This is a genomic window from Flavobacterium humi, from assembly GCF_004745595.1.
GTDB classification, from domain to species: domain Bacteria; phylum Bacteroidota; class Bacteroidia; order Flavobacteriales; family Flavobacteriaceae; genus Flavobacterium; species Flavobacterium humi.
On record NZ_SRLH01000006.1, the window covers coordinates 173,015 to 230,685 of the forward strand.

The following is a 57,671-nucleotide window of genomic DNA, read 5'->3' on the forward strand; positions in this document are numbered from 1 at the left end:
CTTTGTATGGTTTTGTGCTAATGGACATAAAATAAATTTCAACAAATATAAAATTAAATTCCGAATGTTTAAAAACAGGTCAATCATCGATGAATTTAAGATGTTAATCGTTTTTAGTTAATTATAAGTGTTTGGTATTGTGGTAATTAAAAATTTTTGTTAAATTTACTCCCTTGTAAAATGTCAATAGGTTCATTTACCGAGAGGTAAAAATAATGAAGCAAGTTGGCACAATTTGTCTCACTATCTTTAATCAAAATTTGCAATTGTCTTTTCAATTGTAGAAGTGCACAAACGTTCTTTGGGTTAAATTTGTTTTTGGAAATTTTAGTTTTGTTATATTATCTTAGTGGTATTTGGTAATATGACGTTTGAGATTCGTCTCAGTTATGTATTGGCCATATAACATGGTTGAACAATATATGGCAAAATAATTTTGATTCTAGAAATTTACCCTGGCATTTTATAAAGAACGCCTTCTGTTTGCAGGAGGCGTTTTTTTATGGTTTATAGTTTCGTATAGGTTTCAAAGGTGAAGTCGTAGGCATGTTTCTCATCCTTGCCGTGGCATTCGGAAGCCGATAATTTCCATTTTCCCGGATCGATTTCAGGGAAAAAAGCATCGGCATCAAAAGAATGATGCACCCTGGTCAGCTCGATGCAGTCTGCAATATCGATAGATTGCCTGTATATTTCCCCACCGCCAATAACATAAATAGTTTCATCATCCGGGCAGGCAGCAATGGCACTTTCCATAGAATTGACTACATAACAGCCTTCCGGGACTTTGTAATCCCCGTTTCTGGTAATGATAATATGGGTGCGGTTGGGCAATGGTTTTGGAAAGCTTTCGAACGTTTTCCTTCCCATAATGATATAATGACCCGAAGTAATGGCCTTAAACCGCTTAAAATCGTCGGGAAGATGCCAGAGCAGGTCGTTGTCTTTTCCCAGCTCATTGTTTTCGCCGGCTGCGGCAATCAGTGTAATCATGGAAGTATCAGTTATTGTTTTGGTCCAGGTCTTTTTGGAGTTGTTCTATTTTCCGTTCCTGTTTGGCGATAAGCTTGTCTATTTGTGTCCGCTCCCAGTTTTTGTTCATGAAACTGTCCGTGATAAAAACCCGGATAAAATGCAGAATGAACAAAAAACTCCAGATGGTAATTACCCATAGGAACCAATGCGTTTCAGGATATACGTTAAGCAGTTTGTTTACAACCAAAGAGAAAATACTTCCCAGAACAAAGAATACAAAGTGATAATACAAGCGTTTTTTTTGCTTCAGGCGTTGTCTCGCGTACTCGTATTGTTCGTGTAGAGAATTATCCATAAGTAAGGTTTTACGGATTTAAAGATAAAATTATTTTTTTGAATTTAAATGCGTGTTGCTAACTATTTGCAATCCGGGCCCAAAAAACGATATGGTTTTGTTCCTTATCCTTAAGCCATTATTCCTTATACCGCTACTGCTCCTTTTATATGAGGATGCGGCTCGTAGCCTTCCAATGTGAAATCTTCAAAGGTAAAGTCGAAAATGTCTTTTACGGCCGGGTTCAAAATCATTCTAGGCAATGGTTTCGGTTCCCGTGACAATTGCAGTTCCAATTGCTCATAATGATTGCTGTAAATGTGCGCATCGCCAAAAGTATGGATAAATTCACCGGCTTCCAGTCCGCAAACCTGCGCCACCATCATCGTGAACAGGGCATAAGAAGCGATGTTGAAGGGAACGCCCAGGAAAATATCGGCGCTGCGTTGGTACAACTGGCAGGATAATTTACCGTCAGCAACATAAAACTGGAAAAAGGCATGGCAGGGCGGCAAAGCGGCTTTTCCATTGGCAACATTTTCGGCAAATGACTTGGACGTATCCGGCAAAACGGAAGGATTCCAGGCGGAAACCAGCATCCTGCGGCTGTTCGGGTTGGTTTTTAAGGTATCGATCAATTCCTTGATCTGGTCAATTTCCTCGCTGTTCCAATTGCGCCACTGGTGTCCGTAGACCGGGCCCAAATCACCGTTTCCGTCGGCCCATTCGTCCCATATTTTTACACCATTTTCATTCAGGTAAGCAATATTGGTGTCGCCTTTCAAGAACCAAAGCAATTCATGGATAATAGATTTCAAATGCAGTTTTTTGGTCGTAACCATCGGAAATCCTTCACTTAAATCAAAACGCATCTGGTACCCGAAAACACTTTTGGTTCCCGTTCCTGTCCTGTCTCCTTTTTGGTTCCCGTTTTCCAAAACGTGCTTAACCAAATCTAAATACTGCTTCATTGTCTACTATAAATGATGGGTTTTGCCTATAAAATGATGCATTGCTGGTTGCCGTTTTACAGTTAAAATAATTTTTAGCTTTCCCTTTTCGAAATCTCGTCCCGTATTTTGGCCGCTTTTTCATAATCTTCTTCCTGGACCGCATTGTCTAAAAGATCATGAAGCTCCGAAAGGCTGTGCTTGGCGTAGGAACTCTTGCTGTCATTGCTTTCTTCCAGCCCGAAGGTTTCAGGGGAAGACAGGATGTCATCAATATTCTGCTGGTCCGGATTTTCGGTTTCAGGGTTTATCTTCAGGAAAATACCGGCTTTGTCCAGGATGTTTTTATAGGTAAAGATTGGGGCGTTGAAACGAAGTGCCAAGGCAATCGCATCTGAAGTTCTCGCATCAATGATTTCCTCAATCTTATCACGTTCGCAAATCATGCTGGAGTAAAAAACACCATCCACTAATTTGTGGATGATAACCTGCTTGATGACAATGTCAAAGCGGTCAGCAAAGTTCTTGAACAGGTCATGTGTCAGCGGGCGGGGCGGTTTGATTTCTTTTTCGAGCGCAATGGCTATAGACTGGGCTTCAAAAGCGCCAATCACGATTGGTAATTTCCGGTCTCCGTCCACTTCGTTCAAAATAAGGGCGTAAGCTCCATTTTGTGTCTGGCTGTAAGATATTCCTTTTATGGTAAGTTTTACTAAACTCATAGTTTTTGAGTGTTAAGCATGGCGTGTAAGGCTCGGGCTTAAAAATTTTGCTGGTGTAAATTGATTAACTGCAAAGCCTGGTAAAACGGCTTCCTTTGTCATTTCTGGCATTGCGCCGGGTTTTGCAAAGGTGTTGCCAATAGCAGGAAAGCGTATGCAAAGTAACGAAAAACTTTTGCTTCAAGAAACGGAAAACAAAAAAAATGAGCTGTATAATTTGAATTACACAGCTCATCATATGGATATCCTGTAAGGATTATGAGTTTTGGGCTTTGAAAGCTTTTAATTTCTCGGTTAATTTTGGAAGGATCTCGAAAGCATCCCCTACAATTCCGTAGTCGGCTACTTTAAAGAATGGCGCGTCAGCATCAGCATTGATCACAACCTTTACTTTTGAAGAGTTGATCCCCGCAATGTGCTGGATCGCTCCTGAAATCCCTACGGCAATATATAAATTCGTGGCAACCGGTTTTCCTGTTTGCCCTACGTGCTCGCTATGAGGCCTCCATCCTAAATCGGAAACAGGCTTGGAGCAAGCAGTTGCCGCTCCTAAAACTGCTGCCAGGTCTTCGATCATACCCCAGTTTTCAGGGCCTTTCAATCCGCGTCCGCCGGAAACTACGACATCGGCATCTGCAATGGTTACTTTGCCCGATCCTTTTTCTACCGATTGTACTTTTACGCCAAAATCTGCATCTGAAATAGACGGTGCAAAATCTTCCGCTGCGGCAGTACCTGCGTTTTCAAATATCCCGTAAGAGTTTTTACCCAAACACAACACTTTTACATCTGAAGAGATTTCAGTAATATTGAATGCCTTGTTTGAGAAAGCGTTTCTTTTCACCTGGAAAGGAGACATGCTTACAGGCAATCCTACCACGTTAGAGGCAAAACCGGCGTTTAACGCTACCGATACCAAAGGGGCAAGGTATAAACTATCTGTTGAAGAAGACAGCAAGATCAATTTGGCGCTTTCTTTTTCAGCGGCTTGCTTTACTGCATCGGCATAGGCTTTAGCCGTAAAATTGGCCAATTTGTCATTGGTTACTTTCAATACTTTATCGACACCATATTTAGACAATTCGGAAACGTCACTGATGTTAATGGTTAATGCCGTAACGGTCTGTCCGGTAGTCTCGGCTATTTTTTTGGCATAAGAAGCTAATTCGAAAGCGACTTTCTTGAATTTACCTTCTGCTGATTCTGCGTATATTAATATTGACATGATTTTATTATTTTGAATGTGAATCCTAAATTTTAAATGATCCTGAATCCAATCCCGTCATTTAAAACTCAAAATGTAAAATTAGATGACTTTTGCTTCGTTGTGTAATAAGTTGATTAATTCGTCAAGGTTATCCGGACTGATTAATTTCACCGCCTGTTTCGGAGCCGGTTTTTCAAACTTCACAGCTTTTGTGTTCGCATCGGCACTCACAGGCTCAAGGATTGTCAGGGCTTTTGTTCTTGCTGTCATAATACCTCTCATGTTCGGGATGCGAAGGTCTTTTTCTTCTACAAGCCCTTTTTGCCCGCCTACAATTAAAGGAAGGGTAGTGGTTACCGTTTCTTTTCCACCGTCAATTTCCCTGATGGCCGTAACATTGGTACCGTCCACTTTCAAATCGATGCAGGAGTTTACGAAGTTGTCTCCCAAAATCCCGGCAATCATTCCCGGAACCATACCGCCGTTGTAATCCAATGATTCTTTACCGGCAATCACTAAATCGTAAGAGCCGTTTTTGATCACTTCCGCCAATTGTTTGGCTACGAACATCCCGTCGGTTGGGTTGGCGTTGATACGGATAGCTTCGTTTGCCCCGATTGCCAATGCTTTACGTAAGGTTGGCTCCGTGTCCGGCCCTCCAACATTTACAACAGTTACGTTAGCGCCTTGCTGCTCCTGGAACCAGATGGCACGGGTTAAGCCAAATTCGTCATTTGGATTGATTACATATTGTACACCATTGGTGTCGAATTCTGAATCACCATTGGTAAAGTTAATTTTTGAAGTAGTATCAGGCACGTGGCTGATGCAAACTAATATTTTCATTTCTTCTGTATTTGGTTCTTAAAATCGGAATACAAAAATAGCATAATATTTCAATAATATACTATGCATGCATAATATTTTTTTCATTGCATTCAAAAGAAATCGGTTTTTAAGTATAGGGGAATGAATGCAGTAGCAGGATTTTGTAGTAGTATTGAAAAACAAAACGGTTGCTTTACTGCTATACCCTCAATTGCTGAGGTAAAGAAAAGAGTGTTTCTTTATTTCCCAAGTTGATTGGTTTTGGGTCTTAACAGCTGCATTCTTCAAACAAATCCATTCATGCAAGCAAATATACGGCACATTATTCTTCTTACATTTTAGTAAGAAACAAAGAGTTCTGGATTTCTAACAAAAATTTAACAATAACAATAACGGAACGTTCGTTCCATTATTATATCTTTGCCTTATAAATAATTACAAATAACAATTTAAATAATTACAAATGAATAAATTAGAAAACAAAGTGGCTATTGTCACAGGAGGGAACAGCGGTATCGGATATGCTGCTGCCAAAGAATTGAAAGCACAAGGTGCAAAAGTGATTGTGACCGGCAGAAACCAAGCGGCTTTATTGATAGCTGAAAAGGATTTGGGTGTTACGGGTATCGTGGCAGATCAGGCAGATTTGAAATCAATTGAAAACCTGGCGGCAGAAGTAAAAACCAAATTTGGTACAGTAGATGTTATTTTCCTTAATGCGGGCATCGCCAGTTTTGCTCCGTTGGAATCTGCTTCTGAAGCCCATTATGACAGCATTATGGATGTCAATGTCAAAGGAGTGTATTTTACATTGCAGCAATTATTACCTGTTTTAAATGATGGTGGTTCTGTGATATTCAATGCGTCAGTCAATGCCAGTTTGGGGATGCCGGGTTCCAGCGTGTATGCGGCCAGTAAAGCAGCCATTTTGGCAATAAATAAAGTTTTTGCCACCGAATTGGCACCGAGAAAAATCCGTGTGAATGCCATTTCTCCAGGACCGGTTGAAACACCAATTTACGGTAAGTTGGGTATGCACCAGGAAGAAGTGGATGGTTTTGGCGAAGTATTAGGTCAAAAAATACTCTTGAAGCGTTTCGGGCAAGCATCTGAAATTGCAAAAACAGTCGCTTTCCTTGCTTCCGATGACGCTTCATTTATCACTGGTACTGAAATCGTAGTTGATGGAGGTCTTTTGGTAAATCCTGTAGTTTAATTTTTTGCCCTAATTTTGGAACGAACGTTCTGTTTTTTGCTAACTTTGCAGGATACTTTAAAAGAATTATGTATGGCACGTACAAAAGAATTCAACGAAGAACAGATCTTGGATAAGGCAATAGATATCTTTTGGTACAAAGGATATAACGGAACGTCCGCTCAGGATTTGGTAACTCATTTGGGGCTGAGCCGTTCCAGCCTGTATGACACGTTTGGCGACAAACATACTTTGTTCGCCAGGGCACTGGGCCGTTACCAGCAAAAAGGAGTTGCTGATGTCAAAGAATTGATTGCCCGGTCAGGCGACATGAAAGAAGTGCTCAAGGGACTGCTCAAACAGGCAGTGCTGGAAAGCAGCCAGGACCGGAATACCAAAGGCTGTTTTGCCGTAAATTCGATGGTTGAACTCGCCTTGCACGATAAGGAAATAGCCAGGCTTTTGGACCAGAACCGACAGGATATGGAAATCGTTTTCCTTGAAGCGGTCAAAAAAGGGCAGGAACTGGGCCAAATCACAAAAGAACACAGCGCACTTTCCCTTTCTCGGTTTTTATATTGCACCTATTCGGGAATCAGGGTGCTATCAAGATCTAAGGAAACTGCAAAAGAAGTCTATGATGATATATTGAAGGTCTTCTTTTCCATCTTGTAATACCTGCCTAAAACCACTTAACAATAGTAAGTGGTTTTTTTATGGGTTGGGCTTCCGGGGGTAGGGTAGTCAAATAAAACAACAATCAGCAAAACCTTTTAATTTATGGCGCAAAACACACTTTAAAGACGATTTGCGACAAACAACACCTGCTTTTCCATTTTCTCTAGAGTGCAGTCAGAGTGCAGTTAGAGTGCAGTTAGACTACAGCAAGAGTGCAGGGCAACTGCTTTTTGCCTCCCGGATGCCTAATTTGTATTGTTGTCCTGCCTTTTGATTCAGGGAATGAATGCCAATTGCGTCCTTGGAAAATAAATTCATCTTTTCTATTTAAGATATAAGCAATAAGTGATTTAAAATTTTTATTTTTGCTGTTCAATTTTACAGAGAACACATATAATATGAGAACGATACAATTTAGAGAAGCTATTTGCGAGGCGATGAGTGAAGAGATGCGTCGCGATGAATCAGTATACTTAATGGGTGAAGAAGTAGCGGAATACAACGGGGCTTATAAGGCTTCCAAAGGAATGCTGGATGAATTTGGCCCTAAAAGAGTTATTGATACGCCTATTGCCGAGCTTGGTTTTGCAGGTATCGCGGTAGGTTCGGCCATGAACGGCTGCCGCCCGATTGTAGAATATATGACCTTCAATTTCTCTTTGGTAGGTATCGACCAGATTATCAATAACGCGGCAAAAATGCGCCAGATGTCTGCCGGGCAGTTCCCAATGCCGATGGTATTCCGTGGGCCTACAGCTTCTGCAGGGCAATTGGGTGCAACACACTCGCAGGCTTTTGAGAACTGGTTCGCGAACACTCCGGGGCTTAAAGTAGTGGTGCCGAGTACCGTTTACGATGCTAAAGGGTTGCTTAAAGCAGCCATCCGTGACAACGATCCTGTTATTTTCATGGAATCGGAGCAAATGTATGGAGATAAAGGAGAAGTGCCTGAAGAAGAATACATCATCCCGTTAGGGGTTGCCGATATCAAACGTGAAGGGACAGATGTAACCATCGTTTCCTTCGGTAAGATCATCAAGGAAGCGCATATCGCTGCTGACGAATTGGCCAAAGAAGGCATCTCCTGTGAAATCATAGATTTAAGGACTGTCCGCCCAATGGATTATGACGCGATCTTAACTTCTGTAAAGAAAACCAACCGATTGGTAGTATTGGAAGAAGCCTGGCCTTTTGCCTCTGTTGCTTCCGAGATCACCTATATTGTGCAGGAGCGTGCTTTCGATTTCCTGGATGCACCTATCCAAAGGATTACTACTGCCGATACACCGGCACCTTATTCCCCGACTTTGCTCAAAGAATGGTTGCCTAATGCGCAGGATGTAATCAAGGCTGTCAAAAAAGTAATGTATAAATAATTGACAATTTGTAATTCTTAATCTGTCAATTAATAAAATAACTATATTTGAAACTTCATCATAATCTGATGAAGTTTTTTTTTCCTATGAAGAATCTTTTTGCCCTTATAAGCCTTTTGTTCGTTTCTGCCGTTTTTGCCCAGACCAAGGTGAGCGGAATCGTATACGACGACATGAACCAGACCATTCCGTATGCCAATATTTGTTTTAAAGGCACCCGGGAATGTGTCACTTCCGATGAAAACGGGCGGTTCTACCTCGAATCTGCCGAATCCCGAAAGATCCTGGTTGTTTCCTATGTTGGTTTTGAAACCAAAGAAATAACCCTGGCCAAAGCCGTCAATTACAATATGAAGATATCCTTTGCTGCAGCCAATGTGCTCCAGGAAGTCAAGATCTATTCCGGGAAAACCTCCAAAAAGAACAACCCCGCCCTGGATATCCTTCGTAAGATATGGGAAAGAAAGCGTAGGAACGGTTTGCACCTGTTCGATCAATACCAAATGAACAAATACGAAAAAGTGGAGTTTGACATGAACTCCATCGATTCCGCCTTCATGAAAAACAAGGTATTCAAAGGGTTGGAATTTATTTTCAAGCAAGTGGACACTTCCAAGATTACCGGGAAAACCTACCTGCCGATCTTCATCAATGAATCCCTGTATGACGTGTATGGCGACAATACCAACGGAAAGAAAAAGGAAATCCTCAAAGCCAACAAGAATTCCGGACTGGGAGATGGCAACGGAGTGGATACTTTCATCAAGGATTTGTATTCGGAGTACGACATCTACAACAATTACCTGAACTTTTTTGACAAGAACTTCGTAAGCCCGCTGTCCAGGACCGGTATCAATACCTATAATTATGTGTTGAGCGACAGTACTTTTATAGACAACAAATGGTGTTACAATATCGTGTATTACCCAAGAAGGAAAAACGAATTGACCTTCAAAGGGGATTTCTGGGTAAACGATACCACCTTCGCTATCAAGAAAATCAACATGGCTGCTTCAAAAAGTGCCAATATCAACTGGGTGAAAGACATTTATATCGAACAGGAATTCGATGTGCTCAACGATTCGGTCTTCCTGCTCAAAAGAGATTACATGATGTCGGATTTCGCCTTAAACAAAAAAGAATCCTCCAAAGGGATCTACGGAAAAAGGACTACATTATACAGCGACCATAAATTCAATATCCCCAAACCGGATAAGTTCTATAAGGACGATGTCAATGATTTTGACCAGGATGTCTTCAATAAATCAGAAGAATTCTGGAACGAAAACCGGATGGAAAACCTAAGCAAGGACGAATTAGGAGTCTATAAAATGCTCGATACCCTTAAAACGGTCAAGAAATTCAAGCGCTTGTACAATTTAGGGACTATCCTGGCCAGTGGTTATATCCAAAAAGGGATTATTGATTTCGGGCCTATATTTTCCACCTTTGGTTACAATGATGTAGAAGGCCAAAGATTGCGTATCGGCGGGAGGACCTATTTCGGATCCAATGACCCGTGGCGGATCCAGGCGTATACCGCTTACGGATTCAAGGATAACAAATTCAAGTACGGTATTTCCGGAAAATGGATGATCGACAAGAAGAACAGGATCATAATCTCGGGAGGGAACCGGCGCGACGTGGAGCAGATAGGGGTGAGCCTTACCACTTCAAACGATGTGCTGGGCAGGAGTTTCGCTTCTTCTTCCTTTTTTGCCAGCGGCGACAACAGCAAGCTGACCAATGTAAACCTGACCTCTTTTGCCGCAGAAATAGAACCGCTTAAAAACCTGGTGCTGCAAACAGGATTCTCGTACAGGACCCTGGAATCGGCCTCGCCAACCTTCAGCCTGGATTACTATTCAAACGGAGGCATAAAATCCAATGTGAAACAGTCCGAGATTACCTTTGGGTTTGATTACACACCAAAACGCAAACTGGTCGGTTACGGCGTTGAGCGTTTGGAAGTGGACAATTACTATCCGAGGATTTTTGTCAATTACAGCCAAGGATTAAAAGGAGTGTTCAACAGTGATTTCAATTACCAGAAACTGCAGTTGTATTACCGCCAGCCTATATTCATGGGAGGCATGGGCCGTTTGTTCTCTACTTTTGAGGTAGGCAAGATCTTCGGGGAAGTGCCGTTGGGGCTTATGGCCGTTGTGCCCGGCAACCAGTCGTACTTTGTGATCGACAACACCTACAACCTGATGAATTATTACGAATTCATAACCGACCAATATACATCGCTGCATTTGGAGCATCATTTCAACGGCCGTATTTTCTCCAGGATCCCGTTTATGAAAAAACTCAACTGGAGGGAAATTGTCGGGGTAAAAGCAGTCTACGGCAGCGTTTCGGATCAAAACCGTGCCATTAACGCCTCCGGGCTCAATTATATGGCGCCTGTAAACGGCTATTGGGAATACCATGCCGGTGTGGCCAATATCTTTAAGGTTTTCCGGATCGATTTCGCCTGGCGCGGAAGCTACCTGAATCTTCCGGATGCCAATAAATTTACGGTCAAAGGATCGTTCGGGTTTTATTTCTAGGAGCTATTCCTGCTATCCACTGTATCTTTTCCCTGTTAAAGGAACAGGAAAAAGGATGCCGTTGCTATCAGGGCTAAAACTAACCGTATGCAAGAAGCCATTCAATACCTTTCGGCAAAAGACCTTATTTTCAGGCAAATCATCGAGACCTACGGGCTTCCGGTCATTCCGAGCCGTCCGCAGGGATTTGAAACCTTGGTACTCCTGATTTTGGAGCAGCAGGTTTCCGTCGATTCCGCCAAAGCCACTTTCCTCAGGATGCGGGAAGGGGTTTCCGCTATCGAGCCACCGGTTTTGATTGGCCTTACGGAAGAGGAATTCCGGGCCTTTGGCGTAAGCCGTCAAAAAGCAAAATACATCAAATGCCTCTCCGAAGCAATCCTGGAAGGAGCCCTCGACCTGGAAAGCCTCTCGGTCAAACCCTCTGAACAGGTCAGGGAGGAACTGATAAAAATAAAAGGCATCGGGAACTGGACCATTGATGTCTACCTGATGTTCTGCCTCAAATCCCCGGATGTCATTCCGCTGGGGGATATCGCGATTGTCAATACCATGAAAGAACTGCTGTCTATCCAGGACAAGCAGGAAATGGAAGTGTATGCCCGCAATTGGGCTCCCCACAGGACGTTAGCTTCGTTTTTGCTATGGCATTATTATCTTCAAAAACGCGGAAGGAAAATCACCTATCAATACTAATAAATTGTAAACTCTTTATACGGAATGCTTGCAAAACCATTTTTTTGCAGTACTTTTGCACCCTCAAAAAATGTAAAAAAGAGTATAAAATGACAGCTGATAAAGTAAAAACTTTCGATGTATTGGTCGAGATTCCAAGAGGTAGCAGAAACAAATATGAGTACGATTTCGATTTGAAAAGAATGCGTTTCGACCGTATGTTGTTTTCTTCAATGATGTACCCTGCAGATTATGGTTTTATTCCTGAAACATTGGCACTTGACGGTGACCCTTTGGATGTCCTGGTATTGGTAACAAAACCGACTTTCCCCGGATGTGTGATTGAAGTGAAGCCTATTGGTGTTTTCCACATGGCTGATGATAAAGGACCGGACGAGAAAATAATCTGTGTGCCTGTTTCAGACCCTATTTGGAACAAACTGAACGATCTTGGCGATATCAATTCCCACTTGTTGAAAGAAATCGAACACTTTTTCCAGGTATACAAAGATTTGGAAAACAAAAAAGTAGACGTTGAAGGCTGGGGAGATGTTAATGAAGCACTGCGAATCCTGGGAGAATGCGTAAAACGTTTTGAAGATATCCAGGACAAACCGGAAGGATTGTTCAGCATCAGATAATTGTTTATAATCTGGTTTAATAAAAAAGCAACATTTTAATTAAAATGTTGCTTTTTTATTTATATTGGTGGTTATATTTAAAAGATTAATTAACTAACCAACCAAAAACTAATTATGAATTCAATGATGATTTATGTGCCAATTGTCATGGCATTAATAGGCCTTGCATTTATGGCCGCAAAAAGGGCTTGGGTACTCAAGCAGGATGCCGGAGACGGTAAAATGAAAGAAATTTCAGAGCACATTTACGAAGGAGCCCTTGCCTTTCTAAAAGCCGAATACAGATTATTGACTTTCTTCGTTATAGGGGCAAGTATTGTTTTAGCGGGGATTACTTTTGTTCCGGGAGTTAAAACAAACATATTAATTGTAGTAGCCTTTATTTTTGGGGCTATTTTTTCTGCATTGGCCGGAAATATGGGAATGAAAATTGCCACTAAAACCAATGTACGAACCACACAAGCCGCCCGTACCAGCTTACCGCAGGCATTAAAGGTTTCCTTTGGCGGTGGAACGGTAATGGGATTAGGTGTTGCCGGTTTGGCCGTTTTAGGTTTGACAGGGTTCTTTATTTTCTTTTTTAATTATTTTATGCAAGGCACCTGGACTTCTTCAGAAGATATGACAGTTGTTTTGGAAACATTGGCAGGTTTCTCCCTTGGAGCAGAATCCATTGCCTTGTTTGCCCGTGTCGGAGGTGGTATTTACACCAAAGCTGCTGACGTAGGTGCAGATTTAGTCGGTAAGGTTGAGGCCGGTATCCCGGAAGACGATCCCCGCAATCCTGCCACCATTGCAGATAACGTAGGGGATAACGTGGGTGATGTTGCCGGTATGGGAGCCGATTTATTCGGGTCATATGTTGCTACGGTCTTGGCTGCGATGGTTCTGGGTAATTATGTGATTAAAGATATGGGAGGTAAGATAGAGGATGCTTTCGGAGGAATAGGCCCTATTTTATTACCAATGGCCATAGCCGGTTTCGGGATCTTATTTTCCATCATCGGAACGATGCTGGTTAAAATTAGCAGCAACGATGCAAAGGAAAAACAAGTACAAGGCGCATTAAATGTAGGGAACTGGGTTTCCATCGTTTTAACGGCGGTTTCCTGCTTCTTTTTGGTACGTTACATGTTGCCTGAAGTTATGACCATGAAATTCTTCGGGGAAGCAGCCCAGCAAATCTCTTCCATGAGAGTATTTTATGCTACCATTGTTGGTTTGATTGTTGGCGGGGTGATTTCTTCCGTAACAGAATATTATACAGGTTTAGGGACAAAACCAGTATTGGCAATTGTCCAAAAATCAAGCACGGGAGCAGGAACAAACGTCATTGCCGGTTTAGCAACGGGCATGATTTCTACTTTTCCAACAGTTTTAATATTTGCAGCTGCTATTTGGTCTTCGTATGCTTTGGCAGGATTTTACGGAGTGGCATTGGCTGCTTCTGCCATGATGGCTACTACTGCGATGCAATTGGCAATCGATGCTTTCGGCCCAATTTCCGATAATGCCGGAGGGATTGCAGAAATGAGCGAATTGCCAAAAGAAGTCCGCACCCGTACCGATATTTTAGATTCTGTCGGAAATACTACAGCAGCAACCGGTAAAGGTTTTGCCATTGCCTCTGCCGCATTGACCTCATTAGCATTATTTGCCGCCTATGTAACTTTTACAGGTATAGACGGAATCAATATTTTCAAAGCGCCGGTTTTGGCCATGTTATTTGTCGGAGGAATGATTCCAGTGGTTTTCTCAGCCCTGGCTATGAATTCCGTAGGAAAGGCTGCGATGGATATGGTCTATGAAGTGCGCCGCCAGTTTAAGGAAATTCCAGGGATTATGGAAGGTACCGGAAAACCGGAATACGGAAAATGTGTAGAAATCTCTACAAAAGCAGCCCTTCGCGAGATGATGCTGCCGGGTATTTTAACCATTGGTTTCCCCATTGCCATTGTATTGCTAGGATTAGTGGTGTATGGTGATAATCATCAGTTAATTGCTGAAATGCTAGGAGGTTATATGGCCGGTGTGACGGTTTCGGGAGTGCTTTGGGCTATTTTCCAAAATAATGCCGGAGGTGCCTGGGACAATGCCAAAAAATCTTTTGAAGCCGGTGTAATGATCAACGGAGAAATGACTTACAAAGGGTCAGATGCCCATAAAGCTGCCGTAACCGGTGATACTGTTGGAGATCCGTTCAAGGATACTTCAGGCCCATCAATGAATATCTTGATCAAATTAACTTGTTTGATCGGATTGGTAATGGCCCCGATTTTAGGTAACGGCCATTCGGAAGGAACTTCAAAAGCGGCTTGCTGCACTATGTCTGAAGTTAGGACAGAAATGAAATGCGATGCTTCCAAAATGCCGATGATGACCAAAGACGAATGCGCTAAAATGTGTGATGAAATGGGTTGCACCGCCGAAGAGAAAGCAGTTTGCATGGCTCATTTCGATCAAAACGGTAAATTCCAAAAAGTCAAAGACTGCAAAAAAGCATGTTGCGCAGCTCTTCCTTATAAAGAAATGACAAGCAATGTTTCCAAACAGGTTGCTATCGAGAAGACAAACGTTGACGGCAAAGTAAAAGCATCCGTTACGATTGCCACGACAGAAAACGGCAAAACAACCGAAGAGGTAAAAACATTTGAAGGAACAGAAGCAGAAGTAACTGCTAAAATTGAAGAATTCAAAAAGAAATAACCCACTTGTTATAAATTTTTTAAAGCCTTGCATTTTGTAAGGCTTTTTTTGTAGTTTTTTATTTAATTTTAGCGAAACTACTAACACCCAAATCACAAATGTTTAAAAGCAAGTCATTACTACTTTTATTGTTCGCTGCCGTTGCCTTTTCCCAGAATCAGTTGCCGTTAATCCCAAAACCGGCTTCCGTTGAAACAAAGCAGGGGAATTTTATCTTAAGCCAAAGCACGAAAATTATCCTTAACGACCCGGAATTCAAAAAGGAAGTAGACTTGTTCAACCAGTTTTTAAAAGCAAATTATGGTTTCGAACTCCAGGTGCTCGACAATTCGAAAAGCTCCATCAATACCATCAAAATACAAAAGAGCAATCTCACGGATGCATCAGCCGAAGCCTACCAGTTGAATGTTCTGCAGGATGAGATCCGGATCGCCTCTAAAAACGGTGCTGGGATATTTTATGCTTTTCAGACCCTACAACAGCTCATTCCTGTTCAGTCCCAAACATTGTCTATTGCGGCCGTTACCATCAATGACCAGCCAAAATACCAATGGCGCGGTATGCATCTTGATGTTGGGCGGCATTTCTTTCCGGTGGCATTCATCAAAAAATACATCGATTATATAGCGATGTACAAAATGAATACTTTTCATTGGCATTTAACCGATGACCAGGGTTGGCGTATCGAAATTAAAAAATACCCGGAACTGACAAAGGTTGGCGCCTGGCGTAAAGGGTCAATGGTTGGGCATTACAACGACCAGAAGTTTGATGATAAGCCTTACGGCGGTTTTTATACCCAGGATGACATAAAAGAAATCGTAGCGTATGCGGCAGAACGGCACATTACCGTTGTCCCTGAAATCGAAATGCCGGGGCATGCACAAGCTGCTTTGGCCGCATATCCTGAATTGTCCTGTACAGGCGGTCCTTTTGAAGTGTCCCGGAAATGGGGTGTTTTGGAAGATATTTTCTGCCCTAAAGAAGAAACATTTGAATTCCTCGAAAACGTACTGGCCGAAGTTATGGATTTGTTCCCGTCTCAATATATCCATATCGGTGGCGACGAAAGCCCGAAAACACGCTGGAAGAATTGTCCTCATTGCCAGGCCCTGATCCGAAAAGAAGGACTGAAAGACGAACACGAACTGCAAAGTTATTTTATCAAACGGATAGAGAAATTCATCAATGCAAACGGAAGGAAAATCATAGGCTGGGACGAAATCCTGGAAGGCGGGCTGGCTCCCAACGCGGCAGTCATGAGCTGGCGTGGCACCGAAGGAGGCATTTCCGCAGCAAAGCAACACCATTACGTAGTGATGACTCCCGGATCGCATTGTTATTTTGACCATTACCAGGGAGAACCTAAAAATGAACCTCTGGCCATCGGTGGTTATACGACAATCGAAAAAGTATATTCATACCAGCCAACACCGAAAGAACTTTCACCATCGGAATCCGGTTATATTTTAGGAGCCCAAGGGAACCTCTGGACAGAATACATACAGGAACCGGAACATGTGGAATACATGGTAATGCCCCGAATGGCGGCTTTGGCGGAAGTTGTTTGGGGAACTTCAGATGAAAATGCCTACAAAGACTTCCAAACCCGGCTGATGAAGCACTTCGCCTTGCTGGATAAAATGGGCATTCATTACAGCAAAGCCATGTTTGAAGTCACGGCCAAAGCAGGGCCTTCGGTACAAAACAAAGGAGTATCTTTCCATTTAAAATCGGCTTACGGCAATTCAGGCATTCACTATACGACAAATGGCAAAAATCCATCGGCAGGCTCCAAAACCTATTCCCAACCTATACTTATTTCCAAAAGCAGAACGGTCAAAGCGGCATATTTTGAAAACGGGAAACAAAAAAGCGCTACCATCGAACAGGCTTTCTTCATCACAAAATCTACCGGGAAAAACATTGTCCTGAAAACACCGCCACATGAAAATTATGCCATAGGAGGTTCTTTTACTTTAGTGGACGGAATGCGCGGCAATATGGGGAAATACGGCAGGGATTGGTTGGGTTTCTGGGGCAAAGACCTGGATGCCGTGATTAGTTTAGGGAAAAAGGAAACGATTTCAAAAGTAACCATTGATGTACTTTCCAACGAAGGCAGCTGGATTTATTATCCTGAATTTATCGAGGTCCTCATTTCTGAAAACGGCAAAGATTTCAAGAGTATCCAAAAAGTTTCTTTGCCTGAAATCATCAAAATGAAAGGGATCGTTACAATACAGTGCAACAAGCAACAAGCCAAATACATACAGGTAATCGCTAAAAACGCCGGTAAAATCCCCGAAGGGAAAGAAGGCGCCGGAGCAGATGCCTGGTTGTTTGCGGATGAAATTATGGTAGAATAAAAAACAACAATATGACAAATCGCAGAGATTTTTTAAAAACTGCCGCGATGGCTTCCGTTGCTGCGGCCTTGCCTTCGTTTACAGGCAAACCTGAAGAAGAAAATAACCTTGAGGGAAAAGGAAACAAACCCATAGTGCTGTCTACCTGGAATTTTGGTGTCCAGGCCAATGGTGCGGCTTGGGAAGTGCTAAAGAACAACGGAAGGGCTTTAGATGCTGTAGAAGCAGGAGTGAAAATCCCGGAAGGCGACCCGAAAGAACGCAGTGTAGGATACGGAGGAAGGCCGGACAGGGATGGCCGTGTAACCCTTGATGCCTGCATTATGGATGAATATGCCAACATTGGTTCGGTGGCTTGCCTGGAATACATCAAACATCCTATTTCCGTAGCCCGGGCCGTAATGGAAAAAACGCCTCATGTCATGCTCGTAGGAGATGGCGCCCTTCAATTTGCATTGTCACAAGGTTTTGTGAAAGAAAATCTACTTGTGGAAGAATCTGAAAAAGAATGGAAGGAATGGCTTAAGACAAGCCAGTACAAGCCCATTGCCAATATTGAAAACCATGATACGATCGGAATGATCGCCTTAGACAGCCACGGAAACCTTTCCGGAGCGTGTACAACCAGCGGAATGGCTTTTAAAATGCATGGCCGCGTCGGGGATTCGCCCATTATTGGTGCAGGATTGTATGTAGATAATGAAATTGGTGCCGCCACCGCCACAGGACACGGAGAAGAAGTAATCCGTATCGCCGGCTGCCACCTGGTTGTCGAACTGATGCGCCAGGGGAAATCACCTCAAAAAGCTTGTGAAGAAGCCGTGAGCAGGATTGTAAAACTGACCAAACTCAGAAATAAAAACCTCAAAGACATTCAGGTAGGCTTTATTGCCCTGAACAAAAAAGGAGAATTCGGGGCCTATTGCGTACAAGGCGGATTTAATTTTGCCGTAAACGATGCTTCTGGAAACCGGTTAATTGATGCGGATTATTTTTTAAAATAAATGAATACATACCAACTTGAAATTGCCTGCTTTAATTTAGAATCGGCCCTTATTGCCCAAAGCAATGGTGCTGACAGAATAGAATTATGTGCTAATATGCAAGCCGGCGGGACGACTCCGGATCCAGAAACCGTGAAGGCAGCAAGGAAACAACTGCACATTCCGTTATACGTAATGATCCGCCCTCGTGGTGGGGATTTCGTGTATTCAGATGCCGAATTCGAACAAATGAAATCTGAGATACTGCAATTCAAAACAATACAGCCCGACGGTTTTGTTTTCGGGATTTTGAATGCAGACGGAAATATCAATAAGCCAAAAAATGAAGCTTTAATCGCATTGGCAAACCCGTTGCCGTGCACCTTCCATCGCGCTTTTGATGTCGTGGGCGATGTATTCCGGTCTTTGGAAGACATCATTGACTGCGGCTTCAAAACCATATTGACCTCCGGCCAGGCCCAAGATGTTATGCAAGGCCTTGCGGTTTTGACAACCTTGAGCGAAAAAGCAGGCAACAGGATCACAATTATGCCCGGCGGTGGCCTGCGATCTTCAAACTGTAGGGCATTGAAGGCCAAAACGAATACCGGATTTTACCATTCTTCAGCCATTACGGACGGTTCTGAAACAGCTAATGGTGATGAGGTTAAAAGGTTGAAAGAAAATCTGCAATAATGGGCAACATTCTAAAATACATTGTATTCTTTTTATGGCCAGTAACACTATTGGCGCAAACAGCTGAAAGAAAGCTAAATGCGGAAAATTGGCATTTCAAAAAAACCGAAGATAAAAACTGGCTGCCGGCCACCGTACCCGGAACGGTCCATACAGACTTATGGAACAATAAAGTAATCCCAGATCCTTTTTGGGGTACCAATGAAAAACAACTGTTGGGAATCGAGAACGAAAACTGGGAATATGAATCTGTTTTTACGGTTACCGGTCAGGAATTAAAGCATGAAACCATTGAATTGCAATTTGACGGGCTGGATACTTACGCAAAAGTCTATCTCAACAACGAATTGGTACTTGAAGCGGATAATATGTTCCGTACCTGGAAGATTGATGTTAAAAATACGTTGAAAAAAGGCAAAAATAAGCTCTATATCCTGTTTGAACCGGCTGTAAAAAAAGGAAAAGAAGAAGCCCAAAAACTCCCGTACGTTTTGCCCGGGGATGAAAAAGTATTTACACGCAAAGCACAATACCAATATGGCTGGGATTGGGGCCCACGCTTTGTTACGGCGGGAATCTGGAAGGATGTGAAACTGGTTTCCTGGGATGCTGCGGTTATCACTAATGTGAAATATTTCCAGAAAAAACTCTCGGATGAAAAAGCCGAACTGGAGTTTGTTGCCGAAATCCAAAGCAATAAAAAGGATGTTTTTCAGTTGAAAATCAATAATGAATCCAAAACCATAGCGCTTAAAAAAGGGACAAACAACATTGCCATGAGTTATGTTATTGCAAACCCGAAACGCTGGTGGAGCAACGGATTGGGAGAAGCGTACCTGTATCCGTTTTCGATTTCACTTTCCCGCAATGCTACTGTTTTCAGCAAAAAACAAATGCACATCGGACTTCGCACCCTCGAATTGATACAGGAAAAGGACAAATCAGGGAAAAGCTTTTATTTCAAACTCAACGGAATCCCGGTTTTTATGAAAGGCGCCAATTATATTCCGCCGGATAGTTTTTTACCCAGGGTGAAAGACAGTGTGTATCAAAGTATCGTCAGCAATGCGGCCAATGCCCATATGAACATGCTCAGGGTTTGGGGAGGCGGTGTGTATGCGGATGATGCTTTTTATGAGGAATGCGATAAAAAAGGGATTTTGGTGTGGCAGGATTTTATGTTTGCCTGTGCCATGTATCCGGACGATGCCCATTTCGTGGCAAATGTGAAAAAGGAAGTGGCCGACAATGTAAAGCGATTGCAAAACCACCCGAGCATTGCTATTTGGTGCGGCAATAACGAAAGTGATGAAGGATGGAAAAACTGGGGCTGGCAAAAGCAATACCATTATTCCCAAACGGATTCCGCCAGTATCTGGAACGGATACAAAAAGCTGTTTCACGAAGCCATCCCGCAAACCTTAGACAGTTTGCTGGGAGCTGGTAAAAATATTTATTGGCCTTCGTCACCGTCTATCGGATGGGGAAGGAAGGAAAGCCTGCTCGAAGGCGATTCCCATTATTGGGGCGTTTGGTGGGGCATGCAGCCTTTCGAGGTTTATATGGAAAAAACAGGGCGGTTTATGTCGGAATATGGTTTTCAGGGCATGCCGAATTTGGAAACCTTCCAGGAATTTGCCCCTGAAGAAGAATTAAACTTTGCGTCCGAAGCTGTTAAAAACCATCAAAAACACCCAACAGGCTATCAAACCATCCAGACCTACATGGAACGCGATTATAAAATCCCAACCAAGTTTGACGATTATATTTATGTTTCCCAATTGCTGCAGGCAGAAGGAATGAAAACAGCTATGGAAGCCCATCGCAGGGCAAAACCCTATTGCATGGGCAGTTTGTTTTGGCAGCTCAATGATTGCTGGCCGGTCACTTCGTGGAGTGCGGCGGATTATTATGGCCGTTGGAAAGCCTTTCAATACCAGGCAAAAAGAAGTTTCGAGCCTGTCCTGGTTTCGGTACAGGAAGAAAAGGATTCCTATGAAATATTCATTGTAAATGATGAGCTGACTTCAAAAAAAGGCACATTGGAGTTGCAGCTTATGGATTTTGAAGGGAAAACATTGTGGCACAAATCGGCAACAATCCACATAGAAGAAAACAGCAGTAAAATTTACGAGACTGTCACTAAGACGCAATTGGCAGGTTTTAACCTGAAAGAAACCGTTTTGCGTGTACAATTGACAATGCCCGGTGCAGAAGAAAAAGAAGTGCTTTATTATTTTGAAAAACCCAAAAACCTGGCCCTCAAAAAACCTGTTGTTTCCGTTACTTATACAGATGCAAATACGATAGAAATAACGACTGATATCCTGGCTAAAAACATCTTCATTACTGCCGGGGATGCTTTTTTTAGTGATAATTATTTTGATTTGCTGCCTGGCCGGAAAAAAAAGATCGTCATTTCCAATACGGAAAAAGGGAAAGCGTTATCCATTAAGACCTTATTTGATACGCTGCCATAAAAAAAGCCTTGAGTTACCAAGGCTTTTTTTCTAAAATAATCCGTTTAATTCGGCGTCAATCCTGTTGAAAATCAAACCGAGGTCTTCAGGGTTGTCTACAAAATTGATGTTGTCTACATCTATAATCAGTAATTTTCCTTTGTCATAAGTTTGGATCCATGCTTCATAGCGTTCGTTCAGACGGCTTAAATAGTCAATGGAAATCGTATTTTCATAATCCCTTCCGCGCTTGTGGATCTGGCCTACAAGGTTCGGGATGGAACTTCTCAGGTAAATCAATAAATCAGGAGCTTTGACCAAAGATTCCATCAATTCGAACAATGAAATGTAATTTTGGAAATCCCGGTTGGTCATCAGTCCCATAGCGTGAAGATTGGGCGCAAAAATATGGGCATCTTCATAAATCGTCCTGTCCTGGATGATTTTTTTGCCGCTTTGGCGGATTTGTAAAACCTGGCGGAAACGGCTGTTCAGGAAATAGATTTGCAGGTTGAAGCTCCAGCGTTCCATCTGATGGTAAAAATCATCCAGGTAAGGATTGTCCACTACATCTTCAAAATGCGGTTCCCACTTAAAATGTTTGGCTAAAAGCTTTGTCAACGTTGTTTTTCCAGCACCGATATTCCCTGCTACTGCTATATGCATTATGGTAAATTGATTTTATAGTTGGTAATTCCTTCGGCTGTAAAAATAGTTAAATTTTGGTTTTTGTAATGAAAACTTAGATAGCTTTTTTCGATATTTTCAATAGCGGTTTTTTTATTTTTTTCTACATCGAACAAGTACAGGATGCTATCTTTTTGAAATAAAACGGTTTTTTCATCGGCAATGGAAACCGAATCGTATTCCGGGAGCTGCCCTAATACTTTCTTTTTGCCGAAAATGTCGCAGCTGTAGAATTGGTTTTTAGCATCAATCCAATAAAAATAGTTGAAATCGGAAGTGTAGTTTTTTATGTTTTTCTCAAATGGAAGCCCTATTGCCTGGTACGTATTCCGGATCGTGTTGTACAAACCCAGCTGCTGGTTGAGGTTGTTGAAGATCCAAAGGTTGTTTTGCGAAGACATGCCTGCCGCCGAAACGACGATTCCTTCCGGTTTTTCCGAAAAATTGATTTTCTGTACTTCGCTGAGCTGGTTGTCCAGGGCTACAACGGTGTTGAAGTTTTCGTAAAAAAGAACGATCCGCAGCGGGTTTTGGATGTCTGCCCTTGTGATTTTCCCCAAAGCCAGGTTTTTGTACTGCATAAATTCCGAACCTTTGATCTTGAAGAAAACGTTGTTTTTGATAAAATACTGATAGCCGTACGCATCTTCCCCGATAAAAACATCCGCTTTGATAAACTGCGAGCTCATTTGCGAAGCCACTGGGTTCGTATACTGGCAATGCACTGCAAAAGACACAAAAAAGACCGCTAAAAAAGTCACAAATTTCATAATAGCTAAGATAGGAATTAAACCATTTGCTTCTGTCAAAGTCCAATGTTTTATTTAACAATACTTTAGTAACAAAACCCAGATTCATTCGTCATATTTGTTGAATAAAAATCAGTTTATGAAAAAGATAATCACAGCTTTAAGCTTAATTATAGCTAGTTCGCTGTCACATGCCCAGGATTTTCAGGGAATGGCAGTATACGAGTCCAAAACCAGTACGGCCGATTTTAAATCGAGAATCGCGGAAAATAAAGATATAACACCCGAAATGAGGAAAACAATTGAAGAAAGGATGAAAAAAGCGTTCGAAAAAACGTTTATCCTTAATTTCGATAAAAACGCTTCGATTTATAAAGAAGAAGAAAGATTAGATGCTCCGGGATCCCAAAATAACGGTATGAGAATGATGGGTTCCTTTATGGGCGGCGGCGGAACCCATTACAAAAACATCAAGGACAAAACCTTTACCATCGATAAGGAAATGATGGGAAAAGAATTCCTGATACACGATTCCCTACCTAAACTGGACTGGAAATTAGGGCAGGAAACAAAAGAAATCGGCGGTTATATGTGCTTTAAGGCAACGGCTATGCAAAAGGCAAGCAAAACCGATTTCAGGAATTTCCGAATGAAAAAAAGAGACGAAGAGAAAGATAAAAAGGAAGCAGCCGCTGAAAAAAACAAACCTACCAATTTCATGAATGAAGGCGAAATGCCCAAAGAAGTTGAAGTCGTGGCGTGGTATACTCCCGAAATCCCTGTAAGCCAAGGACCGGAAGGCTATTATGGATTGCCAGGCCTGATTTTGGAAGTAAGTGCAGGCAAAACCATTATTTTATGTTCCAAAGTGGTCATGAATGTTAAAGATAAAAAGGAAATTAAAGCACCTACCAACGGAAAGCCTGTCACACAAAAAGAATTTGACGAAATCGTGACAAAAAAAATGGAAGAAATGCAGCAAATGTACCAGTCCAGAGGTGGAAATGGTGGCGGCATGCATATAAGAATGGGGAATTAAGAGTAAAACCGCAAAATAGTTATCGCCAAAATCGAAGCCTTTCATGAAAAAAATTACCATATTCTTTGCCTTGATGGCATCCATTTCACTATTTTCCCAAAATGTCAGGTTGGAAGGGATCGTAAAAGATACCACGAACGCTCCTCTTGAAATGGCCAATGTCATGGCGGTCAATAAAGCGACAAAAGCCGTCGACGCCTATTCGATTACAAACGATAAAGGGAAATACCTGCTAAACCTTAATCCCAATGCTACCTATAATGTTCGGATTACTTTTTTAGGGCTCAAAACCAAAAACCTTAGCATTGAGACCAAAACGGAAAATATTGTCCAAAATGTGGTCTTGAGTGCTGATGCGAATGAACTGGCAGCGGTTGAGGTTGTCCGTGAAATGCCGGTTTCCATCAAAGGGGACACGATTATTTATAACGCGGATTCTTTTAAAAACGGTACCGAACGCAAGCTGGAAGATGTCCTCAAAAAACTGCCGGGAGTTGAAGTGAACAAGGATGGAGAAATAGAAGTGGAAGGTAAAAAAGTCCAGAAAGTAATGGTGGAAGGCAAAGATTTCTTTGATGGAGATACCAAAATAGCAACCAAGAATATTCCTGCCGATGCCTTGGATAAAATCCAGGTGCTCCGGAATTATAACGAAGTTACCAACTTAAAAGGACTGGAGAACAACGAAGAGAATGTAGCCATCAACATCAAACTCAAAGAAGGCAAGAAAAATTTCTGGTTTGGCGATGTAACGGCCGGAATCGGTGTGGGAAATGAAGAAGACCGCCACATCATCAATCCGAAATTGTTTTATTACAGCCCAAAATACAGCATCAATGTCATCGGGAATTTCAACAATATTGGCGAATTGCCCCTGACCATGCAGGATTATTTCAAGTTTACGGGAGGGTTTAAAAATATGATGAAAAAAGGCGGGACCAGTTTTAATGTCACCTCCAATGATTTGGGGATTATGGGGATGCGAAATGACCGGGCAGCTGCGATTGATGCCAAATTCGGTGCGGCAAACTTCAGTTATAATCCTTCAAAGGCATGGGCCATCAGCGGATTCGGTATTTTTTCTGCCAATGAAACAGACCTGGAAACCAATTCCAGAACCGTAAGGACCGATAAACCGCAAGGTGGAAACCCGGTGGTTACCACTGAAGATGTCCGGAACCTTTCAAAGCAACAAAACAACCTGGGGATGTTCAAGCTCAGCTCCAGTTATGTGCCTTCCGAAAAAGTGCATTTTGATTATGACGGATTATTGAAAATTTCAGATCAGGATGAGCATGCGAGTGTTTTGTCGAGTATTTTCAATGATGTGTACACCACTAAAAAACAAAAGCCTTTTTCCTTCAGCCAGAACCTGAATTATTATTATACGATGGATGATAAAAATGTTTTTGCGTTCGAAATGCAGCATTTGTATCAGGACGAAAACCCGTTTTATAATGCCAATTTGTATAAAGATGCCTTGGTTAACCTGTTTCCGCCGCCTTTCACGGCATTGTCAGGATATGATAATTCCCAAAACCGCAATGATGTCAACCAGGACCGTTTCGTAAAAACCAATAAGATCGATGCCAAACTGGATTATTATTATATGCTGACCCCGAAAAGCAACATCAATATCACACTTGGGAATACCAATTCGTACCAGGATTTTGACTCGCATATCTTCCAAATACTGGATAACGGTTCCCAAAACACGCTGGACGGCCCGGAAAACAACAATGATGTGAATTATGCCTTTAACGATGCTTTTTTAGGATTGCACTACAAATTCATCAAAGGGAAATTCACGTTCAACCCGGGTGTTTCCGCACATGCTTATACGATGGATAACGAGCAGCTCGGAACCGATTACAAAAAGACATTTTACAGAGTACTGCCGGATGTGTATGCTTTATGGCAATTGAAGAAATCGGAAACACTAACCTATAATTTCTCCTTGTCCAATAATTTTACAGACATCAATAAATTGGCGCAAGGTTATTTGGTGCCTAATTACAATAGTTTGTTCCGTGGGAACAGGATGCTGGAGAACTCGCTTTCACAAGTACATTCGCTGCGTTACTTTAAATACAATATGTTCAATTTTGAAAATATTTTTGCCAATATTACCTATACAAGGCAAGTGGATGCGATTAAAAACAGGGCGATGTTCACCAGTGTAAACCAGGTTTCCTCTGCTGTGAACATGAATTCCAATTTTGCTGATGAAACCCTTTCCGGAAATGGTGCGTACGGACGTTCTTTCCTTCGGTATTACAAAGCGGGCACCAGGATTGGCCTAAACTGGAGCAAGTTCAATAACATCCGTGTCAATCCGGACAATTCGGAATTTTTCCAGACGACAAAATCATTCACGCAATCGTATAATGTGAATTTTTCGACCAATTATAAGGAAATCCCCAATATAGAACTGGCGTATAATTTCTCTGTCAATGATAATTTCAGTGATGTGTTTTATACCGATGCGCCTTCTGTCACATTGGAATATTATTTCTGGAATGCTTTTTCATTCACTTCCGAATACACTTTTTACCATAACAGGAATAAATCGAAAACCGTAAATAACGAATACGATTTCCTTTCCGCTAATTTGTTGTACCAAAGGAAAAACAGCAAATGGGAATGGAAACTTTCGGCGACCAACCTGCTCAATACGACTTCGTTAAATGACAGCAGTTTTAATCAGTTGGGAGGTTCGAGCAGTTTTTCAAGCTATGTGGTCCAGCCAAGATACCTCATATTGAGCCTGAAATATGCCCTGTAATAGTATAGAAGTTGCTTTTTAGCAGCTTTTTTTATGGATAATTGTTGAAAACGTTTGAGGCAAATGCTTTTCCTTTTGTAAAGTAAGACCTACATTTGAATGAAATATGCCGCACAAATGAAAAAAATACTGATTGCACTTTTGCTGGTTCCTTCCTTTTCCTATTCGCAGGAAAAAGAAATTAAAAACGGGACCTACATTTCCACAAGACAAACCGAAAAATTAAAACTGAATTTAGTAGACGGGAATAAATACGAGCTCGTTTTCCTGTATGGGAATTATGAGAAAAAAGGCGATACGCTTTTCCTGGGGAACCAGGTTGGCAAAAAATCGTATTTCTCCGCGAAGTTCCATTCCGATGCCGGGATTTCCAACAAGGTTACCGTAAAAATAAAAAACAAATACATCACTACGTTTATGACCCAGATCTATGTAGGGACACAAGACGGAAGCTTGCCGGTACAATACAAAAAGCTGTCGGAATTGGTCAATAACGAATCGCTGGATTATGAGGCTGAAGAGTTGAGTTTTACCATTAACCGGTCCCAATACCTGTATTTGGTGTATGAAAATTACGAGGGCAAAACGGCGCTGTCAAAATATACCGTTCCGAATAAGGTTTCCGGGATTGACGCAGATTTTGAAATGAACAATTTCGGGGATATCCAGCTCAAAGCGTATTATAATAAAGAAAATAACGAACTGGTCATCGCCGATCTTTTTGGCAAAAACCCATTGGCATTTAAGCTGGAAGGCAATATCGAAAGCGAAATCAAGTATGAAGTCCAGCCGGATGAAATCAAAAACCTGGCCTCCTGGACTTACGAAGGAAAAGACAAAGACGAAAGCGGATTGGGTTATGCCGTTGCCGATTCCGCGGCTGCGCCAAAATATGATTTCAAATTAAAAACAGAGAACAACTTGGCTGAAGCGCTTAAAGCTACTCAAAAAGCAGCCAGCAAATACCTTGTCCTGTATTACGATCCAAAGAATAAAAATGCCCAAAAAGAGTTTGACGGCTTTATCCAAAGCCAATCTACCGAGGTAAGTTACATGCTTTACGACGGATACGATGCAAAATACGATCTGTATAATTATTATAGGCTTACCGATAAAGACAGGAGTTGGATAAAAAAGAACCACATCAGCGAATCCCAGAATGTTATTGTGGTCAATTCCGATGGGATGGTTTTGAGTACATCCAAAGGAAACCTGGAGGCCAACAAGAACCTATTTTATTATTACGATGTCTTTTATTCAACCCTAAACAGGCTCAATGCATTGCTAACTTTTGATAAAAGCATCCATACCGAAAAAATATCCGACGCAGCATTACTGAAAGCTTTTGCACAGGTTTCCGCATTGGATACCTACGGATTATCAGAGGATTTGTATGCTCCGGAGCCGCCTGCTGCTGAAAATACGGACCTTGCGGCAACGGTGGTAACAGTTGACGAAACACCGCAATACAAAAAAACGGAAGTAAAGCTGGATAAAAACCAAGTGGATAAATATTGGCAGCGATTGCTCAAAGCCTATGGAAAAGAAGCAAATCCCAATATGGAACTGGTAGCGGTAATCTCTAAAGAAATTAAAAACGAAGGATTCAGCAGGCAGTTTTTTGGAACTGAAAAAACATTGAATGATACTGATTTTAACGCTATTGAATACCTTCTCAAGCATTACGATGCCATTAAAGCTGAGCAAAATAAAACAGCAGACAGCAGCTATTTAGCAGAAAATATAGGGAAGGTGATTTCCGATGCTTTGTACAAGAACAATACCTTGCCACAGGGAGAAATAACAACTGGACAACAGCAAAAATCCATAGAAATGTACAAACGGTTGGCGGCCAAAGAAAGCGATAACCTGGAGATAAACAGGAATTACTTTTATGTTGTAAGTGCCATGGCCGAGAAACTCCACGTGGAAGATCTGTATATTGACCAGTACAATGATTTCTTTACAAAATTGTTTGACGGAAAAACAGGCATAATTGAAAAAATAGACGAACTCTATACCCAAAAAGACAACTATAATTACGAAAGTTGGGGCGATTTTAAAAATTACTTTTCCAATTTATCCAATGAAGCTGCCTGGTTTGTTGTGACCAAATCGAATAACCCCGAGCATGTCAAAAAAGCCATAAAGTGGTCTGAATCCAGTTTGGCCATAGCCAAGAACAATGCGTATTACCTGGATACGCTGGCCCGGTTGTATTACAAAAACGGAGAAAAAGAAAAGGCTGTAAAAACCCAGGAACAAGCAGTGCGCTATTCGGAAGGCATCGATGAAGAAACGAAGGAAGATATTGAGGCAACCCTGCAAAAAATGAAAACCGGGACCTATTAAATAAAAAAAGCCTGACTGGATGAACAGTCAGGCTTTTTTTATTTTGATAGTATTACAACCCGAAAGCCGCTTTTACTTTATCTACATAATCCAATTTTTCCCAAGTAAACAACTCGACAGTTACTGTTTTAGGAGCGCCATTTGGCAATTGGAAAGTTTTTGTAACCGTTTCAGGTTTTCGTCCCATGTGACCATAAGCTGCAGTTTCGCTATAAATAGGATTTCTTAATTTCAAACGCTGCTCAATAAAATACGGACGCATATCAAATACGTTCTCAACAATTTTACTGATTTCCCCGTCAGTCATATTTACTTTAGAAGTTCCATATGTTACTACGTTGATAGAAGTTGGTTTTGCCACTCCAATCGCATAAGAAACCTGTACTAAAACTTCTTCGCATAATCCGGCAGCAACTAAGTTTTTAGCAATGTGGCGTGTAGCATACGCTGCAGAACGGTCCACTTTACTTGGGTCTTTTCCAGAGAAAGCACCACCACCGTGAGCTCCTTTTCCACCATAGGTATCCACGATGATTTTTCTTCCTGTTAAACCGGTATCCCCATGCGGCCCACCGATTACGAATTTTCCGGTTGGGTTAATGTGATACGTAATATTGTCATTAAATAAATGAGCATATTGAGGGTATTTTGCCTTAATTCTCGGAATCAAAATCGACACTAAATCACTTTTGATTTTAGCCAACATTTCAGCTTCTGCAGCAAAATCATCATGTTGTGTAGAAATTACGATAGCGTCAATCCTAGATGGTTTGTTATCATCAGAATACTCTAAAGTTACCTGTGATTTTGCATCCGGGCGTAAATATTTAATTTCGTTATTCTCTCTTCTTAAGTTAGCCAATTCAATCAACAAAGCATGAGATAAATCTAACGCCAAAGGCATATAGTTCTCCGTTTCATTTGTTGCATAACCAAACATCATTCCCTGGTCACCTGCACCTTGCTCTTCTTTGCTTGCTCTGTCTACACCTTGGTTAATATCGGCAGATTGTTCGTGGATAGCAGATAAAACACCACACGAATCAGCTTCAAACATATACTCGCTTTTAGTGTATCCAATCTTACGGATAACTTCACGCGCAATTAATTGCACATCAAGATAGGTGTTTGATTTTACTTCGCCCGCAAGGATTACCTGGCCTGTCGTAACCAAAGTTTCACACGCTACTTTCGATTCGGCATCAAAAGCCAGGAAATTATCGATTAATGCATCTGAAATCTGATCGGCTACTTTGTCCGGATGTCCTTCACTTACTGATTCTGACGTAAATAAATATGCCATAATAAAAATTATTTTTTAAATTAATTTTAGTGAAGAAAAAAATAAGATTGCAGGGAAAGGCTAAAGAAGTGTTTCTGCTTTAGCATTTTTTTTACGAGGTTGCAATCAGTACAAATTTTTCCTCACGGTTTTCGTCTGCAAAGGTATGAAACGAAATCGAATTCCAAATTAATCTTTGCTTTTTTTTGAAATCTTTATGAAAATCAATCTTTTGGGAAAAACTAAATACGTAGTATTTAAATATATAAACGGGTTTCTTAAATGTTAAATTTTGAAATTAAATTTTTTTAATCCGAAAATAGTTCAGAAGTTTGCTCCATCAAAATCAAGTAAAAAAATGAATTCAACAATGCGCAATATGTGTTATATGATGTGGAAAATTTCCGCAGGGGACACTATTGCATAATTTTGAATTTTTAAAATATACAATCAGACCCCTGCCCACCGCAGGGGTTTTTTTATTCCAAAACACAAAAAAACAAAACTTAAGTCAATACCGGATTAGAACCATGAAAATTACAGCAGCAAAAAATAATATGAACCGAGGAATGATGTGCATGTATATGTGCCGCATCCCGCATTATTGTTGCCGAAAACGGAAGAGTTAATCTCTAATTATAGTTCAAAACTGTAAAGCCCTTTTGGTAACATTTCCAAAAGGGCTTTTTTATTCCCAATACGCCCGGGAATGTAAAAACAGAATCATAATTCATTAAAAAATTTAAGTCATGTCAATACTAACAAAGAAATTAAGAATATTTCAGCCTTCGCCCGAAAAGCAGCAAACGGCTGAATCCAAAACAACAGAGAAACAGCTAACAGCCGAAAGCGGTATCACATTGGAAATTGCGGAATTCCTGCTTTTCCAGATCAATTCAGGTGAAAACGAAATTTTGTTTATCTAACTTTTAAAAACAGCCATCATGAGTAATACATCAGTGCATATAACAGGTTTTTCAGAAAACAGCAACCAGTTTGTGGTCCAGTCACAAGGGTTCAATGTCAGGATAAGCAACCATATTTCCAATGGGAATACAAACGATCCAAGCCCGGCGGAATTCCTGCTGGCCGGTTTTGCAGGAAGCATCAACGCGGTGGGCAAAATAGTGGCCAAAGAGCTTGGAATCGAGTTGGAATCTTTATTTGTGGAAATTTCAGGGGAACTGCAAACCAAAAAAGCCGAAGGCCTCCGTACCCGTTCCAGGGCAGGTTTCAGGAAAATAGAAGTAGTGGTAAAACCTATTTCTGATGCGCCCCTCGGGCTTCTGAAGCAATGGATCGATGAAGTCAAGGAAAGATGTCCATTAAGGGATAATCTAATCAATGCAACACCGGTCCAGCTTACCTTATTGAAAGAATTTAAAGCAGCGTAAGCGATACAAGTACAATTGATTTCTTTAATAGAGAATCTAATTTAGTTTTTGTTTTTTGTTTGTTAAGACTGTCTTCAAAGTTTAGGTTGAAGGCAGTCTTTTAAAAAAAATAGTACAGTGGGAAATTTACATACAATAGATCTTTTTGATATCGGTTTAGAGAAAGGGAAACACATCAAGCACCTTCCTCTTTTTTACCAGATTTTCGGCCAGCCTGCACACAAAGCACCGGTGGTATTGGTCAACCATGCCCTGACCGGAAACTCTCAGGTAATTGGCGAAAACGGCTGGTGGAATGACCTTATCGGGGATGGGAAAACAATCGACACCAGCCAATACTGCATAATAGCCTTTAATATTCCGGGCAACGGGTTTGACGGAGATCCAACTAACCTGATCCAAAACTATAAGGATTTTACAGCCAAAGACATCGCTGCCATTTTTTGGAAAGGATTACAGTCTTTAGGAATCACAGAACTTTTTGCCGCTATCGGCGGAAGCTTGGGCGGCGGCATTGCCTGGGAAATGGCTTTTTTAAAACCCCAAAGCATCCGTCACTGCATTCCTGTAGCCACACACTGGAAAGCTACTGACTGGCTCATTGCCAACGTCCTGGTGCAGGATGCGATCTTGAATAATTCTAAAAACCCCATACACGACGCCCGTTTGCATGCCATGCTGCTGTACCGGTCGCCACAATCGCTAAAGCAGAAATTCAATACTGAAAAAGAAAAGGACCGGGAACTGTACCAAATCGAAAGCTGGCTGGCCCACCATGGCAATAAGCTGCAAAACCGTTTCCAGTTGCCGGCATACAAACTGATGAACCATCTGTTGAAAACGATAGGAGAAACTTCCAGCCAGGACAGTTGGGAAACCTTCAGCAGGGAAACAAAATCGGAAATACACCTTGTGGGGATCAACAGCGATTATTTTTTTACGCCCGACGAAAATGCCGAAACCTATCACAAATGGAAAAATACAGGATTGAAAATCAGTTACCATGAAATCGATTCGATCCATGGCCACGATGCTTTCCTGATAGAATTTGAACAACTGGGACGCTTTTTAAAACCAATATTCAGCTAAATAATTACAAACATCATAAACATAAAACAAAACAAGAAAAAATGAAAATATTAAAATTTGGAGGAAAATCACTTTCCAATGGAGAAGGGATTGAGCAGGTGGTCAACATTATTGCGAAGCGTTTTTTTGACGGGGAACCTATTGCTGTTGTCGTTTCGGCACGTGGGAATGCCACCGACGAACTTATAGAAATACTGGACCTGGCGCAATCAGGGAAACCTTACGCGGCACGTTTTGATGAATTTACGGCTTATCAGCAAGAAGGTATCGCGCTTTCTTTTTTCGAAGAAGAATTCTCAACACTATCGAAATTATTCGAAGGAGTCAGCTTGTTGGGCGATTACAGCGAAAAAATCAAAGACCAGATCATAGCCTTCGGTGAGATCCTTTCGGCAAAATATGTCACCGGAATCCTGAACCAGAAAGGGCTTAAGGCAAAATATACCGATGCCAGGGAACTAATCAAAACCGATGCTAATTTCGGGAACGCCCAACCTATCGAAACCGTTTCCAAAAAAAATGTCCTTGGTTTTTTTGATTCCAAGGAAGAAATATATATCGTGACCGGCTTCATTTCATCTACCCTAAACGGTGAAACAACCACATTGGGAAGAAACGGCAGCAATTACACGGCCTCCTTGCTGGCTAATTATCTCGATGCGGAAGAATTCCAGAATTTCACCCACGTTGATGGGATTTACACCGCCAATCCGGAATTGGTTTCCGATGCGAAAAAAATTGAAAGGCTCTCTTTTAACGAGGCTAACGAGCTGGCTAATTTCGGGACCAACATCCTTCATGCCAAAACCATTATCCCTTTGGTCGAAAAAAACATCCCGCTCCGCATCCTCAATACTTTCAATCCTGATAGCGAAGGAACCCTGATTACTTCCGAACAAACGGACGAAGGCATCAAATCGCTTTCGGTCCTCAATAATGTTTCGCTGTTAAACCTTGAAGGAAGAGGATTGCTCGGCAAAACAGGTGTCGATGCCAGGATTTTTAAGGTAATGGCCGACAATGCGATCAGTGTGAGTATTATTTCCCAAGGTTCTTCCGAAAGAGGGATTGGCATTGTAGTCAATACTGATAAAGCTTCGGAAGCGTTGATCGGCCTTGAAAAAGAATTCGAAACCGATTTTTATACCCGGGATGTCAACAGGATTACGGTAGATGATAATATTTCGGTTATTTCAATCATAGGGCAGGACTTGAGTACTTTCCACAAGCCATACACGGCGCTGATCAAAAATAAAATCGTCCCTATTTTGTTCAACAATACAACCACGGGCCGGAACATCAGTTTGGTGATCCAGAAATCAGATTTAAAAAGAGCACTTAATGTCATCCACGGGGAAATTTTCGGTGTGACCAAAAAAATCAATATTGCCGTTTTCGGGCATGGCGTGGTAGGCGGGACATTAATTAGCCAAATCCTGGCTTCAGCCCAAAAAATCGAGGAAAGGAAAGGCATCAGGCTGAATCTTTTTGCCATTGCCAATTCTAAAAAACTGTTGCTGAAGAAAAACGGCAATACGCAAAACTGGAAGCAGGAAATTGCCGAAAAAGGCGTGCCATATACCATTCATGATGTGGTGAATTTTGCCAGGGAAAACCATTTGGAAAACCTTATTGCTATTGACAATACGGCCAGCAAGAATTTTGCCGAGAATTATTTTGAGTTGATTGAGAACAGCTTCGATTTGGTTTCTTCCAATAAAATTGCCAACACATTGCAATATGGTTTTTATAAAAAATTGCGGAAGGCATTAGCCAAAAACCAAAAGACGTATTTGTATGAAACCAATGTAGGTGCAGGTTTACCACTGATTGACACTATTAAATTACTGCATCTTTCCGGAGAGAATATCACCCGGATCAAAGGCGTTTTTTCCGGATCTTTGAGTTTTCTTTTCAATCATTTTTCAAACGAAGACAAGAAATTCAGCGAAGTGCTCAAAGAAGCCATCAGCAACGGTTATACTGAACCCGACCCAAGGGAAGATTTGTGTGGGAATGATGTGGCCCGGAAATTATTGATCCTGGCGCGGGAACTTGACCTGCAGAATGAATTCGACGAAATCAAGATCCAAAACCTTATCCCGGAACCGCTTAGGGATTTGTCAACACCGGAATTCCTGATTAACCTCCACGAACTTGACGATCATTACAATAAACTGAAAATCAGTCAAAAAAGCGGCAATGTACTGCGTTATGTAGGCGAGCTTTCCGGAGATTTGCAACAAGACAAGGGAACGCTTGAAGTAAAACTGGTGTCTATTCCTGAGAGTTCTGCCTTAGGACAGCTCAAAGGTTCCGATTCCCTTTTTGAAATCTATACGGAATCTTATGGTGAAAGGCCGATTGTCATCCAAGGTGCCGGAGCAGGTGCTTCCGTAACGGCCAGAGGTGTTTTTGGAGATATTTTAAGAATTGCAGATAAAGGATAACGTTATGAAAATCACACTCAAAAGAATCAATGAAAATTACCATTTCGAACTGCAGAACGAACGTGGCCATAAAGTGTATTTAGACAGCCGGGCCGAATTTGGCGGCAATGACCTGGCGCCAAGCCCAATGGAATTACTCCTCATGGGCGTAGCAGGTTGCAGCGCGATCGATATTATTTCCATCCTGAAAAAGCAACGCCAGGAAATTACAGGGTATTACGCTGAGGTTGAAGGAGAAAGAGTTCAAATTGAAGAAGCGAAACCATTTAAGGAAATAAAGGTTACCATATATCTTGAAGGCACAATTGACGAAGAAAAAGCCCAAAAAGCAGCACAGCTTTCGTTCGAGAAATACTGTTCCGTTTCCAAGACGATTGAGCCGACCGCCACGATCCATTACCAAATAAAAACAAACAACAAATAATATGAGCAATCCATCATCCGGGTTCGAAACCCAAGCCATCAGGACGCAGGCAGAGCGTTCGCATTACCTGGAGCATTCGGTTCCGCTGTACCTGACATCGAGTTTTATTTTTGAAGATGCCGAAGACATGCGCGCTTCTTTCGCCGAAGAAAAAGAGAAGAATATCTACAGCCGTTTCACAAATCCCAATACCTCCGAATTTGTAGAGAAAATTTGCCAGATGGAAGGCGCCCCGGCAGGTTATGCCTTTGCTACGGGAATGGCTGCGGTATATTCTACTTTTGCGGCTTTGCTAAATTCCGGGGACCATATTGTTTCTGTCGGAAGTGTTTTCGGCTCGACCCACACCTTGTTTACCAAATATTTCCCAAAATGGAACATCACCACGAGTTATTTCGACATTAACAAACCGGAAACGATAGAAAGCGCCATCCAGCCCAATACCAAAATCCTTTTTGCAGAATCCCCGACGAATCCTGCGGTAGATATCATTGATTTGGAATTACTGGGTGAAATCGCCCGCAAACACAACCTGATCTTGATCATTGACAATTGTTTTGCCACGCCATACATCCAAAATCCAATCCAATTCGGTGCCGATTTAGTCATTCATTCGGCCACAAAATTAATCGATGGGCAAGGACGGGTTTTAGGTGGAATTGCCGTAGGACGGGAAGATTTGATCCGGGAGATTTACCTTTTCTCCAGGAATACCGGCCCGGCTTTGTCGCCGTTCAATGCCTGGGTATTGTCAAAAAGCCTCGAAACGTTGCCGGTAAGGGTGGAAAAACATTGTGAAAATGCCCTCAAAGTGGCTGAATTCCTGGAAAGCCATCCTAATGTAAAACAAGTGAAATACCCTTTCCTGAAATCGCATCCGCAATACGAAACCGCTAAAAAACAAATGCGCCTGGGAGGTAATATCATCGCTTTTGAAATACAAGGAGGCATCAGTGCTGGGCGGAAGTTTATCGATAAAATACAATTGTGCTCCCTTTCTGCCAATTTGGGGGACACCCGGACAATCGTCACGCATCCGGCCTCGACCACGCACAGCAAACTGACCGAAGAAGAACGTTTGGCTGTCAGCATAACCGATGGATTGGTACGGGTTTCGGTAGGATTGGAAACCGTTGCCGATGTCATCAACGATTTGAAGCAGGCATTGGAATGATTTTTAACAATAAAAAAGAAAGAAACCGGAAAAATAATTTACAAATCATGTTGTAGGTAGTTTATAAATCTGTTTTGGAATCAAAAAAAGGCATTGTGTAGAAAATATTTCTAAATCTGATTTTTATTATTACATTTGCACCGTTCATAATCATGCTGATTGTTATCACGAAAGCTGGAGGGAATAGACCCGATGAAAGCTTAGCAACCCTTTACCACAAAGAAGGTGCTACATTCTAACCGGAAACCGATTCATTTCAGGAACCCGGACAGATAACCAAGAGGAATTTTTCTCCCTTTCCACGATAACAAATTATAGAGTATGCTGAGCTATCGAAGCATTTAAACGGCTGGTGCATTTTTGCTACCTGTTTCCCGATCCTTACGATTTCCTGCCATAAAGGCGAAATGGTTTCGGTCGGGGCCGAATGTCAAACGTTAAGAATCTCCGGATTTCTGGGTAAACCTTTGTGAAATAACAAATATGTCAAAAATAACCGAAGCAATACAGGAAAGGATCCTCGTCCTTGACGGCGCCATGGGAACCATGCTGCAGCGCTATAATTTTTCCGAAGAAGATTTTCGGGGAGCGCGTTTCAAGGATTTTCCACATCCCTTAAAAGGGAATAACGATTTGCTGTCCATTACGCAGCCCGAAGCAGTCAAGGAAGTGCACCGCCAGTATTTTAAGGCTGGCGCCGATATAGTCGAAACCAATACTTTTTCCGGTACCACGATTGGTATGGCTGATTACCATCTGGAAGATTTCGTATACGAACTGAATTTCGAATCGGCTAAAATTGCCCGCGAAGTGGCAAACGAATTTACAGACAGGCCCCGTTATGTAGCGGGTTCTATCGGGCCCACAAACAGGACGGCGTCTATGTCCCCGGATGTAAACGATCCTGGCTACCGTGCCGTGACCTTCGATGATTTGCGCATCGCCTACAAACAGCAGGCGGAAGCTTTGCTCGATGGCGGCTGCGACCTACTTTTAGTGGAAACCATTTTTGATACGCTCAATGCCAAAGCAGCACTTTTTGCTATTGAAGAAGTCAAGGAAGAACGCAACCTGGATATCCCGGTTATGGTTTCTGGAACAATCACAGATGCTTCCGGCAGGACATTATCCGGGCAAACCGTTGAAGCATTTTTAATTTCCGTTTCCCACATTCCTTTGTTGAGCGTGGGGTTCAACTGTGCCTTAGGAGCCGATTTGCTTAAACCGTACCTTAAAGTGCTCTCGCAGAATACTTCTTTTAATATATCTGCGCATCCTAATGCAGGGTTGCCGAACGCTTTCGGGGAATATGACGAAACCCCGAAGCAAACACAGGCACTCATCAAGGAATACCTGGAAGACAACCTTGTCAATATTATTGGCGGCTGTTGCGGGACAACCCCGGAGCATATTCGCATGATTGCCGAAATAGCTAAAGAATACAAACCTAGAAAAGCACAAATAATTGCCTAATGACTGAGGATAAGGATAGAAAGAATTTGGTATTGTCAGGATTGGAACCCCTGATTATTACACCCAACAGCGTCTTTGTAAATGTGGGCGAACGTACCAATGTAACAGGTTCCCGGAAATTCCTTCGGTTAATCAAAGAAGAAAAATACGACGAAGCGCTTGATATAGCCCGCCAGCAAGTAGAAGGCGGCGCACAAATCATCGATATCAATATGGATGAAGGTATGCTCGACGGCGTGCAGGCCATGACCAAATTCCTGAACCTGATCGCTTCCGAACCCGACATTTCCAGAGTACCGATCATGATCGACAGTTCCAAATGGGAAATCATCGAAGCGGGACTTAAAGTAGTACAAGGAAAAAGCGTCGTGAATTCCATCTCCCTAAAAGAAGGGGAAGAGGCTTTCATCCACCATGCCAAACTGATCAAACGTTACGGAGCCGCCGCAATTGTCATGGCTTTTGACGAAGTAGGCCAGGCCGATACGTACGAGCGCCGCATCGAAATCTGCCGTCGTTCCTATGATATATTGGTACATAAAGTCCAGTTCCCGCCACAGGATATTATTTTCGATTTGAACATATTCCCCGTAGCTACCGGAATGGAAGAACACCGGCTTAATGCCCTCGATTTTTTCAGGGGGACCAAATGGGTTCGGGAAAACCTGCCGCATGCACACATTAGCGGAGGCGTCAGCAATGTTTCTTTCTCTTTCCGTGGAAACGATGTTGTCCGCGAGGCCATGCATTCCGTTTTCCTATACCACGCCATCCAAAGCGGGATGACTATGGGAATCGTCAATCCGGAAATGCTTTCTATTTATGATGATATCCCAAAGGATTTACTCGAATATGTCGAAGATGTTATCCTTAACAGAAGGGAAGACGCTACCGAAAGGCTGCTCGATTTTGCCGAAAATGTAAAAGGAGATTTAAAAAACACCGAAAAAGCAATTCAGGAATGGCGTTCCGGTACTATCCAGGAGCGACTGACCCATTCTTTGGTCAAAGGAATCGACGAATTTATAGAAACCGATATCGAAGAAGCCCGTTTGGCCGCCTCAAAACCCATTGAAGTCATCGAAATCAATTTGATGGCCGGAATGAATGTCGTAGGCGATTTGTTCGGCAGCGGAAAAATGTTCCTGCCGCAAGTTGTAAAATCAGCCCGTGTCATGAAAAAAGCGGTGGCATACCTGCTTCCTTATATCGAAGCGGAAAAAGACGGAAGTTCCAGCTCGGCCGGAAAAATCCTCATGGCTACTGTAAAAGGAGACGTACACGATATCGGGAAAAATATAGTAGCTGTAGTATTGGCCTGCAACAATTATGAAATTGTAGATTTAGGAGTGATGGTTGCGCCCGAAAAAATCATTGCTGCAGCAATCGAACATAAAGTAGACATCATCGGCCTGAGCGGCTTGATTACGCCATCACTTGACGAAATGGTCTATCTGGCCAAAGAACTGGACAGGCAGGACATCAAAATCCCGATCATGATTGGCGGGGCAACTACTTCGCGTGCGCATACGGCCGTAAAAATCGCACCCCAATACCGGGAAACGGTCATCCATGTCAATGATGCCTCGCGTGCGGTAACCGTTGCCGGAAGTTTGCTTAACAGCGACAAGAAAATCTACGCCAGTACCATCAGGGCCGAATACGACGCTTTCCGCGAAACTTTCCTCAGCCGTTCAAAAGATAAAAATTTCCTGACGATAGAACAGGCCAGGCAAAACAAGCTTCAGCTCGACTGGTCACAATTTGAAGCAGTCACCCCGAATACCATCGGAGCAAAAACCATCGCCGTCGAATTGGAAGAATTAGTGCCTTACATAGACTGGACACCCTTTTTCGGATCCTGGGAATTGTATGGCAAATACCCTGCGATACTAACGGATGAGGTTGTAGGGGAACAGGCCACCGCCTTATTTGCCGATGCCCAACAAATGCTTCAGCAACTGCTCTCTGAAAAATGGCTGCAGGCCAAAGGAGTCTACGGGATTTTTCCGGCCAACCAAGTCAATGACGACGATATTGAATTGTATGATGAACACGGCAATGTGCTCGAAACCTTCCTGACTTTACGCCAGCAGGCGCAAAAAACAAAAGGAGCGCCCAATATTGCCCTGTCCGATTTCATTGCACCCAAAAACGAAGGCAAACCGGATTATATGGGAGCTTTTTGCGTGACTACCGGTTTTGGGGTCGATGCCAAAGCCAAAGCGTTCGAAGAACAGCTCGATGATTACAATTCCATCCTAATCAAAGCCTTGGGGGACCGTTTTGCAGAAGCCTTCGCTGAATACCTGCACGAAAAAGTACGGAAGGAAATCTGGGGTTACGCCTCCGATGAAAACCTCTCCAACCAGGACCTGATCCAGGAAGAATACAAAGGAATCCGCCCGGCACCCGGTTATCCCGCCTGTCCGGACCATCTGGAAAAAACCACTATCTGGAAGCTGCTGGATGTGGAAAAGAAAATAGGAGTTTCCTTAACTGAAAGCATGGCCATGTGGCCCGCATCCTCCGTTTCGGGCTATTATTTCGGGAATCCTGAAAGCAAGTATTTCGGACTCGGGAAAATCAAGGAAGACCAAGTTGCCAATTACGCCAAAAGAAGGAATATAAGCACCGAAAAAGCCACGAAATGGCTCAGTCCCAACATCGCCGATTAAAGATTTATGCAGTCCTTCAAAATACTCATATCTCCTAATTTATAACTCATAACTGATAATGAAAGTAACCCAACACATAGAAAACGCACAAGGAAAATCACTTTTCTCTTTCGAGATCCTGCCACCGCTCAAAGGCCAGAACATCCAGTCCATCTTTGACAGCATCGATCCGCTGATGGAATTCAACCCGCCGTTTATCGATGTGACCTACCATCGTGAGGAATATGAGTTCAAGGAATTGCCCAATGGCTTGCTGCAAAAGAAAATCGTCAAGAAACGCCCCGGGACAGTAGGCATCTGTGCCGGTATCCAGAACAAGTACCAGGTAGATGCCATCCCGCATATCTTATGTGGCGGTTTTACCAAAGAAGATACCGAAAACCTGCTTATCGACCTTGATTTCCTTGACATCGATAATGTAGTGGCACTCCGTGGAGATGCCTTAAAGAACGAAACCTATTTCAAGCCGGAAAAAGAAGGAAATCAAAACGCTACTGAACTTGTGAGCCAGATCCACAATTTGAACCAGGGGATTTACCTCGATGAAGATTTACAGAATTCCTCCTGTACCAATTTTTGTATCGGGGTGGCCGGCTATCCCGAAAAGCATATGGAAGCACCCAGCCTGGACAGCGACATCCATTTCCTGAAGCAGAAAATCAAGAATGGGGCCGATTATATCATCACCCAAATGTTTTTCGACAATAAAAAATTCTTTGATTTTGTGGCCAAATGCCGAAAAGCGGGCATCACCGTGCCAATTATTCCGGGACTAAAGCCAATTGCTACCAAGAAGCAGCTCAACTTGATCCCGCACCGTTTCAGCCTCGAATTGCCGGACGATTTAATCATGGAAGTGGTCAAGGCCAAAGACAACGAAGCTGTAAAACAAATCGGGATCGAGTGGTGTACAGAGCAAAGCAAAGAGCTCGTAGCCGCCGGAATCCCGGTTCTGCACTATTATTCTATGGGCAAAGCCGAAAACATCAAAGCCATCGCCAAACAGGTATTTTAAGGGAAACGACATTTCAAACTTCCGCCAACAACGGTAAAAAGCTCTGCAAGCCAAATGCTGGAACTTGCCAACTTGACTGTCAACCGCGACCATAAATTGTCAACCCTTTCTAATACTGCGACTACAAACTGAAACTGTAAACTGCTACTACTTCGTCTTCTCCCTGAAAATAGTCTCCAGGTTTTTGTTTTTAAGGTTGAGTTGAAGGGTTTTCAAGCCATTGGCCTGTGCAAAATCAAACACCGCAGGACGCATATCTTCTTCTGTAGCGAAAACCAGTTCCCAAATAGTGTTGGTAGTGTTGGTAAAATCCTTAATATGTGTCAGTTGGCTGAATAATTCCTTGGCAACCGCCTTGTCAAATTCCACTTCAATGGTCTGGACGGTCACTTCGGTCATCAAGTTGTCTATATTGTTGTCCGCAACAATCTTCCCGTGATTGATGATAATCACCCTGTCGCAGATGGCTTCCACTTCCTGCATGATATGCGTAGAGAGGAAAACGGTTTTGTCCTTCCCGATATTCTTGATCAGGTCACGGATTTCCACTAATTGGTTCGGATCCAACCCCGTAGTCGGTTCGTCCAATATCAACACATCGGGATTGTGCAGCAAAGCCGTGGCCAGTCCCACACGCTGGCGGTACCCTTTTGATAATTGCCCTATTTTCTTATGGCTTTCAGGAGTGAGTCCCGTCAATGCAATCACTTCCTCGATGCGGTCTTTGCCTACTTTGTATACATCGGCGTTAAAGGCCAAATATTCCCGCACATACAAATCCAGGTACAAAGGATTGTGCTCCGGCAAATACCCTACAGACCGTTGTACGTCTTTCTGCGCGGCTTTTACATCGTGCCCGTTTACGCTGGCCTGGCCTTCATCAGCATTGATATAGGTAGTCAGGATTTTCATCAACGTTGATTTCCCGGCGCCGTTTGGCCCTAAAAAACCTACGATTTCTCCTTTTTTTACCGTAAACGAAATGGCATCCAGCGCTTTTTGCGTGCCGTAATTTTTAGAAATATTCTGGACTTCAATAGACATATTATCGCGATTTATGGCAAAAGTAAGAAGAAAATCAAGTCTAATTTTTCTATTAAACTTAATTTTTTTGTAAAAATGTAGTTTGGTATTGTTTTTTTAGTAAGTTTGCTTTTCAAACAGCTCAAAAAAGCAATGATTTCAAATAACACATTTTATAGCAACAATTCTTTTTATTTCTTCTGGAAAGGCGAAAGGGATTGTCGTATGGTTATTTGATTAGAAAATTAAATTAATAATTATAAATATACAATCCCGTCCGCAAGACGGGATTTTTTTTTGTCCTATGGAAACAAAAATCGCTATTCAGGGTATCAAGGGGTCTTTTCATCACCAGGTCGCCGAAGAATTTTTTGCAGCACCCGCTTCGCTCGACGAATGTATGTCGTTCGAAAGCCTGGTCACAAGCCTTAAGGAAAACAAATCCGAAAAAGGCATCATGGCGCTCGAGAATTCCATTGCGGGTTCCATCATACCCAATTATGCCCTGATTGACCATAATAACCTTCATATCATTGGAGAACATTACCTGGATATCCACATGAATTTAATGGCGACCAAAGGCCAGAAAATAGAAGACCTCAGGGAAGTCCATTCGCACCCTATCGCCCTGTTGCAATGTGCGGTTTTCTTCAAGAAATACCCACATATCAAACTGGTCGAAAGTGCAGATACGGCAGAAACAGCCAGAAGGATCAAAGAAGGGAATCTGTTACGCATCGGGGCCGTAGCCAGTCCTATCGCGGCCAAAATGTACGATCTGGAAATCCTGGCTGCCGGCATCCATACGGTCAAAAGCAACAAGACCCGGTTTGTGATTGTCAAAACCCAAAATAAGGAACTTCCTAGAGAAGAAATTAATAAGGCTTCTGTCAAATTCGAACTGGACGACACGCCCGGAAGCCTCGCCACAGTACTCAATGTGATGAACAACTGCAAATTGAACCTGACCAAGATCCAATCCATGCCTATCATTGAAACGCCTTTCCAGTATTCTTTCTTTGTAGATGTGGTCTTTGCCAAATACAAGCATTACGAAAAAGCAAAAAAAATACTCGAACTCATGACCACGCATTTTAAAGTGCTTGGCGAATATAAAAACGGTAAATTATGATTACAACAGCAAAACGATTAGAGCAGGTGCAGGAATACTATTTCTCACAAAAACTGCGGGAAGTCGGCCGGTTGGTTTCCCAGGGAAGGCCTATTGTGAATATGGGCATCGGAAGCCCGGACCTCAAACCGGACCAGGCAGTTATTGCAGCGATGCAAAAAGCCATGAACGACCCGAAAGCCCATCAATACCAAAGTTATCAGGGTTTGCCGGAATTGCGCAGCGGTTTTGCCGCTTTTTACCAGGATCAGTTCCGTGTGAGCCTCGATCCTGCCACCGAAATATTGCCTCTTATGGGTTCCAAGGAAGGAATCATGCATATTTCCCTGGCTTTCCTAAACGAAGGCGATGAGGTCCTGATCCCTAACCCGGGCTATCCTACCTATATTTCGGTAACGAACCTGGTGGGTGCGAAACCCGTTTTGTACGACCTGAAACCGGAAAACAATTGGCTGCCTGATTTTGAAACCCTGGAAAAGCAAGACCTGTCAAAAGTAAAGATAATGTGGGTCAATTATCCGAATATGCCTACCGGGGTTCCGGGAAGCTTAGGCTTGTTGGAGCAGTTGGTGGCTTTCGCCAAAAAGCATCAGATCCTGCTTATCAATGATAATCCGTACAGTTTTGTTTTAAATAATAACCCAATCTCCATTTTGCAGGTTGAAGGTGCCAAAGATATCGCGATAGAATTGAATTCACTCTCAAAAACATTCCATATGTCCGGATGGCGTGTTGGGATGGTGGCTGGGAACGAACATTACATCGATGCGATACTCAAAGTAAAAAGCAACATGGACAGCGGGATGTTTTACGGGATTCAAAAAGGTGCCGTAGAAGCATTGAAACTTGGCGCCGATTGGTTTGAAAAACAGAGCAGTATTTACAAGAAAAGAAGGAGCCTGGTATTTCAATTAGCCGATAGATTGGGTTGCATTTATGATGAAAACACGGTTGGCATGTTTGTCTGGGCGAAAGTGCCGCAAGGAATCCAATCATCGGAAGGATATGTAGATAAATTATTGTACGAGAACGATTTGTTTATAACCCCGGGAACCATTTTTGGAAGTAATGGAGAAGGCTATGTCCGTTTTTCATTATGTATTGAAGAAGAAAAAATAGAAGAAGTTTTAGCAAGAATTTCAGTAGAAGAAGAAATTCATTTATAATTTTGTAACAAAGTAAGACTATGGAAAATAGCAAATCATTACGGACCTGGTTGGACGATTTCAAATTATCGCATCCGTTGGTAATAGCAGGGCCGTGTAGCGCCGAAACAGAAGAACAAGTAATGGAGATAGCCCGCGAGTTGAAAGATTCCGATGTGAGCATCTTCCGTGCCGGGATATGGAAACCGAGGACCCGGCCGGGAGGATTTGAAGGAGTAGGCGAAATAGGACTCAAATGGCTGCAGAAAGCCAAAGCGGAAACCGGATTGCTCATGGCAGTTGAAGTGGCTAATGAAGCGCATGTCAAATCAGCGCTCGAACACGATATCGATGTCCTCTGGATCGGGGCAAGGACTACGGTCAATCCTTTTGCTGTGCAGGAAATTGCCGATGCACTCAAGGGCACAGATAAAATCGTACTGGTCAAAAACCCGGTAAATCCTGATTTGTCCTTGTGGTTGGGCGGTGTGGAACGGTTGTACAATGCAGGGATTAAAAAATTAGGCGTCATCCACCGCGGGTTTTCTACGTATGAAAAAACCAAATACCGCAACATCCCGGAATGGCAGATTGCCATTGAGCTCCAAAGTCGTTTCCCGGACTTGCCATTAATCTGCGATCCTTCCCATATCACAGGAAGGCGGGATATGATCCTGGAAGTGTCCCAGCAAGCACTCGACCTGAATTACGACGGGCTGATTATCGAAACACACAACGACCCGGAACATGCATGGAGCGATGCGGCCCAGCAAGTAACACCAGATGCCCTCAAACAGATTTTTATAGATTTACGCATCCGTAAAATGACAGATGAGGCAGACGATTACAACCAGAAAATGGCGGCATTGCGTACCCAAATTGATGAAATCGACAGTAAACTGATTGAAAGTTTAGGCAAGCGTATGAAAATCGCAGATAAAATCGGAGCCTTGAAAAAAGAAAAGAATGTGGCTGTTTTGCAAAACAAACGCTGGAATGAAATCTTGGGCAAAATGGTACTGGAAGGTGAAGAAAAAGGCCTCAGCGAAGAATTCATCCTTAAAATGTTCAAAGCCATACACCAGGAAAGTATAAGTCACCAGGAGAAAGTCATAAATCATAAATAAGTTTTACCTTTGCGGCATGACAGGAACCGTTTATAAATCTACAGGAAGCTGGTACACAGTTAAAACAGAAAAAGGAGATTTTCTGGAATGCCGCATTAAAGGTAAGTTCCGAATGAAAGGAATCAAGAGCACCAATCCCATTGCCGTAGGCGATATCGTCGATTATGAACTTGATGAAACCGCCGATGTGACTACCGGTATTATTTCAAATATCCACGAAAGAAAGAATTATATCGTCCGCAAATCAGTCAATTTGTCGCATCAGATGCATATCATAGCATCCAATGTTGATTATGTTTTCCTGTTGATTACCATTAATAATCCGCCTACAACGACTAGTTTTATTGATCGTTTTTTGGTCACGGCCGAAGCTTATGGAATAGAAACCATCTTGGTTTTCAATAAAATAGATACGTTTGACGATGCTATGCTCGACGAGCAATTATACCTTCAATACATTTATGAGCAAATAGGTTATACCTGTTTGAGGGTTTCTTCCACCGAAGCCAAAGGTGTTGACAAACTCAAGGAAATGATGGTAGGCAAGGTTAGTATGTTCTCCGGGCATTCGGGCGTTGGGAAATCAACGTTGGTCAATGCCATGGAACCGAGCCTGCACCTGAAAACCAAAACAATTTCGGAGCAAAGCAAACAAGGGCAGCATACGACCACTTTTGCCGAAATGTACGATTTGTCCTTTGGTGCCCAAATCATCGACACGCCCGGAATTAAAGGATTTGGCGTTGTTGACATGGAAAAAGAAGAAATCAGCGGTTATTTCCCGGAATTTTTCAAACTGAAAGACAAATGCAAGTTCAATAATTGCCTTCACAAGGATGAACCCAAATGTGCGGTTAAGGAAGCGTTGGAAAAAGACGAAATTTCCTGGTCACGCTACAACAGTTACCTGAAAATATTGGAAGGCGATGATGAAACGTACCGTACCGACATTTACAACGCCGACAGGATTGCGAGTGATGAAACCCGTAATAAGCAATAATTTCCCTATTTTAATAATCCCATACCTGCCAGATAATGAAATCAGTTATTCAGAGAGTTTCCCAAGCTTCGGTAACCATCAATGAAAATAAAGTAGCCGATATCCGGAAAGGATTGCTGGTTTTAATAGGGATCGAAGACGCCGATACTATGGAAGATATCAAATGGCTGACTTCTAAAATAGCCAATCTCCGCATTTTCAGCGATCAGGACGATGTCATGAATTTGTCCCTTAAAGATGTTGATGGCGAAATGATCGTCGTAAGCCAGTTTACCTTGCATGCCTTGGTCAAAAAAGGGAACCGTCCGTCTTATATCAAAGCTTCCAAAGGGGAAATTGCCATTCCGTTGTACGAAAGTTTCATAAAACAAATGGAGGCCGAATTGGGCAAAAAAGTGCAAACCGGTGAATTTGGGGCTGATATGAAAGTTTCATTGTTAAATGACGGCCCGGTTACCATAGTAATCGACAGTAAAAATAAGGAATAAGATGAAGTTGATTTTGCTCAAGAGAAGCCTGATGAAAAAAAGTTTCACAATTGTATTTTTGGGATCTGTTTTTTTTACGGCACATTCCCAAACCATGGACTTGGCAGTTTCCGCTATTCCGGATAGTTTGAAGCTAAACGCGAATTCGGTAGTACGCCTAAGCCAATTAAACGTGACGATCCTTTCCCAGGGTTCCATGACCTTAAAATCAAAAAAAGCAATCACGGTACTCAATGAATTAGGACTCAGGGACCTGGATTTGATGGAATATTACGATAAAAACAGAAGGATTGCAAAAATAGAGGCCACGGTTTATGATGCTTCCGGAAAAGGGATGAAAACTTTCAGGAGGAAGGATTTCAATGACATGAGTGTTGCTGACGGAGTTTCCATTTTTAATGATAACCGGGCCTTGTTCCTGGATTATACCCCAATAACATATCCTTTTACAATGGTTCTTGAAACCGAAACCGAAACGTCCAACACCGCTTTTATCCCGGCCTGGAGCCCTGTGGACGGTTATCTTGTGAGTACCGAAAAGACTTCGCTGACGGTTAATTTCAAACCCGAATTGCATCTTAGGCTAAAAGAAGTCAATTTTTCTGCCAAATACCCGATAGAAAAAACAGAAACGCCAACATCTGTAAGCTATACGGCAAAAAATATCATAGCCAGGAAAAGAGAAGAGCTGAGCCCTATTTTTATGGATATTTTCCCAATAGTTTATTTTTCCCTGGAAAATTTCCAATTGGAAAATGTCAACGGAATGGCTGTTAACTGGAAAGATTTCGGGAAATGGTATTATGATTCCCTATTGGCGGATACTGAAGAAATACCGCTGGTGGCACAGGAAAAAATCAAGCAGCTTGTGGGCAATGAAAAAGACCCGAAAGAAATAGCCAGGATCATTTACAGGTTTGTCCAGGAAAAAACACGTTATGTTAGTGTCCAGGTAGGCATTGGCGGCTGGAAACCGATGCTGGCCAAAGACGTAGATAAATTAGGGTATGGAGATTGCAAAGCGCTGACCAATTATACCAGGAGTTTATTGAAAACAGTTGGCATACCTTCTTATTACACGGTTGTCTGGTCCGGTAATGAAACACGCGATATCCAGAACGACATCGCTTCAATGCAAGGGGACCATGTTATTTTGGCCATACCCGACAAATCAGGCTACCTTTGGTTGGAATGTACCAGCCAGACCCAGCCTTTTGGATTTCAAGGTGATTTTACGGATGATAGGAATGTTCTGATTATCAAACCGGAAGGTGGTGAAATTGTCAGGACCAGAACTTTTGCTGAGAGTGATAACCTGAAAATTATCAAAGGTTCTTATGCTATTCTGGAAAACGGAAGCCTGGATGGAAAAGTAAAAATGGTTTCCAAAGGACTGCAATACGATAGTGAATTCGGAAAGGAAAGGCTGGCGAAAGAAGAGCTGGTCAAAAGGTACAAGGAGGAATTTGGCAACATCAACAACCTGACCGTAAATAAGATTTCGCTGCAGAATGATCCCGTGACAATAGAATTTACAGAAAATTTGGAGTTCAAAGCTGAAAGTTACGCCCAAAATTCAAACGGGAAACTAATGTTCGCCCTGAATGCCTTCAATCAGAATTCGTACGTGCCTAAAAAATACAAAACAAGGGAATTCCCCTTTGAGATACAAAGAGGATATACGAATGAAGATGAAACGGAAATCACGATCCCAGAAGGATTTTCGGTAGAGGCAAAGCCCAACGGAATGGAGCTTAGCACAGAATTCGGGAACTATAAAATCGAATTTTCCGTTACTGGCCCCAGCACAATACTATGCAAAAGAAAACTGGTAATCAAAAAAGGGCTGTTTGACAAAAACAATTATGAAAACTATCGGAAATTTAGGGAAACAATAGCCAGAAGCGATAATTCAAAAATAATCATAGCAAAAAAATAAAAGTATGAAAAAGTACCTTATAGCGTTATTAGTACTGTCCGGCCTGTGTTTGAAGGCCCAGACAAAAGAATTGGGGAAAGTGACCATAGAAGAATTGAAACAGAAAACACATCCCAATGATTCTTCTGCCGCAGCGGCTGTTTTGTTCGAAGTGGGAAGGACTTCTTTTGAATATTCGCAGACCAACGGATTTGAAATAGTAACGGAAGTGCTGACCAAAATAAAAATCTATAAAAAAGAAGGTTACGAATATGCGAACAAGTCAGCGAGCTATTATATTGGCGGTTCTGCATCAGAGAAACTCGAATTTTCCAAGGCAATCACCTACAATCTGATGAATGGGAAAATCGAAAAAACAAAGCTCGGCAGCGATGGGGAATTCATTGAAAAGGTGAATAAGAACTGGGCAAGGAAAAAAATATCCATGCCTAATGTTAAGGAAGGCTCCATTATTGAATACAAAATGACCCTAAGGTCCCCTTATATTACCAACTTCCCTGATTGGCAGTTTCAAAGGGATATTCCAGTAAGTTATTCAGAATATACTACTTACGTTCCTGAATATTATGTTTATAATGTAAGGAATAAAGGATTCCTGTCCCCAGTTGTCAAAAAAGAGAACACCCAGAATTCCATAACATCCACCAGTAAAGAAAGAGGATGGGGAGTTACCACTAAATTTGACCAGAATGTGACTAATTATAAAGAGCTTAAGACTAATTATGTCCTGACCGATGTTCCGGCCCTTAAAGACGAATCGTATGTAAACAATATCAATAATTACAAAACAACGGTTATTCATGAGCTGGCGGGAGAAAGATTTCCAAATAGGGCTTATGAAAACTATGCAACCGATTGGGAAACAGTAGTAAAGAAAATATACGAGAATGAGGATTTCGGGAACGAGTTGAACAAGACCGGCTATTTCGAAAAAGACCTCGATGCCATCCTAAAAGGAAGTACTTCCCTTGAAGAAAAAATGGCCGTCGTTTTCAATTACGTTAAAGCCAGGATGAACTGGAACGAATATTATGGCTACACATGCGACAATGGTGTTAGAAAAGCATATCAGGAAAAAACAGGGAATGCTGCGGAAATCAACCTGATGCTGACGGCCATGTTGCGTTATGCAGGTTTTGAAGCCAATCCGGTTTTGATAAGCACACGATCAAATGGTATTGCATTATTTCCTTCAAGAACGGCTTTCAATTATGTAATTGCGGGAATAGAACTCAACAACCGGGTGGTTTTATTGGATGCCACCGATAAAAATGCGTTGCCGGACATCCTGCCAACACGTGACTTAAACTGGCTCGGAAGGATTATTAGGAAAAACAACAGTTCGGCTGAAATTGACCTGATGCCAAAATCCAATTCGAAAGAAGTCATGTATATCATGGCCAATGTAAGCCCTGAAGGAAATGTTTCCGGGAAAATCAGGGATCAGTATTTCGATTACAATGCCTTTGTTTTTAGGGGAGTCAACAATAAAGTAGCCAAAGACAGCTATGTGGAAAAACTCGAAAAAAGGCACCAGGGGCTGGAAATAACCGATTATGCCGTTCAAAATAACAACGATTTGTCAAAACCCATTCAGGAAGAATATTCCTTTACCAGCAATAATTCCGTGGAGATTATAGGAGACAAGATGTATTTCTCACCATTTCTTTATTTGGCGATGACCGAAAACCCTTTCAAACAGGAAACCAGGGAATATCCCGTAGATTTCGTATACCCGCACCAGGATAAGTTTGTGGTCAGTATTACTGTTCCCGAAGGATATGCCATCGAAACATTACCACAGTCCAAATCTATAGGAATGCCCGACGAATTAGGGAATTTCAGGTATAATATTTCAAGTAACGGCAACCAGATCCAGCTTTTATATACTATTGATATCAACCAGGCTATCATCAGTTCCGAATATTACGAAAGTTTAAAAGGGTTCTACAAAGAGGTGGTAGATAAGCAAACCGAAAAAATAGTACTTAAAAAAGCATAACAATGAATATTCAAAACGCACAATTAGAGGTAGATAACTGGATCAAAAACCATGGTGTCCGTTACTTTAACGAATTGACCAATATGGCCCAGCTTACAGAAGAAGTAGGAGAGGTTGCCCGCATTATTGCCCGCCGTTATGGAGAACAATCTGAAAAAGAAAGCGATAAGAACAAGGATCTTGGCGAAGAACTGGCCGATGTGGTTTTTGTAGTCCTTTGCCTGGCCAACCAAACGGGAATTGACTTACAGGCTGCTTTTGATAAAAAACTGGATTTGAAGACCAATCGTGACCACGATCGTCATCACAATAACGACAAGCTTAAGTAACCGTGAACCTAGCTCTTATGCCATCTGCGGCCAGCCGGCAATCCCGCATCAGTATCTCCGGTTCCAAATCGGAAACAAACAGGTTGCTGCTATTGCAGGCCCAATATCCCGTTATTGCCCTGGATAATGTTTCCGATTCCGATGACAGTACAGCTATGGTCGAAGCATTGAAAAGCAAGGATCCGGTAATCGATATCCATCATGCCGGTACCACCATGCGTTTCCTTAGCGCTTATTTTTCGGCACAGGAAGGGAAAGAAGTAATACTGACCGGTTCTTCCAGGATGAAAGAACGGCCCATAAAAATCCTCGTGGAAGCCTTGAAGCAATTGGGCGCTGATATCCAATATGTCGAAAACGAGGGATTTCCGCCGCTTAAAATCAGCGGAAAAAAACTAACGCAACATAAAGTCACGCTTCCTGCCGATGTCAGCAGCCAGTACATTTCGGCACTGCTCCTGGTAGCGCCACAACTCGAAAACGGGTTGGAACTAACTTTAGAAGGCAAAATCACATCCGTTCCCTACATCAATATGACATTGGCCCTGTTGCATGAAATCGGGATCGAAACGGTTTTTGACGGAAATAAAATTTCAGTGGTACCTAAAAAGGAACTTCATGGCCCGCAGCAGCTTACTGTGGAAAGCGACTGGTCCTCGGCTTCATACTTTTATTCCATCGCCGCTTTATCAGAAGAAGGAACCGAAATAACGCTTTCCAGTTACAAGCAAAATAGCCTTCAGGGCGATTCCGTCCTGGCTGAGATTTACAAAAGTTTTGGTGTAATGACCCATTTTTCGGACAATTCCATCCTTTTGAAGAAAACAGTCAAAGGTATCCAAGCCATCAATTATGACCTGAATGCTTCTCCGGATATTGCCCAGACTATTGCCGTCACTTGTTTTGGATTAGGAACAGGCTGCCATCTGACCGGGTTGCATACCTTGAAGATAAAAGAGACAGACCGGCTCGAAGCCTTGAAAACAGAACTCACAAAATTAGGGGCCATAGTTGCTGTAACCGATTATAGCCTTACTTTGGAACCTTCATCAGGAATAATGGAAAATGTATCTGTCAGCACGTATCAGGACCACCGCATGGCAATGGCTTTTGCACCTTTGGCGGTAAAGGTCGGCATCAGGATCGAAGACGCTGAAGTGGTTTCCAAATCCTACCCGGCTTTTTGGAGCGATTTAAAAAGCATGGGTTTCCGTATTTCTGAAATATAAAGGGCCGGAATGGCAATGGTTTGGAGCTCTGGCACTTCTTTTTTAAAATAAAAGCCAAAACACTTGACAACGCCTGTTTCACAATAGTATATTTGCAGCCTTCTTTGCAGTAGAAATACAGCAAGGTTTTACAATCTAAATAATTACATATGAAGTTATCTAATTTCAATTTCAACCTTCCGGCCGAGCTTTTAGCCGAATTTCCATCAGAAAACAGGGATGAAGCCCGTTTAATGGTAGTGAATAGGAAAACACAAACTATTGAGCATAAACTTTTTAAAGATATCCTGGACTATTTCGACGAAGGTGACGTTATGGTTTTGAACAATACAAAAGTTTTCCCGGCGCGTTTGTACGGGAACAAGGAAAAGACAGGAGCGAGAATTGAAGTTTTCCTGTTGCGTGAATTAAATGCGGAGCAGCGTCTTTGGGACGTTTTGGTAGATCCGGCGCGTAAAATCCGTATCGGGAACAAATTATATTTTGGCGATGACGATTCATTAGTAGCCGAAGTTATTGATAACACCACTTCCCGTGGAAGGACCTTACGTTTCCTATACGATGGTTCCTATGAAGAATTCAGGGCGAAATTAGTAGAATTGGGCGAAACCCCGATCCCGAAATATATCAACAGGGAAGTAACCCCGGAAGATGCGGAACGTTACCAAACGATTTATGCCAAAGAAGAAGGAGCGGTTGCCGCGCCAACTGCCGGCCTGCATTTTTCAAAGCACCTGATGAAACGGTTGGAAATCAAAGGCATCAAATTTGCCGAAGTAACGCTGCACGTAGGTTTGGGAACTTTCAATCCGGTTGAGGTTGAAGATCTTTCAAAGCACAAAATGGATTCCGAAGAGCTGAAAATCACTCAGGAAGCCTGTGATATCGTAAATGCCGCCAAGCTGTCCAAACACCGTGTCTGTGCCGTAGGTACAACGACCATGCGTGCCATGGAAAGCTCCGTGTCCTCGGCAAAAACCCTAAATCCTTTCGAAGGTTGGACCAATAAATTCATCTTCCCTCCGCATGATTTCAGTTTGGCAGATTGCATGATCACGAATTTCCATACACCAAAATCAACACTGTTAATGATGATTTCCGCTTTCTGCGGACATGATTTAATGCGCAAAGCATACGACGAAGCGATCAAAGAAAAGTACAAATTCTACTCTTACGGAGACGCCATGTTGATCCTGTAATTTGAACTTCCCCAAGTTCAAAATTCAATCTCATCTGTTGTAAAAAGCAGATGGGATTTTTTTATTGCAATCCATATTTTTTTTCAAGAAGAGCAGGTATTGGGCGTGTCCCTTCATTCTTACGGGCCGTGCTGTCCGCTGCAATCTTTTTGCCTTGTTTGCAACAGGCAAAAAGGATTTCCGCTTCCATCACTCACGCAATCCCCTGTTCCGCCATAACCTTTTGCTTTTTTAAGGCTTTTTACGATAAACCTATATGCCCGGCAATTTATTTCGGCCATGCTAACTTTGCCTTGTGTAAGTTTGCCACATTCAAACTTTTATCTACTTTTACAGCACCAAATAAACCATAATAATGACGTTTGAAAATACCAGAGAATTTGCTCGGCAGCTTGACGCTAATGACGAATTGAGAAATTATCGCAACGAATTTATCTTTCCGCAGCACGAAGGAAAAAACGTAATTTACTTTACAGGGAATTCCCTTGGGTTACAGCCTAAAAGAACCAAAAAATATATAGACGAAGTAATGGACGACTGGGCGAACCTGGCTGTCGAAGGGCATTTTTATGCAGACAAGCCGTGGTGGGATTACCAGGAGCGTTTTGCCGAACCGTTAAGCCGCATTGTAGGGGCAAAGCCTTCGGAAGTTACCGTGATGAATACGTTAACGGTCAATCTTCATTTACTGATGGTTTCGTTTTACCAGCCTACCAAAACACGTTATAAAATCATTTGCGAGGAAAAAGCGTTTCCTTCAGACCAGTACATGTTCCAGAGCCAGGTTGCCTTCCACGGTTATAAAAAGGAAGAGACCATTATAGAGATAAAGCGCCGTGAAGGAGAGCATAACATCCGCCTGGAAGATATTCTGGCCAAAATCAATGAAGTCGGCGATGAGCTGGCATTAGTACTTATTGGCGGCGTCAATTATTATACCGGCCAGGTTTTTGATATGAAAACCATCACGGAAGCCGGTCACAAAGTAGGGGCAAAAGTTGGTTTCGACCTGGCGCATGCTGCCGGGAATATCAAACTTGACCTTCACGATTGGAACGTTGATTTTGCCGCCTGGTGCAGTTATAAATATATGAATTCCGGGCCTGGTAATGCTTCGGGATGTTTTGTACACGAAAAACACCACCATGCGAACCTGCCAAGATTTGCCGGCTGGTGGGGCCACAATAAAGAAAGACGTTTCAAGATGGAACCGGATTTCGATCCTGTACACGGTGCCGACGGTTGGCAGATAAGCAACCTGCCGGTGTTGTCTCTGGCCCCGTATCTGGCTTCTGTAGAGATGTTTGCCGAAGTAGGCATGGACAAACTGATTGCCAAAAGAGACAAAATTACCTCTTACCTCGAATTTATTTTACGTGAGATCGATGTTGAAATCCCTGGCACGGAATTTGAGATCATCACGCCTGCAAATCCTAAGGAAAGAGCTTGTCAGCTGTCTGTTTTTTTACACGGGCAAGGCAGGAGCCTGTTTGACTATTTAATGACAAATGGGGTAATTACCGACTGGAGGGAACCGAATGTTATCCGTTTGGCTCCCGTGCCATTGTATTGCTCTTTTGAGGATATGTATGAGTTTGGACAAATATTAAAGAAAGGCATAGTACGCCCATAAAGCTTAAAACAAGATGTGCTTATTTCTTAAGACATAATAATTTTAAAAAATGAACAAACAACAAAAAATAGAGAATTTCGATCCGTCGCAACCGGGTTTGGCAGATGCTACTATTTTCGGACTGCCATTTACCGCTGAAGAAAGCGAAATCATAATCATCCCTGTGCCGTGGGAAGTAACGGTAAGTTACGGAGCCGGTGCTTCAGAAGGGCCGGAAGCTGTCCTTGACGCCTCTTTCCAGGTTGACCTGCAACATCAGCAATTTCCGGAACTATGGAAATTAGGGATGTATTACGATGAAGCGCCGGAACATTGGGCCAAAAATTCGGCGAAATACAAAAATTTGGCACAGCCTATCATAGAAGCATTAGAGAACGGAGAAGACGTGTCTGTTTTTCCTGCCCTGCAATCGGACCTGGACAAAATCAACAAGGTTTGTGCAGAATTGCATGCAGAAGTTAAAGAACGTGTCCTTCATTGGATAAAAAAAGGAAAAAAAGTGGTTTTACTGGGTGGTGACCACAGTACGCCATTAGGATATTACCAGGCATTGGCAACCCTCCACGATGATTTCGGGATATTGCACCTGGACGCTCATATGGACTTGCGTATTGCTTACGAAGGATTTACCTATTCGCATGCGTCAATCATGTACAATGCTTTGCAAATCCCTCAGATTACAAAATTGGTGCAGGTAGGAATCCGTGATTTTTGCGAACAGGAAGTAGAAGTGGCCAAACAACAAGGCAACCGTGTTGCGGTACATACAGATATGGACCTTAAGGCCGAAACTTTTGAAGGAAAGACCTGGCAGCAGCAATGTGACGCGATTATCAATGCCTTGCCGCAAAAAGTTTGTGTCTCTTTTGATATCGACGGAATGTATTCCTGGTATTGCCCTAATACGGGGACACCGGTTCCGGGCGGTTTCTCTTTTGAGCAGGCTACGTACTTGTTCGATAAATTAACAGAAAGCGGAAAGGAGATCATCGGTTTTGATTTAGTTGAAGTAGCTCCTGGAGAAGATGACTGGGACGGGAATGTCGGGGCGAGGATGTTGTTCCACATGTGTGGGATGTTGGCTAAAAACAACGGATTGGATGTTGGTAGCAAAATCAATTTCAACAGAAAGTAAGAATATACAATAGATTTAGAAAAAAGGCGGACGTAAATGTTCGCCTTTTTTTTATATTTGGAATATAAACCGTCGCAAATGAAATCTTTCAGGAAATTACTTTACACCGTATTGGCTATTATCGCCTTTGTTTTCTTGTCTATTTACGGATATCTGCTGTACAGCAAACCCGATTACGAAGGAGAAGTGGCCATGCATAATATTTCGGGAGAAACGTCGGTCTATTTCGACACCTATGGAGTACCGCACATTTATGCGGCAAACCAGAAAGATGCGATGGAAGCCCTAGGGTATGTCCATGCCCAGGACAGATTGTGGCAAATGGAATTGCTGCGGAGGATTGCGCCGGG

48 protein-coding genes and 1 riboswitch (2 of these 49 running past the window's edge) are annotated in these 57,671 nt (G+C 42.4%); of the genes, 36 read left to right on the forward strand and 12 right to left on the reverse strand.

The window, feature by feature from the left end:
• The 7 genes from ubiE to E4635_RS12210 all read right to left on the reverse strand — a co-directional run.
• Positions 1-28, reverse strand: the start of a protein-coding gene (gene ubiE / locus E4635_RS12180; protein WP_135526976.1) for a bifunctional demethylmenaquinone methyltransferase/2-methoxy-6-polyprenyl-1,4-benzoquinol methylase UbiE. The gene continues 704 nt to the left of window position 1, outside the view; only the first 28 of its 732 coding nucleotides appear in the window; its start codon is at positions 26-28; the stop codon falls past the left edge of the window.
• 479 nt (positions 29-507) lie between these two features.
• Positions 508-993 carry a dihydrofolate reductase gene (locus tag E4635_RS12185; RefSeq protein ID WP_135526977.1) on the reverse strand — a complete coding sequence of 162 codons (486 nt, stop codon included), beginning with the start codon at positions 991-993 and terminating at the stop codon, positions 508-510.
• 7 nt (positions 994-1,000) lie between these two features.
• Positions 1,001-1,330 (reverse strand): 2TM domain-containing protein, encoded by a 330-nt coding sequence (locus tag E4635_RS12190; RefSeq protein ID WP_135526978.1) that lies wholly within the window; start codon positions 1,328-1,330, stop codon positions 1,001-1,003.
• Between the two features lie 125 nt (positions 1,331-1,455).
• Complete coding sequence (locus tag E4635_RS12195; protein WP_135526979.1) at positions 1,456-2,280, reverse strand: thymidylate synthase; 825 nt, start codon at positions 2,278-2,280, stop codon at positions 1,456-1,458.
• A 74-nt stretch (positions 2,281-2,354) separates the two neighbouring features.
• Entirely contained in the window at positions 2,355-2,981 is a 627-nt protein-coding gene (locus tag E4635_RS12200) for a bifunctional nuclease family protein (protein WP_135526980.1), read from the reverse strand.
• A 256-nt stretch (positions 2,982-3,237) separates the two neighbouring features.
• The gene (locus E4635_RS12205) at positions 3,238-4,206 is read right to left on the reverse strand and encodes an electron transfer flavoprotein subunit alpha/FixB family protein (RefSeq protein WP_135526981.1); all 969 of its coding nucleotides are present in this window, start codon (positions 4,204-4,206) and stop codon (positions 3,238-3,240) included.
• Between the two features lie 81 nt (positions 4,207-4,287).
• Positions 4,288-5,034 carry an electron transfer flavoprotein subunit beta/FixA family protein gene (locus E4635_RS12210; protein ID WP_135526982.1) on the reverse strand — a complete coding sequence of 249 codons (747 nt, stop codon included), beginning with the start codon at positions 5,032-5,034 and terminating at the stop codon, positions 4,288-4,290.
• A 445-nt stretch (positions 5,035-5,479) separates the two neighbouring features.
• Between E4635_RS12210 and E4635_RS12215 the strand changes: the two genes are divergently transcribed.
• The 11 genes from E4635_RS12215 to E4635_RS12265 all read left to right on the forward strand — a co-directional run bounded on the left by E4635_RS12215 (position 5,480) and on the right by E4635_RS12265 (position 21,370).
• Positions 5,480-6,232 (forward strand): SDR family oxidoreductase, encoded by a 753-nt coding sequence (locus tag E4635_RS12215; RefSeq protein WP_135526983.1) that lies wholly within the window; start codon positions 5,480-5,482, stop codon positions 6,230-6,232.
• A 72-nt stretch (positions 6,233-6,304) separates the two neighbouring features.
• On the forward strand, positions 6,305-6,886 hold the full coding sequence (locus E4635_RS12220) for a TetR/AcrR family transcriptional regulator (RefSeq protein WP_135526984.1): 582 nt from the start codon (positions 6,305-6,307) through the stop codon (positions 6,884-6,886).
• A gap of 401 nt (positions 6,887-7,287) precedes the next feature.
• Positions 7,288-8,265, forward strand: a complete 978-nt coding sequence (locus tag E4635_RS12225; protein WP_135526985.1) for a pyruvate dehydrogenase complex E1 component subunit beta — start codon at positions 7,288-7,290, stop codon at positions 8,263-8,265.
• A gap of 68 nt (positions 8,266-8,333) precedes the next feature.
• A complete protein-coding gene (locus E4635_RS12230; RefSeq protein ID WP_394345975.1) occupies positions 8,334-10,820 on the forward strand; it encodes a DUF5686 family protein in 2,487 nt (828 codons plus the stop codon).
• An 87-nt stretch (positions 10,821-10,907) separates the two neighbouring features.
• Positions 10,908-11,516 (forward strand): DNA-3-methyladenine glycosylase family protein, encoded by a 609-nt coding sequence (locus E4635_RS12235; RefSeq protein WP_135526987.1) that lies wholly within the window; start codon positions 10,908-10,910, stop codon positions 11,514-11,516.
• Positions 11,517-11,605: 89 nt separating this feature from the next.
• Positions 11,606-12,136 (forward strand): inorganic diphosphatase, encoded by a 531-nt coding sequence (locus tag E4635_RS12240; RefSeq protein ID WP_135526988.1) that lies wholly within the window; start codon positions 11,606-11,608, stop codon positions 12,134-12,136.
• Between the two features lie 114 nt (positions 12,137-12,250).
• Complete coding sequence (locus E4635_RS12245) at positions 12,251-14,842, forward strand: sodium-translocating pyrophosphatase (protein WP_135526989.1); 2,592 nt, start codon at positions 12,251-12,253, stop codon at positions 14,840-14,842.
• A gap of 98 nt (positions 14,843-14,940) precedes the next feature.
• Positions 14,941-17,211 carry a beta-N-acetylhexosaminidase gene (locus tag E4635_RS12250; protein WP_135526990.1) on the forward strand — a complete coding sequence of 757 codons (2,271 nt, stop codon included), beginning with the start codon at positions 14,941-14,943 and terminating at the stop codon, positions 17,209-17,211.
• Positions 17,212-17,222: 11 nt separating this feature from the next.
• A complete protein-coding gene (locus E4635_RS12255) occupies positions 17,223-18,215 on the forward strand; it encodes a N(4)-(beta-N-acetylglucosaminyl)-L-asparaginase (RefSeq protein ID WP_135526991.1) in 993 nt (330 codons plus the stop codon).
• Positions 18,216-18,890 carry a copper homeostasis protein CutC gene (locus E4635_RS12260; protein ID WP_135526992.1) on the forward strand — a complete coding sequence of 225 codons (675 nt, stop codon included), beginning with the start codon at positions 18,216-18,218 and terminating at the stop codon, positions 18,888-18,890.
• The gene (locus E4635_RS12265; protein ID WP_135526993.1) at positions 18,890-21,370 is read left to right on the forward strand and encodes a beta-mannosidase; all 2,481 of its coding nucleotides are present in this window, start codon (positions 18,890-18,892) and stop codon (positions 21,368-21,370) included. Before E4635_RS12260 ends, E4635_RS12265 begins: the two co-directional genes overlap by 1 nt.
• 30 nt (positions 21,371-21,400) lie before the next feature.
• On the opposite strand, the gene E4635_RS12270 is transcribed toward E4635_RS12265, so the two are convergent.
• Together E4635_RS12270 and E4635_RS12275 are read right to left on the reverse strand one after the other, a co-directional pair.
• Complete coding sequence (locus E4635_RS12270) at positions 21,401-22,015, reverse strand: deoxynucleoside kinase (protein WP_135526994.1); 615 nt, start codon at positions 22,013-22,015, stop codon at positions 21,401-21,403.
• Positions 22,015-22,845, reverse strand: a complete 831-nt coding sequence (locus tag E4635_RS12275; RefSeq protein WP_246020771.1) for a hypothetical protein — start codon at positions 22,843-22,845, stop codon at positions 22,015-22,017. Before E4635_RS12275 ends, E4635_RS12270 begins: the two co-directional genes overlap by 1 nt.
• Positions 22,846-22,924: 79 nt before the next feature.
• Here E4635_RS12275 and E4635_RS12280 point away from each other — a divergent pair, with 79 nt between their 5' ends.
• The 3 genes from E4635_RS12280 (at position 22,925) to E4635_RS12290 (ending at position 28,961) form a co-directional block, all read left to right on the forward strand.
• A complete protein-coding gene (locus tag E4635_RS12280; RefSeq protein WP_135526995.1) occupies positions 22,925-23,824 on the forward strand; it encodes a GLPGLI family protein in 900 nt (299 codons plus the stop codon).
• 43 nt (positions 23,825-23,867) lie between these two features.
• Complete coding sequence (locus E4635_RS12285) at positions 23,868-26,609, forward strand: carboxypeptidase-like regulatory domain-containing protein (RefSeq protein WP_246020774.1); 2,742 nt, start codon at positions 23,868-23,870, stop codon at positions 26,607-26,609.
• 117 nt (positions 26,610-26,726) lie between these two features.
• Positions 26,727-28,961 carry a hypothetical protein gene (locus tag E4635_RS12290; protein ID WP_135526996.1) on the forward strand — a complete coding sequence of 745 codons (2,235 nt, stop codon included), beginning with the start codon at positions 26,727-26,729 and terminating at the stop codon, positions 28,959-28,961.
• A 52-nt stretch (positions 28,962-29,013) separates the two neighbouring features.
• On the opposite strand, the gene metK is transcribed toward E4635_RS12290, so the two are convergent.
• Positions 29,014-30,264, reverse strand: a complete 1,251-nt coding sequence (gene metK / locus E4635_RS12295; RefSeq protein WP_135526997.1) for a methionine adenosyltransferase — start codon at positions 30,262-30,264, stop codon at positions 29,014-29,016.
• 728 nt (positions 30,265-30,992) lie between these two features.
• Between metK and E4635_RS15765 the strand changes: the two genes are divergently transcribed.
• From E4635_RS15765 to metF, 9 genes are all read left to right on the forward strand, one after another.
• A complete protein-coding gene (locus tag E4635_RS15765) occupies positions 30,993-31,169 on the forward strand; it encodes a hypothetical protein (RefSeq protein ID WP_169630260.1) in 177 nt (58 codons plus the stop codon).
• A gap of 18 nt (positions 31,170-31,187) precedes the next feature.
• Positions 31,188-31,637: an OsmC family protein gene (locus E4635_RS12300; protein WP_135526998.1), complete on the forward strand. Its 450-nt coding sequence runs from the start codon at positions 31,188-31,190 to the stop codon at positions 31,635-31,637.
• Between the two features lie 117 nt (positions 31,638-31,754).
• Positions 31,755-32,726 carry an alpha/beta fold hydrolase gene (locus tag E4635_RS12305; RefSeq protein WP_135526999.1) on the forward strand — a complete coding sequence of 324 codons (972 nt, stop codon included), beginning with the start codon at positions 31,755-31,757 and terminating at the stop codon, positions 32,724-32,726.
• 41 nt (positions 32,727-32,767) lie between these two features.
• The gene (gene thrA, locus E4635_RS12310; RefSeq protein WP_135527000.1) at positions 32,768-35,176 is read left to right on the forward strand and encodes a bifunctional aspartate kinase/homoserine dehydrogenase I; all 2,409 of its coding nucleotides are present in this window, start codon (positions 32,768-32,770) and stop codon (positions 35,174-35,176) included.
• Between the two features lie 4 nt (positions 35,177-35,180).
• A complete protein-coding gene (locus tag E4635_RS12315) occupies positions 35,181-35,600 on the forward strand; it encodes an OsmC family protein (RefSeq protein ID WP_135527001.1) in 420 nt (139 codons plus the stop codon).
• A gap of 1 nt (position 35,601) precedes the next feature.
• Entirely contained in the window at positions 35,602-36,774 is a 1,173-nt protein-coding gene (locus tag E4635_RS12320; RefSeq protein WP_135527002.1) for a trans-sulfuration enzyme family protein, read from the forward strand.
• 159 nt (positions 36,775-36,933) lie between these two features.
• A riboswitch (SAM riboswitch) is annotated at positions 36,934-37,053 on the forward strand.
• 204 nt (positions 37,054-37,257) lie between these two features.
• Entirely contained in the window at positions 37,258-38,247 is a 990-nt protein-coding gene (locus tag E4635_RS12325) for a homocysteine S-methyltransferase family protein (RefSeq protein WP_135527003.1), read from the forward strand.
• The gene (metH, locus tag E4635_RS12330) at positions 38,247-40,925 is read left to right on the forward strand and encodes a methionine synthase (protein WP_135527004.1); all 2,679 of its coding nucleotides are present in this window, start codon (positions 38,247-38,249) and stop codon (positions 40,923-40,925) included. Before E4635_RS12325 ends, metH begins: the two co-directional genes overlap by 1 nt.
• 58 nt (positions 40,926-40,983) lie before the next feature.
• Positions 40,984-41,940, forward strand: coding sequence for a methylenetetrahydrofolate reductase [NAD(P)H] (gene metF, locus E4635_RS12335; RefSeq protein ID WP_135527005.1), 957 nt, complete (start codon positions 40,984-40,986; stop codon positions 41,938-41,940).
• Between the two features lie 147 nt (positions 41,941-42,087).
• On the opposite strand, the gene gldA is transcribed toward metF, so the two are convergent.
• Entirely contained in the window at positions 42,088-42,984 is an 897-nt protein-coding gene (gene gldA, locus E4635_RS12340) for a gliding motility-associated ABC transporter ATP-binding subunit GldA (protein WP_135527006.1), read from the reverse strand.
• A 283-nt stretch (positions 42,985-43,267) separates the two neighbouring features.
• Here gldA and E4635_RS12345 point away from each other — a divergent pair, with 283 nt between their 5' ends.
• The 10 genes from E4635_RS12345 (at position 43,268) to queA (ending at position 54,553) form a co-directional block, all read left to right on the forward strand.
• Complete coding sequence (locus E4635_RS12345; protein ID WP_135527007.1) at positions 43,268-44,095, forward strand: prephenate dehydratase; 828 nt, start codon at positions 43,268-43,270, stop codon at positions 44,093-44,095.
• Positions 44,092-45,261: a pyridoxal phosphate-dependent aminotransferase gene (locus tag E4635_RS12350; RefSeq protein ID WP_135527008.1), complete on the forward strand. Its 1,170-nt coding sequence runs from the start codon at positions 44,092-44,094 to the stop codon at positions 45,259-45,261. The genes E4635_RS12345 and E4635_RS12350 overlap by 4 nt, the downstream gene beginning before the upstream one ends.
• A gap of 20 nt (positions 45,262-45,281) precedes the next feature.
• Entirely contained in the window at positions 45,282-46,367 is a 1,086-nt protein-coding gene (locus tag E4635_RS12355) for a bifunctional 3-deoxy-7-phosphoheptulonate synthase/chorismate mutase type II (protein WP_135527009.1), read from the forward strand.
• A gap of 16 nt (positions 46,368-46,383) precedes the next feature.
• Complete coding sequence (gene rsgA, locus E4635_RS12360; RefSeq protein WP_135527010.1) at positions 46,384-47,367, forward strand: ribosome small subunit-dependent GTPase A; 984 nt, start codon at positions 46,384-46,386, stop codon at positions 47,365-47,367.
• Positions 47,368-47,402: 35 nt separating this feature from the next.
• Positions 47,403-47,855: a D-aminoacyl-tRNA deacylase gene (gene dtd, locus E4635_RS12365; RefSeq protein ID WP_135527011.1), complete on the forward strand. Its 453-nt coding sequence runs from the start codon at positions 47,403-47,405 to the stop codon at positions 47,853-47,855.
• A gap of 31 nt (positions 47,856-47,886) precedes the next feature.
• Positions 47,887-49,794: a DUF3857 domain-containing protein gene (locus E4635_RS12370; RefSeq protein ID WP_135527012.1), complete on the forward strand. Its 1,908-nt coding sequence runs from the start codon at positions 47,887-47,889 to the stop codon at positions 49,792-49,794.
• A 4-nt stretch (positions 49,795-49,798) separates the two neighbouring features.
• On the forward strand, positions 49,799-51,796 hold the full coding sequence (locus tag E4635_RS12375) for a transglutaminase domain-containing protein (protein WP_135527013.1): 1,998 nt from the start codon (positions 49,799-49,801) through the stop codon (positions 51,794-51,796).
• Positions 51,797-51,798: 2 nt separating this feature from the next.
• On the forward strand, positions 51,799-52,125 hold the full coding sequence (locus E4635_RS12380) for a nucleotide pyrophosphohydrolase (protein ID WP_135527014.1): 327 nt from the start codon (positions 51,799-51,801) through the stop codon (positions 52,123-52,125).
• 2 nt (positions 52,126-52,127) lie between these two features.
• The gene (aroA, locus tag E4635_RS12385) at positions 52,128-53,354 is read left to right on the forward strand and encodes a 3-phosphoshikimate 1-carboxyvinyltransferase (RefSeq protein ID WP_394345976.1); all 1,227 of its coding nucleotides are present in this window, start codon (positions 52,128-52,130) and stop codon (positions 53,352-53,354) included.
• Positions 53,355-53,503: 149 nt separating this feature from the next.
• Positions 53,504-54,553 carry a tRNA preQ1(34) S-adenosylmethionine ribosyltransferase-isomerase QueA gene (gene queA, locus E4635_RS12390; RefSeq protein ID WP_135527015.1) on the forward strand — a complete coding sequence of 350 codons (1,050 nt, stop codon included), beginning with the start codon at positions 53,504-53,506 and terminating at the stop codon, positions 54,551-54,553.
• A gap of 119 nt (positions 54,554-54,672) precedes the next feature.
• On the opposite strand, the gene E4635_RS15795 is transcribed toward queA, so the two are convergent.
• Positions 54,673-54,834: a hypothetical protein gene (locus E4635_RS15795; protein ID WP_211518760.1), complete on the reverse strand. Its 162-nt coding sequence runs from the start codon at positions 54,832-54,834 to the stop codon at positions 54,673-54,675.
• Positions 54,835-54,908: 74 nt separating this feature from the next.
• Between E4635_RS15795 and kynU the strand changes: the two genes are divergently transcribed.
• From kynU to E4635_RS12405, 3 genes are all read left to right on the forward strand, one after another.
• Positions 54,909-56,186 (forward strand): kynureninase, encoded by a 1,278-nt coding sequence (gene kynU, locus E4635_RS12395; protein ID WP_135527016.1) that lies wholly within the window; start codon positions 54,909-54,911, stop codon positions 56,184-56,186.
• 49 nt (positions 56,187-56,235) lie between these two features.
• Positions 56,236-57,321, forward strand: a complete 1,086-nt coding sequence (locus E4635_RS12400; RefSeq protein ID WP_135527017.1) for an agmatinase family protein — start codon at positions 56,236-56,238, stop codon at positions 57,319-57,321.
• Positions 57,322-57,399: 78 nt separating this feature from the next.
• Positions 57,400-57,671 carry the 5' portion of a penicillin acylase family protein gene (locus E4635_RS12405; RefSeq protein WP_135527018.1) on the forward strand. Its footprint extends 2,116 nt past the window's final position, so the window shows 272 of its 2,388 coding nt (coding positions 1-272); its start codon is at positions 57,400-57,402; its stop codon lies off the right edge, out of view.

Bases quoted from the DNA above. Each gene is read 5' to 3' on its own strand.
- E4635_RS12185 (WP_135526977.1), bottom strand. From the start codon at position 993: ATGATTACACTGATTGCCGCAGCCGGCGAAAACAATGAGCTGGGAAAA.
- E4635_RS12190 (WP_135526978.1), bottom strand. From the start codon at position 1,330: ATGGATAATTCTCTACACGAACAATACGAGTACGCGAGACAACGCCTG.
- E4635_RS12195 (WP_135526979.1), bottom strand. From the start codon at position 2,280: ATGAAGCAGTATTTAGATTTGGTTAAGCACGTTTTGGAAAACGGGAAC.
- E4635_RS12200 (WP_135526980.1), bottom strand. From the start codon at position 2,981: ATGAGTTTAGTAAAACTTACCATAAAAGGAATATCTTACAGCCAGACA.
- E4635_RS12205 (WP_135526981.1), bottom strand. From the start codon at position 4,206: ATGTCAATATTAATATACGCAGAATCAGCAGAAGGTAAATTCAAGAAA.
- E4635_RS12210 (WP_135526982.1), bottom strand. From the start codon at position 5,034: ATGAAAATATTAGTTTGCATCAGCCACGTGCCTGATACTACTTCAAAA.
- E4635_RS12215 (WP_135526983.1), top strand. From the start codon at position 5,480: ATGAATAAATTAGAAAACAAAGTGGCTATTGTCACAGGAGGGAACAGC.
- E4635_RS12220 (WP_135526984.1), top strand. From the start codon at position 6,305: ATGGCACGTACAAAAGAATTCAACGAAGAACAGATCTTGGATAAGGCA.
- E4635_RS12225 (WP_135526985.1), top strand. From the start codon at position 7,288: ATGAGAACGATACAATTTAGAGAAGCTATTTGCGAGGCGATGAGTGAA.
- E4635_RS12230 (WP_394345975.1), top strand. From the start codon at position 8,334: ATGAAGTTTTTTTTTCCTATGAAGAATCTTTTTGCCCTTATAAGCCTT.
- E4635_RS12235 (WP_135526987.1), top strand. From the start codon at position 10,908: ATGCAAGAAGCCATTCAATACCTTTCGGCAAAAGACCTTATTTTCAGG.
- E4635_RS12240 (WP_135526988.1), top strand. From the start codon at position 11,606: ATGACAGCTGATAAAGTAAAAACTTTCGATGTATTGGTCGAGATTCCA.
- E4635_RS12245 (WP_135526989.1), top strand. From the start codon at position 12,251: ATGAATTCAATGATGATTTATGTGCCAATTGTCATGGCATTAATAGGC.
- E4635_RS12250 (WP_135526990.1), top strand. From the start codon at position 14,941: ATGTTTAAAAGCAAGTCATTACTACTTTTATTGTTCGCTGCCGTTGCC.
- E4635_RS12255 (WP_135526991.1), top strand. From the start codon at position 17,223: ATGACAAATCGCAGAGATTTTTTAAAAACTGCCGCGATGGCTTCCGTT.
- E4635_RS12260 (WP_135526992.1), top strand. From the start codon at position 18,216: ATGAATACATACCAACTTGAAATTGCCTGCTTTAATTTAGAATCGGCC.
- E4635_RS12265 (WP_135526993.1), top strand. From the start codon at position 18,890: ATGGGCAACATTCTAAAATACATTGTATTCTTTTTATGGCCAGTAACA.
- E4635_RS12270 (WP_135526994.1), bottom strand. From the start codon at position 22,015: ATGCATATAGCAGTAGCAGGGAATATCGGTGCTGGAAAAACAACGTTG.
- E4635_RS12280 (WP_135526995.1), top strand. From the start codon at position 22,925: ATGAAAAAGATAATCACAGCTTTAAGCTTAATTATAGCTAGTTCGCTG.
- E4635_RS12285 (WP_246020774.1), top strand. From the start codon at position 23,868: ATGAAAAAAATTACCATATTCTTTGCCTTGATGGCATCCATTTCACTA.
- E4635_RS12290 (WP_135526996.1), top strand. From the start codon at position 26,727: ATGAAAAAAATACTGATTGCACTTTTGCTGGTTCCTTCCTTTTCCTAT.
- metK (WP_135526997.1), bottom strand. From the start codon at position 30,264: ATGGCATATTTATTTACGTCAGAATCAGTAAGTGAAGGACATCCGGAC.
- E4635_RS15765 (WP_169630260.1), top strand. From the start codon at position 30,993: ATGTCAATACTAACAAAGAAATTAAGAATATTTCAGCCTTCGCCCGAA.
- E4635_RS12300 (WP_135526998.1), top strand. From the start codon at position 31,188: ATGAGTAATACATCAGTGCATATAACAGGTTTTTCAGAAAACAGCAAC.
- thrA (WP_135527000.1), top strand. From the start codon at position 32,768: ATGAAAATATTAAAATTTGGAGGAAAATCACTTTCCAATGGAGAAGGG.
- E4635_RS12315 (WP_135527001.1), top strand. From the start codon at position 35,181: ATGAAAATCACACTCAAAAGAATCAATGAAAATTACCATTTCGAACTG.
- E4635_RS12320 (WP_135527002.1), top strand. From the start codon at position 35,602: ATGAGCAATCCATCATCCGGGTTCGAAACCCAAGCCATCAGGACGCAG.
- E4635_RS12325 (WP_135527003.1), top strand. From the start codon at position 37,258: ATGTCAAAAATAACCGAAGCAATACAGGAAAGGATCCTCGTCCTTGAC.
- metH (WP_135527004.1), top strand. From the start codon at position 38,247: ATGACTGAGGATAAGGATAGAAAGAATTTGGTATTGTCAGGATTGGAA.
- metF (WP_135527005.1), top strand. From the start codon at position 40,984: ATGAAAGTAACCCAACACATAGAAAACGCACAAGGAAAATCACTTTTC.
- gldA (WP_135527006.1), bottom strand. From the start codon at position 42,984: ATGTCTATTGAAGTCCAGAATATTTCTAAAAATTACGGCACGCAAAAA.
- E4635_RS12345 (WP_135527007.1), top strand. From the start codon at position 43,268: ATGGAAACAAAAATCGCTATTCAGGGTATCAAGGGGTCTTTTCATCAC.
- E4635_RS12350 (WP_135527008.1), top strand. From the start codon at position 44,092: ATGATTACAACAGCAAAACGATTAGAGCAGGTGCAGGAATACTATTTC.
- E4635_RS12355 (WP_135527009.1), top strand. From the start codon at position 45,282: ATGGAAAATAGCAAATCATTACGGACCTGGTTGGACGATTTCAAATTA.
- rsgA (WP_135527010.1), top strand. From the start codon at position 46,384: ATGACAGGAACCGTTTATAAATCTACAGGAAGCTGGTACACAGTTAAA.
- dtd (WP_135527011.1), top strand. From the start codon at position 47,403: ATGAAATCAGTTATTCAGAGAGTTTCCCAAGCTTCGGTAACCATCAAT.
- E4635_RS12370 (WP_135527012.1), top strand. From the start codon at position 47,887: ATGAAAAAAAGTTTCACAATTGTATTTTTGGGATCTGTTTTTTTTACG.
- E4635_RS12375 (WP_135527013.1), top strand. From the start codon at position 49,799: ATGAAAAAGTACCTTATAGCGTTATTAGTACTGTCCGGCCTGTGTTTG.
- E4635_RS12380 (WP_135527014.1), top strand. From the start codon at position 51,799: ATGAATATTCAAAACGCACAATTAGAGGTAGATAACTGGATCAAAAAC.
- queA (WP_135527015.1), top strand. From the start codon at position 53,504: ATGAAGTTATCTAATTTCAATTTCAACCTTCCGGCCGAGCTTTTAGCC.
- E4635_RS15795 (WP_211518760.1), bottom strand. From the start codon at position 54,834: ATGGCCGAAATAAATTGCCGGGCATATAGGTTTATCGTAAAAAGCCTT.
- kynU (WP_135527016.1), top strand. From the start codon at position 54,909: ATGACGTTTGAAAATACCAGAGAATTTGCTCGGCAGCTTGACGCTAAT.
- E4635_RS12400 (WP_135527017.1), top strand. From the start codon at position 56,236: ATGAACAAACAACAAAAAATAGAGAATTTCGATCCGTCGCAACCGGGT.